General features: G+C 61.3%; 48 protein-coding genes and 1 riboswitch (2 of these 49 cut by a window edge). Of the genes, 26 read left to right on the top strand and 22 right to left on the bottom strand.

All coding sequences use genetic code 11. From position 1 onward, the window contains the following. On the bottom strand, window positions 1-528 hold the 5' end (the start) of the coding sequence (gene ahcY / locus BN1079_RS09970) for an adenosylhomocysteinase (RefSeq protein ID WP_037024064.1). Its footprint begins 882 nt before the window's first position; 528 of the gene's 1,410 nt are visible here — the first part of the coding sequence; it begins with the start codon at window positions 526-528; its stop codon lies off the left edge, out of view. Between the two features lie 24 nt (window positions 529-552). Then, window positions 553-702: riboswitch (S-adenosyl-L-homocysteine riboswitch) on the bottom strand. A 173-nt stretch (window positions 703-875) separates the two neighbouring features. Here ahcY and BN1079_RS09965 point away from each other — a divergent pair. Together BN1079_RS09965 and BN1079_RS09960 are read left to right on the top strand one after the other, a co-directional pair. After that, window positions 876-1,307 (top strand): hypothetical protein, encoded by a 432-nt coding sequence (locus tag BN1079_RS09965; RefSeq protein WP_037024063.1) that lies wholly within the window; start codon window positions 876-878, stop codon window positions 1,305-1,307. 193 nt (window positions 1,308-1,500) lie between these two features. Beyond that, window positions 1,501-1,947 (top strand): c-type cytochrome, encoded by a 447-nt coding sequence (locus BN1079_RS09960; RefSeq protein ID WP_037024061.1) that lies wholly within the window; start codon window positions 1,501-1,503, stop codon window positions 1,945-1,947. Between the two features lie 9 nt (window positions 1,948-1,956). Here BN1079_RS09960 and BN1079_RS09955 read toward each other — a convergent pair whose 3' ends face one another. From BN1079_RS09955 to BN1079_RS09945, 3 genes are all read right to left on the bottom strand, one after another. Then, window positions 1,957-2,337 (bottom strand): DUF1090 domain-containing protein, encoded by a 381-nt coding sequence (locus tag BN1079_RS09955; protein WP_037024060.1) that lies wholly within the window; start codon window positions 2,335-2,337, stop codon window positions 1,957-1,959. Between the two features lie 331 nt (window positions 2,338-2,668). Further along, complete coding sequence (ligB, locus tag BN1079_RS09950) at window positions 2,669-4,336, bottom strand: NAD-dependent DNA ligase LigB (RefSeq protein ID WP_037024059.1); 1,668 nt, start codon at window positions 4,334-4,336, stop codon at window positions 2,669-2,671. A gap of 89 nt (window positions 4,337-4,425) precedes the next feature. Continuing rightward, window positions 4,426-5,751: a ferredoxin reductase family protein gene (locus BN1079_RS09945; protein ID WP_037024058.1), complete on the bottom strand. Its 1,326-nt coding sequence runs from the start codon at window positions 5,749-5,751 to the stop codon at window positions 4,426-4,428. Window positions 5,752-5,867: 116 nt separating this feature from the next. Here BN1079_RS09945 and BN1079_RS09940 point away from each other — a divergent pair, with 116 nt between their 5' ends. Together BN1079_RS09940 and BN1079_RS09935 are read left to right on the top strand one after the other, a co-directional pair. After that, window positions 5,868-6,797, top strand: a complete 930-nt coding sequence (locus tag BN1079_RS09940) for an ABC transporter ATP-binding protein (protein WP_037024057.1) — start codon at window positions 5,868-5,870, stop codon at window positions 6,795-6,797. Continuing rightward, window positions 6,794-7,555, top strand: a complete 762-nt coding sequence (locus BN1079_RS09935) for an ABC transporter permease (protein WP_037024056.1) — start codon at window positions 6,794-6,796, stop codon at window positions 7,553-7,555. The genes BN1079_RS09940 and BN1079_RS09935 overlap by 4 nt, the downstream gene beginning before the upstream one ends. A 165-nt stretch (window positions 7,556-7,720) precedes the next feature. Here BN1079_RS09935 and metK read toward each other — a convergent pair whose 3' ends face one another. From metK to BN1079_RS09920, 3 genes are all read right to left on the bottom strand, one after another. Then, entirely contained in the window at window positions 7,721-8,911 is a 1,191-nt protein-coding gene (gene metK / locus BN1079_RS09930) for a methionine adenosyltransferase (protein WP_037024055.1), read from the bottom strand. 14 nt (window positions 8,912-8,925) lie between these two features. Then, the gene (locus BN1079_RS09925) at window positions 8,926-9,927 is read right to left on the bottom strand and encodes an ArsR/SmtB family transcription factor (protein WP_037024054.1); all 1,002 of its coding nucleotides are present in this window, start codon (window positions 9,925-9,927) and stop codon (window positions 8,926-8,928) included. A gap of 75 nt (window positions 9,928-10,002) precedes the next feature. Further along, a complete protein-coding gene (locus BN1079_RS09920) occupies window positions 10,003-10,602 on the bottom strand; it encodes a LysE family translocator (RefSeq protein WP_037024053.1) in 600 nt (199 codons plus the stop codon). Between the two features lie 189 nt (window positions 10,603-10,791). Between BN1079_RS09920 and BN1079_RS09915 the strand changes: the two genes are divergently transcribed. The 7 genes from BN1079_RS09915 to fba all read left to right on the top strand — a co-directional run bounded on the left by BN1079_RS09915 (window position 10,792) and on the right by fba (window position 18,241). Next, entirely contained in the window at window positions 10,792-11,712 is a 921-nt protein-coding gene (locus BN1079_RS09915; protein ID WP_280525846.1) for a LysR substrate-binding domain-containing protein, read from the top strand. A 111-nt stretch (window positions 11,713-11,823) separates the two neighbouring features. Next, complete coding sequence (gene tkt, locus BN1079_RS09910) at window positions 11,824-13,821, top strand: transketolase (protein WP_037024051.1); 1,998 nt, start codon at window positions 11,824-11,826, stop codon at window positions 13,819-13,821. Window positions 13,822-13,925: 104 nt separating this feature from the next. After that, window positions 13,926-14,972, top strand: a complete 1,047-nt coding sequence (gene epd / locus BN1079_RS09905; protein WP_037024050.1) for an erythrose-4-phosphate dehydrogenase — start codon at window positions 13,926-13,928, stop codon at window positions 14,970-14,972. Between the two features lie 48 nt (window positions 14,973-15,020). Continuing rightward, a complete protein-coding gene (locus tag BN1079_RS09900) occupies window positions 15,021-16,184 on the top strand; it encodes a phosphoglycerate kinase (protein WP_037024049.1) in 1,164 nt (387 codons plus the stop codon). A gap of 123 nt (window positions 16,185-16,307) precedes the next feature. Continuing rightward, window positions 16,308-16,499 (top strand): hypothetical protein, encoded by a 192-nt coding sequence (locus BN1079_RS09895; RefSeq protein ID WP_037024048.1) that lies wholly within the window; start codon window positions 16,308-16,310, stop codon window positions 16,497-16,499. Between the two features lie 22 nt (window positions 16,500-16,521). Beyond that, on the top strand, window positions 16,522-16,857 hold the full coding sequence (locus BN1079_RS09890; protein WP_081950827.1) for an MliC family protein: 336 nt from the start codon (window positions 16,522-16,524) through the stop codon (window positions 16,855-16,857). A 319-nt stretch (window positions 16,858-17,176) separates the two neighbouring features. Further along, on the top strand, window positions 17,177-18,241 hold the full coding sequence (gene fba, locus BN1079_RS09885; protein ID WP_037024044.1) for a class II fructose-bisphosphate aldolase: 1,065 nt from the start codon (window positions 17,177-17,179) through the stop codon (window positions 18,239-18,241). A 54-nt stretch (window positions 18,242-18,295) separates the two neighbouring features. On the opposite strand, the gene BN1079_RS09880 is transcribed toward fba, so the two are convergent. Beyond that, window positions 18,296-18,676 carry a response regulator gene (locus tag BN1079_RS09880; protein WP_037024042.1) on the bottom strand — a complete coding sequence of 127 codons (381 nt, stop codon included), beginning with the start codon at window positions 18,674-18,676 and terminating at the stop codon, window positions 18,296-18,298. A 443-nt stretch (window positions 18,677-19,119) separates the two neighbouring features. Here BN1079_RS09880 and BN1079_RS09875 point away from each other — a divergent pair, with 443 nt between their 5' ends. From BN1079_RS09875 to BN1079_RS09860, 4 genes are all read left to right on the top strand, one after another. Continuing rightward, window positions 19,120-19,398, top strand: coding sequence for a DUF3509 domain-containing protein (locus BN1079_RS09875; protein ID WP_037024040.1), 279 nt, complete (start codon window positions 19,120-19,122; stop codon window positions 19,396-19,398). 65 nt (window positions 19,399-19,463) lie between these two features. Then, a complete protein-coding gene (locus BN1079_RS09870) occupies window positions 19,464-19,937 on the top strand; it encodes a hemerythrin domain-containing protein (RefSeq protein WP_037024038.1) in 474 nt (157 codons plus the stop codon). A gap of 123 nt (window positions 19,938-20,060) precedes the next feature. Next, complete coding sequence (locus BN1079_RS09865) at window positions 20,061-20,384, top strand: hypothetical protein (RefSeq protein ID WP_037024036.1); 324 nt, start codon at window positions 20,061-20,063, stop codon at window positions 20,382-20,384. 45 nt (window positions 20,385-20,429) lie between these two features. Continuing rightward, window positions 20,430-20,618, top strand: coding sequence for a hypothetical protein (locus BN1079_RS09860; RefSeq protein ID WP_037026764.1), 189 nt, complete (start codon window positions 20,430-20,432; stop codon window positions 20,616-20,618). A 261-nt stretch (window positions 20,619-20,879) separates the two neighbouring features. Here BN1079_RS09860 and BN1079_RS09855 read toward each other — a convergent pair whose 3' ends face one another. The 3 genes from BN1079_RS09855 to dbpA all read right to left on the bottom strand — a co-directional run bounded on the left by BN1079_RS09855 (window position 20,880) and on the right by dbpA (window position 25,815). Further along, entirely contained in the window at window positions 20,880-22,064 is a 1,185-nt protein-coding gene (locus BN1079_RS09855) for a BaiN/RdsA family NAD(P)/FAD-dependent oxidoreductase (protein WP_171819298.1), read from the bottom strand. A gap of 31 nt (window positions 22,065-22,095) precedes the next feature. Beyond that, the gene (gene yccS / locus BN1079_RS09850; protein ID WP_037024032.1) at window positions 22,096-24,294 is read right to left on the bottom strand and encodes a YccS family putative transporter; all 2,199 of its coding nucleotides are present in this window, start codon (window positions 24,292-24,294) and stop codon (window positions 22,096-22,098) included. Window positions 24,295-24,435: 141 nt separating this feature from the next. Continuing rightward, window positions 24,436-25,815: an ATP-dependent RNA helicase DbpA gene (gene dbpA, locus BN1079_RS09845; RefSeq protein WP_037024030.1), complete on the bottom strand. Its 1,380-nt coding sequence runs from the start codon at window positions 25,813-25,815 to the stop codon at window positions 24,436-24,438. 642 nt (window positions 25,816-26,457) lie between these two features. On the opposite strand from dbpA, the gene BN1079_RS09840 reads away from it, so the two are divergent. From BN1079_RS09840 to BN1079_RS09830, 3 genes are all read left to right on the top strand, one after another. Next, window positions 26,458-26,721 (top strand): DUF4212 domain-containing protein, encoded by a 264-nt coding sequence (locus tag BN1079_RS09840; RefSeq protein WP_037024028.1) that lies wholly within the window; start codon window positions 26,458-26,460, stop codon window positions 26,719-26,721. Window positions 26,722-26,724: 3 nt separating this feature from the next. Then, window positions 26,725-28,494: a sodium:solute symporter family protein gene (locus BN1079_RS09835; RefSeq protein WP_037024026.1), complete on the top strand. Its 1,770-nt coding sequence runs from the start codon at window positions 26,725-26,727 to the stop codon at window positions 28,492-28,494. A gap of 100 nt (window positions 28,495-28,594) precedes the next feature. Then, on the top strand, window positions 28,595-29,107 hold the full coding sequence (locus tag BN1079_RS09830; protein ID WP_037024024.1) for a hypothetical protein: 513 nt from the start codon (window positions 28,595-28,597) through the stop codon (window positions 29,105-29,107). Window positions 29,108-29,395: 288 nt separating this feature from the next. Here the strand turns inward: BN1079_RS09830 and BN1079_RS09825 are convergent, their stop codons facing one another. The 5 genes from BN1079_RS09825 to rarD all read right to left on the bottom strand — a co-directional run bounded on the left by BN1079_RS09825 (window position 29,396) and on the right by rarD (window position 36,762). Beyond that, window positions 29,396-30,100, bottom strand: coding sequence for a 3'-5' exonuclease (locus BN1079_RS09825; protein ID WP_037024022.1), 705 nt, complete (start codon window positions 30,098-30,100; stop codon window positions 29,396-29,398). Further along, the gene (locus BN1079_RS09820; protein WP_037024021.1) at window positions 30,097-32,028 is read right to left on the bottom strand and encodes a putative nucleotidyltransferase substrate binding domain-containing protein; all 1,932 of its coding nucleotides are present in this window, start codon (window positions 32,026-32,028) and stop codon (window positions 30,097-30,099) included. The genes BN1079_RS09825 and BN1079_RS09820 overlap by 4 nt, the downstream gene beginning before the upstream one ends. A 191-nt stretch (window positions 32,029-32,219) precedes the next feature. Continuing rightward, on the bottom strand, window positions 32,220-33,182 hold the full coding sequence (locus tag BN1079_RS09815) for an IS110 family transposase (RefSeq protein ID WP_037023196.1): 963 nt from the start codon (window positions 33,180-33,182) through the stop codon (window positions 32,220-32,222). 332 nt (window positions 33,183-33,514) lie between these two features. Next, window positions 33,515-35,695, bottom strand: a complete 2,181-nt coding sequence (locus BN1079_RS09810; RefSeq protein ID WP_037024020.1) for a malate synthase G — start codon at window positions 35,693-35,695, stop codon at window positions 33,515-33,517. A gap of 179 nt (window positions 35,696-35,874) precedes the next feature. Next, window positions 35,875-36,762: an EamA family transporter RarD gene (rarD, locus tag BN1079_RS09805; RefSeq protein ID WP_037024019.1), complete on the bottom strand. Its 888-nt coding sequence runs from the start codon at window positions 36,760-36,762 to the stop codon at window positions 35,875-35,877. Between the two features lie 182 nt (window positions 36,763-36,944). On the opposite strand from rarD, the gene BN1079_RS09800 reads away from it, so the two are divergent. Next, complete coding sequence (locus BN1079_RS09800) at window positions 36,945-37,712, top strand: SDR family NAD(P)-dependent oxidoreductase (RefSeq protein ID WP_037024017.1); 768 nt, start codon at window positions 36,945-36,947, stop codon at window positions 37,710-37,712. Beyond that, on the top strand, window positions 37,709-39,310 hold the full coding sequence (gene treF, locus BN1079_RS09795; RefSeq protein WP_037024016.1) for an alpha,alpha-trehalase TreF: 1,602 nt from the start codon (window positions 37,709-37,711) through the stop codon (window positions 39,308-39,310). The genes BN1079_RS09800 and treF overlap by 4 nt, the downstream gene beginning before the upstream one ends. A gap of 119 nt (window positions 39,311-39,429) precedes the next feature. Here the strand turns inward: treF and BN1079_RS09790 are convergent, their stop codons facing one another. Then, window positions 39,430-39,930 (bottom strand): LEA/WHy family protein, encoded by a 501-nt coding sequence (locus BN1079_RS09790; protein ID WP_037024014.1) that lies wholly within the window; start codon window positions 39,928-39,930, stop codon window positions 39,430-39,432. Window positions 39,931-40,457: 527 nt separating this feature from the next. Between BN1079_RS09790 and BN1079_RS17365 the strand changes: the two genes are divergently transcribed. From BN1079_RS17365 to BN1079_RS09765, 5 genes are all read left to right on the top strand, one after another. After that, the gene (locus BN1079_RS17365) at window positions 40,458-40,616 is read left to right on the top strand and encodes a YqaE/Pmp3 family membrane protein (protein WP_037024013.1); all 159 of its coding nucleotides are present in this window, start codon (window positions 40,458-40,460) and stop codon (window positions 40,614-40,616) included. A 201-nt stretch (window positions 40,617-40,817) separates the two neighbouring features. Further along, window positions 40,818-44,297, top strand: a complete 3,480-nt coding sequence (locus BN1079_RS09780; protein WP_037024011.1) for a response regulator — start codon at window positions 40,818-40,820, stop codon at window positions 44,295-44,297. A 1-nt stretch (window position 44,298) separates the two neighbouring features. Then, window positions 44,299-45,117 carry a CheR family methyltransferase gene (locus tag BN1079_RS09775; RefSeq protein WP_037024009.1) on the top strand — a complete coding sequence of 273 codons (819 nt, stop codon included), beginning with the start codon at window positions 44,299-44,301 and terminating at the stop codon, window positions 45,115-45,117. Continuing rightward, on the top strand, window positions 45,114-45,710 hold the full coding sequence (locus BN1079_RS09770; protein ID WP_052114462.1) for a chemotaxis protein CheB: 597 nt from the start codon (window positions 45,114-45,116) through the stop codon (window positions 45,708-45,710). The genes BN1079_RS09775 and BN1079_RS09770 overlap by 4 nt, the downstream gene beginning before the upstream one ends. A gap of 3 nt (window positions 45,711-45,713) precedes the next feature. Continuing rightward, window positions 45,714-46,913 (top strand): hybrid sensor histidine kinase/response regulator, encoded by a 1,200-nt coding sequence (locus tag BN1079_RS09765; protein WP_037024007.1) that lies wholly within the window; start codon window positions 45,714-45,716, stop codon window positions 46,911-46,913. Between the two features lie 28 nt (window positions 46,914-46,941). Here the strand turns inward: BN1079_RS09765 and selO are convergent, their stop codons facing one another. The 5 genes from selO to BN1079_RS09740 all read right to left on the bottom strand — a co-directional run bounded on the left by selO (window position 46,942) and on the right by BN1079_RS09740 (window position 56,745). Further along, entirely contained in the window at window positions 46,942-48,402 is a 1,461-nt protein-coding gene (gene selO / locus BN1079_RS09760) for a protein adenylyltransferase SelO (protein WP_037024006.1), read from the bottom strand. 264 nt (window positions 48,403-48,666) lie between these two features. After that, complete coding sequence (mscK, locus tag BN1079_RS09755; protein WP_037024004.1) at window positions 48,667-51,939, bottom strand: mechanosensitive channel MscK; 3,273 nt, start codon at window positions 51,937-51,939, stop codon at window positions 48,667-48,669. Between the two features lie 97 nt (window positions 51,940-52,036). Continuing rightward, window positions 52,037-53,782 carry a potassium/proton antiporter gene (locus BN1079_RS09750; RefSeq protein WP_037024003.1) on the bottom strand — a complete coding sequence of 582 codons (1,746 nt, stop codon included), beginning with the start codon at window positions 53,780-53,782 and terminating at the stop codon, window positions 52,037-52,039. A 166-nt stretch (window positions 53,783-53,948) separates the two neighbouring features. Further along, entirely contained in the window at window positions 53,949-55,751 is a 1,803-nt protein-coding gene (locus BN1079_RS09745) for an acyl-CoA dehydrogenase (protein ID WP_037024001.1), read from the bottom strand. 103 nt (window positions 55,752-55,854) lie between these two features. Next, window positions 55,855-56,745: a polyprenyl synthetase family protein gene (locus tag BN1079_RS09740; protein WP_037023999.1), complete on the bottom strand. Its 891-nt coding sequence runs from the start codon at window positions 56,743-56,745 to the stop codon at window positions 55,855-55,857. 153 nt (window positions 56,746-56,898) lie between these two features. Between BN1079_RS09740 and fni the strand changes: the two genes are divergently transcribed. Then, window positions 56,899-57,671: the 5' portion of a type 2 isopentenyl-diphosphate Delta-isomerase gene (gene fni, locus BN1079_RS09735; protein WP_037023998.1), read on the top strand. It continues 268 nt past the right edge of the window; the window shows 773 of its 1,041 coding nt (coding positions 1-773); its start codon is at window positions 56,899-56,901; its stop codon lies beyond the right edge, outside the window.

The following is a 57,671-nucleotide window of genomic DNA, read 5'->3' as shown; positions in this document are numbered from 1 at the left end:
GAGCATGTCCAGCAGGCGATGCACGCCGGTGGTGGTCTCTTCGGTGATGCCGTGGACCTTCTCCAGCACCTGCGGGTACTTCTCATGGAGGATCTGGGTCAGGTCGCCACCGTCGTCCAGCACCATATTGGCGTCCCAAGGCTGGCCATCCTTGAGGATGGTCTGCTCGATGCACCACTCGTACTCTTCTTCGGTCTCGCCCTTCCAGGCAAATACCGGAATGCCGGCGGCGGCAATGGCGGCAGCGGCCTGATCCTGGGTGGAGAAGATGTTGCAGGAGGACCAGCGGACCTCGGCGCCCAGCGCGACCAGGGTCTCGATCAGCACGGCGGTCTGGATGGTCATGTGGATGCAGCCGAGGATTTTCGCGCCCTTGAGCGGCTGTTCGGCGGCGTACTTGCGGCGCAGGCCCATCAGCGCGGGCATTTCGGACTCGGCGATGACGATTTCGCGGCGGCCCCAGGCGGCCAGGGAAATGTCGGCGACTTTGAAATCGTTGAAATCGGCAGGCGTCATGACAGCACTCATTAAAGAGTCTCCATTCGTTTTTTGTGCGAATGGGCGCCGTTGATGCGTTTTAGGAAACGCCCCATCCGAGCCTGACAGGTGGACCTGATCTGAATCCGCTGCGGCGCGACATCGGGGCGCGTGGCTTGCGAGATTCAAACAGGCTTTCGCCCTGCTGCAGCGCCCCTCGGACAGGTGGCGGGCACGGCCGAACGGAGTCGGCAGTGTGAAACCCGGCGATTATAACTGCGCAGCCGGCTGCGGCCAATCCTGCATATCGGTTTGCGGGCCGAACTTGCCTGTTGCAAAGGCGGTCAATCAAGGAAGTTCGGTGACCACCGCCGGGCGCAATCAAAGGAGCTTTCAGAATGACTCTGCTGCGTTCCATATTGCTTGCCATCGTCGCCCTGTCGAGCCTTCCGGCGGCCGCGAATTCCTGTTACGTAACTGTCGAAACCTCCGCGGCGGTGCCGCCGCCTGTGGTCACCGAGAAATGCTTCGAGTATCAGGGCATGGAGACCAAGGACATCGAATGGGTATGCCAGAACGATGAAGCGGTGGAGAGCTCGCGCCGTGAGCTGCGGGACAGTTGCCCGTCGGGTCACTTCGGTATCTGCACCGCAGCCATAACCCCTGAAACCCTTGCCAACGAGCAGGCTACCGGCAGCCAGGCCACGGACACTCCGATGCCGACGACCGTGCCGGAGGATGCACGCATCGTGACTTATCACTACGAGGCAAGTGATCAAGCCCAGGCCAAGATCGACTGCGAGAGTGCCGGTGGGGAGTGGTCGCAGTAACAGGCTGTTAAAAAACGCTGCTGCACCGGCTGGCTGCGACAAAACGACTCCAGGCCCTGATGAATCGCCGCTTTTGCTGCAGTTTTACCTCAACAGAATGCGCTCGCCACCGTGGATCAAACGGCTTCAAGGTTGGTGAATCAGGCGCCAGCAGGGATAATCGCCGGCTTTCGTATTGCCGGGTAATCGAACCATGAAACTGATGCCGTTGAGTTTGTCTCTGGTCGCGCTACTGGCGCTGGCTGGTTGTGATCGCATCGACCCTGATTCGCCGCTGGGCAAGCGCAAGGCGATCTATCAGGCGATGCTGGATACCAAGGAGGATCTCGGCGGCATGCTGCGTGGGCGTTTGGTATTCGATTCGCAGGCGTTCGTGACCGGTGCCGCGCGGCTTGATGAACTGTCGCGTCAGCCCTGGCAGCACTACCCGGAGGTGAAGGAGGCGCAGAGTGACGCGCGTGACGACGTCTGGCAGCGCCAGGAGCGTTTCAACGAGCTGGCGCGCGAACTGGAAGCCCACACCGCTGCGCTGGTTGCGGTAACTACCGCCGCAGAGCCAACACCTGAAAGTGTCGCGCCCGCCATGCAGCGGATCGAGGACGCTTGCGAAGCTTGTCACAAGGAGTTCCGCGCCTACTGATCGGCAGCCTCAGGGGCGCAAGGATTCGAGCTTTTCCCGCGTCTTGGCGAGCTGGTTGCGGCGCAGCTCGATCAGTTGAGCATCGCCGGTGCTCAAGGCCTCACGCAGTAGCGCCTCGCGCCGTTCGACCTGGCGCAGAGTCTGCTGATGCTCCACCTGGCCGGGTCCCAGGGTGGTCAATCCGCGGCACACTTCGGTCAGGCCCTGCAGTTCGGCGCTGAGCCGGTTCTGCTGCAGCCTGTCGCCTTGCAGCCGCGCCTGCTGCAATTGCTCGCGTAACGACTGACGCTGTTCGCTGCAGCCGATGGCGGCATCGGCCGCGATTGCCTGCAGTGAGCCAGAGGCGGCGCAAGCGAATATCAGGGCAATCGGCAAATGTCTGAATGACATGCGTCGCCTCCATAATTGTTTTCAAGGGTTATGTCGACCGCTCCAGCCGTTGAAAGTCCCTTAGAACTTTTCTCGAATTAGGCTCTGTACGAAAAGTGCCTGCGCTCGGTGATGCTTCGTTAAAAAGGGTTCGGAATGCTCATTTACAGCTCGTAAACTCCGCTTCCTCACCCGTTTTTGCCTCGCCTGACCTTCGCTCGACGACTTTTCGTACACATCCTAGGGAGCGCGCCGGTTCTAATGCTCTGAAGCGCGGCGCGCACCGGCCGGCTTGTAGGCAATTTTCGCTCAACCCGCTGGGCATTGCTGCCTGGCTCTCAAAAGTGCAGTTCTAGAAGCCGGCTATCCCTGCCTGGCGCAGACGCTCGCGCAGCGGTTGCAGCTGCTCGGAGTTGAAGAAGGCAAGCAGCTGGCGTGCCCGTGTCGGACCGATGTCGGGCTGGGCTTGCCATTGCGCTGCGCTGCGGCTGGCCAGGGTGTTCCAGTCTGCATCGGTCTCAAGGGGAAGCCGGGAGGGCAGGCCCAGTGCTTGCAGCCATAGCGTCAGCGGCCGGTTGCGGGCCTGGTCGAAGGTGCTGACCAAGGCCTCAGCCCGTGTTTCACCAATGCCGGCGACCTGCTGCAAGACCTCTTTGTCCAGCTCCAGCCAGGCCAGCAGATCGGGCAGTAGACCTGCGTCCAGCAGTGCCTGCCAGGTACCGGCACCTATACCGGGCAAATCCAGCCCCTGTTTGCCGCTCAGCCAGTTCAATCGTGCGAGGAACTGCTGCTCGCAGCTAGGTGTGGGCTGCCAGCAACTGCCGGGATGATATTGCCCAGGATCGGGCGCGACGACCGCTGGTCGCTCGCTGGCGCGCCAGATCACTGCGCCCAGCTGGGGAATGGCCTGGCCGCTGAGCACGACAGACACCTGATCGCCGGGGCGGATATCCAGCTTCTGCCAGCGCTTGAGCGAGCCCAGGCTAAGGGTGCGGATCTGGCGGTCGTCCAGTTGCACCGGTTCGAGCTGCAGCAGTGGAGTGATCCGGCCGCTGCGGCCGATGCGAAATTCCACGGTACGTACCTGAGCCAATGCACTGCGTAATGGATATTTCCAGGCGGCTGCCCAATGCGGTTCGGCTTGCCAGCGTTCGGCTGGCGGTCGTTGCCCCTGGCGCAGCACCACCCCGTCGCTGGCGAACGGCAACGGCTGGCGATACCACTGCTCGCGCCAGTGGCGGGCCTGGTCGAAACTCGTCAATGGCCGGGTAAAGCTCTGACTGTCGGCGAAGCCCAGTGCTGCAAGGTGTTCGAGCCGGGCTGGCATGGTCTGCGGGCCATTGGGCCAATCCCAGACGAACAGGCCGATGGCCGCCGCAGTGCCTGCGTCGAGTCGGTTTCGGGCCATGGCACCGGCGACTCGACTGCGGGCGCCGCTACCTCCGGCTTCGGCCTGCACATGGCTTTCCAGTCGCCAATAGAGTTCACCCTGCAGGATCACCTCGCCAGCGGCCGACAGTTGCTGCGGAATTGCCGGCAGTTGCCGGGCATGGGCTGTCCAGTCCTGGCCACTGGCGCCGTCGCCACGGCTGATGAGTTGCTGTAACTGGCCGTCGCGATAGACCAGAGTCGCGGCCACGCCGTCGACCTTGGGTTGTATCCACAGGTCGCTGCGTCGTTCGATCCAGTCACGCACGGCCGCTTCGTCAGCCAGTTTGCCCAGCCCGGTTTGCCGGACGGGATGCATCACCGGGCCTGCGGCAGTGGCTAGCGGATCGACTTCCGCAGCGCCGCGTTCAGGAAAACAGCGATACCACTGATGCAGGCGTGCACGGCTCTGGTCGTAGATTTCGTCATCCACCAGCGACAGGCCGCGGCGATGGTAGGCCTCGTTCCAGGTGCTCAGTTGCTGTTGCAGGTTGAGGATTTCCTGTCGTGCCCGGGCGGCGTCCCAGTCGGGACAGGCAGCGAGACAGAGGGGTGAAATAAGGCATAGCGATAACGCAATCAGGCGTTGCATGGCGAGCATCCTTGCTCCGAATTAAAGACCGGCCCCGCGTCATTTCCGGGCGCGGTATTGTCGCTTCCTTCGGAGTGACGGACTGTGCGTCAGCGCATATCGAACAGCTCCTGATGGAAATCGTCTGGCGCCAGCCCGCGGGCTTGCAGGTCCTTGCGCAGGTCCTGGGCGAAGCCTGTCGGACCGCAAAACCAGATATCGCAGTCCTGCCAATGCGGTGCCAGCTGGCGCAGCCGCTCGGGGGTCAGGCGTCCGTCCCGGCTGGCGACCAGTACGTGCAGCCGCACTCCGGCCTTCTCGGCCAACCGCTGTATGCGTTCGATGAAGACGCTATCCGGTGCGCTGGTGCTGTAGAACAGGTCGACCTGAGCACCCTGGCCACTATCGGCCAGTGCCTGCAGCTGGCCAATGAAGGGAGCGATGCCGATGCCGCCGGCAACCCAGATCTGCCCCGGCTTGTCGCTGTTGAAATCGAAGCAGCCATAGGGGCCTTCGACCTTGACTGCATCTCCCACCTTGAGGCATTCCGGCAGGGTGCGGGTGTAATCACCCAGGCCTTTGATGGAGAAGGCCAGCATGCCGTCGTTGCGCCACGCCGAAGAAAGGCTGAACGGGTGCGGGCCTTCCTTGCGGTCGAAGGTGACGAAGGCGAACTGCCCGGCCTTGTGCCCCGGCCAGGCGCCGGCCAGCATGATTTCGACGCGCAGCACCTGGTTGTCGCGGTGATGGGTCAGGCTGTGGATGTGGCCGACCACCTGATGCTTGCGCCCGATACGGCGGCTGAGCGAGATAAAAGCCGCGACGCTACCGGCGAGCATCATGATCGCCAGCAGCAGGCCGAGTGGCTGACTCCACCAGGCAGGTGGCGTCAGTACCACCGAGTGCAGTACCAGCACCAGATAAACCAGCGCCAGCCAGCGGTGAGTCTTGAAGAACCAGTGATAGGGGAAGCGTTTGACCAGCGCCAGCACCAGCAGGATCGCCGCCGCATAAAAGGCCCATTCGCCGAGATCCTCGGCAGTGTGGCGGAAGCCATGCAGCCAGCCGAAGAAGCCTTCCGGCCCGCCGGCACCGCCCTTGACCGGCTTGGTCAGCCAGCCCCAGCCCACCAGCCATTTCGGAATCTGCGCCCAGCCCCAGTGAAGGATGCCGAGCACCAGGGCGCTGATGCCCAGCCATTTGTGCAGGCGGTAGGTCTTGTCCAGGCCGTCGAAGAAGCGCTCGAAACGTCCCGGTCGTGCGGCCAGCAGCATGGCTACGCTCATCGCGCCTATCGCCAGCATGCCGCTGTATTCGACCAGCATTTTGCGGATCGGCCAGAAGTTGTAGCGCGGCAGGGCGAGCCCGCCAGCCAATAGCCACAGTAGCGTCAGGCCGATGAGCAGCGCCACGAACGTGAGCTTGATGGGTTTCATTTGCACAGGCCTCCACACGCCGGAGTTTCAATCATGCTTGCGGACCTGATCGGCTGCCATGACCTTGGTCATCTGGCGTGATTCAATGCCCTGTCAGATTTTCCCGGAGATACCTTGTGCACCACGTGATCAGCATCGAACAGCTCAGCAAGACCTACGCCTCCGGCCACCCGGCGCTGAAAACCATCGATTTGCAGATCCGCAGGGGGGAGATCTTCGCTCTGCTCGGGCCCAACGGTGCCGGCAAGACCACGCTGATCAGCATCATCTGCGGCATCGTCAATCCGGGCGCTGGGCGGGTGCTGGTCGATGGCCACGACATCGTTCGCGACTATCGCGCGGCGCGCTCGAAGATCGGCCTGGTCCCGCAGGAGCTGTACAACGAGGGCTTCGAGAGCGTCTGGGCGACGGTGCGGTTTTCTCGCGGGCTGTTCGGCAAGAAGCCCAACGACGCCTATCTTGAGAAGATCCTTCGCGACCTGTCCCTGTGGGACAAGCGTGATGCACGCATCCTTGACCTGTCCGGCGGCATGAAGCGCCGGGTGATGATCGCCAAGGCGCTGTCCCACGAGCCGTCGATCCTGTTTCTCGACGAACCCACGGCCGGCGTTGACGTCGAGTTGCGTCGCGACATGTGGGAAATGGTGCGCGGCCTGCGCGAGAGTGGGGTGACCATCATCCTCACCACCCACTACATCGAGGAGGCCGAGGAGATGGCCGACCGCATCGGCGTGATCCGCCAGGGCGAGATCATTCTGGTGGAAGACAAGGACGTGCTGATGCACAAGCTCGGCAAGAAGCAGCTGACCCTGATCCTGCAGCAGCCCCTCGCTGCACTGCCGGCCGGGCTTGAGACGTTCCAGCTGGAGCTTTCCGCCGACGGCACGCAGCTGGTCTACACCTTCGATGCCCAGCACGAGCACACCGGCATTGCCGACCTGCTCAAATGTCTGGGTGAGCACGGCATTGATTTCAAGGACCTGCAGTCAAGCCAGAGTTCGCTGGAGGAAATTTTCGTCAACCTGGTCAAGGGCAGCCGCACATGAATTTTTATGCGATCCGCGCCATCTACCTGTTCGAGCTGGCCCGTACCTGGCGCACCCTGCTGCAGAGCATCGCCACGCCGGTCATCTCTACTTCGCTTTATTTCGTCGTGTTCGGCTCGGCCATCGGCGCGCGGATGGAGGCCATGCACGGCATACCCTACGCCGCCTTCATCATCCCCGGCCTGATCATGATGGCACTGCTCACCGAGAGCATTTCCAACGCCTCGTTCGGCATCTATATGCCGCGCTATTCGGGGACCATCTACGAGGTGCTGTCGGCGCCGGTGTCCTACGTGGAGATCGTCATCGGCTACGTCGGCGCGGCGGCGACCAAGTCGATCATCCTCGGCGTGATCATCCTGGTTACCGCCAGGCTGTTCGTTGACTATGAAATCCAGCACCCGCTGCTGATGGCGCTGTTCCTGGTGCTGACCGCGGTGACCTTCTGCCTGTTCGGTTTCATCATCGGGATCTGGGCCGATGGCTGGGAGAAGCTGCAGATCGTGCCCTCGCTGATCGTCATGCCGCTGGCCTTCCTCGGCGGCAGTTTCTACTCCATCGAGATGCTGCCGCCGTTGTGGCAGAAGATCACCCTGTTCAACCCGGTGGTGTACCTGATCAGCGGCTTCCGCTGGAGTTTTTACGGTGTGTCGGACATCGGCGTTGGCGTCAGCCTGGCGATGATCTTCGGCTTCCTCGTGCTGTGCCTGGGGCTGGTCTGGTGGATCTTCCGCACCGGTTATCGGCTGAAGAACTGAAGGCCCAACAAAAAGCCCCGCGCGGTCTTCACCGGCGGGGCTGTTCTCGCTGCTGTAGGGAGGATCACGCTTTATCGATCCACCGGGTGGCGGCCCACCGGGTGGCGATCCGCCGAGTAGAGCCATGGTGGATGTAAAGAAGCGACATCCACCCTACGCCTTGCCTTAGAGGCCCGCAGCTGCGCGCAGAGCCTCGGCCTTGTCGGTCTTTTCCCAGGTGAAGGCGGTAAAGGTGTCGTTGCCTACCGTCATCTCGCGGGGTGTGCGGCCGAAGTGGCCGTAGGCCGCGGTGGCCTGGTACATCGGGTGCAGCAGGTCGAGCATGGTGGTGATCGCGTAGGGGCGCAGGTCGAACGTCTCGCGGACCAGCTCGATGATCTTCTCTTCGGCGATCTTGTGCGTGCCGAAGGTGTTGATCGAAATCGAGGTCGGCAGGGCCACGCCGATGGCGTAGGAAACCTGGATCTCGCAGCGATCGGCCAGGCCGGCGGCGACGATGTTCTTGGCCACGTAGCGACCGGCATAAGCTGCAGAGCGGTCGACCTTGGACGGATCCTTGCCGGAGAAGGCGCCGCCGCCGTGACGGGCCATGCCGCCGTAGGTGTCGACGATGATCTTGCGACCGGTCAGGCCGCAGTCGCCCACCGGTCCGCCGATGACGAACAGGCCGGTCGGGTTGATGTGGTACTGGGTGTCCTTGTGCAGCAGCTCGGCGGGCAGGCAGTGCTTGACGATCAGCTCCATCACCGCTTCGCGCAGGTCGCTCTGCTTGACGTCCGGGTTGTGCTGGGTGGACAGCACCACGGCGTCGATACCCACCACCTTGCCGTTCTCGTAGCGGCAGGTGACCTGGCTCTTGGCATCCGGGCGCAACCACGGCAGCAGGCCGTTCTTGCGTGCTTCGGCCTGGCGCTCGACCAGGCGATGCGAGAAGCAGATTGGTGCCGGCATCAATACGTCGGTTTCGTTGCTGGCGTAGCCGAACATCAGGCCCTGGTCGCCAGCGCCCTGATCTTCCGGCTTGGAGCGGTCGACGCCCTGGGCGATATCCACCGACTGCTTGCCGATGATGTTGAGTACGCCGCAGGTGGCACCGTCAAAGCCGACTTCGGAGCTGGTGTAGCCGATGTCGATGATGACGTCGCGGACGATCTGCTCCAGATCGACCCAGGCGCTGGTGGTGACTTCACCGGCAACGATGGCCACGCCGGTCTTGACCAGGGTTTCACAGGCCACACGGGCGTGTTTGTCCTCGGCGATGATGGCGTCCAGCACCGCATCGGAGATCTGGTCGGCGATCTTGTCCGGATGCCCTTCGGACACGGACTCGGAGGTAAAAATCGAGTATTCGCTCATCTATCGGTTTCCTGTTACCGGAGGGTGAGTCGGTTGTCAGTGGCAGGCCGGGAAAAATGCCGAGCCTGGATCTGAAAACCGTTCTTCAAGCCAATGTAGAGACTCTCGCCAGGCGTGAGTCCCGCAGCATCGGCCCAGTGGGCCAGATCGTCCTGTTCAAAGCCCAGCCAGAGATCGCCGCAGGCCTCCCTGGCCCAGCTCTGGTTATGGCTGCACAGCTCGGTGATCAGCAGGCTACCGCCTGTCTTCACCAGCCGCGCCAGTTGTTTCATTGCCTCCCCCGGAGCCGCCAGATGGTGCAGAACCATGTTCAGCACCACGCAATCGGCCGGAGGGCAGTCGTCGTGCAGGGCATCGGCGAGCTTTAGTTCGACATTGCCCAGGCCTTCCTGCTCACAGCGTTTGTGTGCCAGCTCCAGCATCGCCGGGCTGTTGTCCAGCGCCACCACGTGGGCAAAGCGCCGTGCCAGCTCGGGCAGGAAGCTGCCGTCGCCGGGGCCGACTTCCAGCGCGGTGGCGCTGGTGCCGAGGTTGAGTGCGTCGAGTAGCGCCAGCACGCTGTCGCGGTACTGGGGCAGGCCGGCGATCAGATCCTGGCGTGCCTGGAAGCTGCCGGCCATGCGCGCGAAAAAATCTTCGCTGGCGGCGCTGCGCTGGGCGTGAACCGCTGAGATCCGGGACTGAACGTCTTCCGGCAGCTGCAGCTGATCGACTTCTTCCAGCAGGGCCGCATGCAGCGTGCCGCCCAGGCTGTCGCTCTGGGGCAGGGCACGGCGGTAGAAGATCGCATTGCCCTCGCGGCGCGTGGCCAGCAGGCCGGCCTGGGTCAGCACCTTGAGGTGATGGCTGATCCCCGACTGACCGGTAGCGAAAATCTGCGCCAGCTCCAGCACGCCGAAGGAGTCACTGGCCAGTGCGCGCATGATCTTCAGCCGCAACGTATCGCCGCCGGCCTTGCACAGGGCGGCGAGCTGGTCGCTGTCATCGGGTGAGATTCGGGAAATACGCAGGCTCATGGGTGAGGCAGTCTAGTCGCTGGTTTTTCGTCCAGCAATGGCAATATCAAAATATTTTGATATTGGACAAGGCTCTCAGCTCATAAGGCTGGCGATACCCAGGGCGCAAGAGCCCAGGCCGAGGCCCAACAAGCACAGGTTGGGCAGGATGCGTAGCATCGGTGCGGCTCTTCGGCTGCCGCTCAGATGCCGCGACAGCAGGCTGTAGGCCAGCAGAATGCTCAGGTCGATGCTTATCCAGATGACGATCAGCGCCGGCGCCTGAGTGGCGAGGGGCTGCTTCGGCGAGATAAAGGTGGGTAGAAAGGCGAGAAAGAACAGAATGTCCTTGGGGTTGGACAAGCCAACCATCAGGGCCCGCCAAAAATAATGCGCCTCGCTGCCCTGGGTCGGGGACGTTTCGCTCTCTCTCAGCAAGCCGCCCGCGCCAAGCCCAATCAGATAGAGCCCGCCGAGTACCTGGCCTGCTTCGAGGATGAATGGCTCCAGATCCAGCGCCAGATGGATCAGCAGCAATGCGGCGGTGAGCAGGATCAGCGCCGCGGTGACGCCGCCGAAGATGGTCCACAGTGGCCAGCGCAGTCGGGCGTCCGCTACCACCAGGGCCACCACCGGGCCGGGAGAGGCAATCAGCACGGCGACTGCGGCAGCGAAGCCGAGGTAGGTTGCCGTCATGGCTTGCAAGGCTCGTTATGCATGGCATTCTCTGACTTTTAGTTATGGCTATGGGTAGCAAAACCGTAGCGGCCTGTTCAGTCGTGTTCAGGCTGGGCCAGCGGGGTCTCCGAGGAAGTATCGGGCGCAAACGGCTCTCGGGAAAACGGATATAACAATCGGAAAGGATGAGTTTTAGTTATGACGACGCTGGCACCACGACTACCCCCTCTCTACGCACTGCGCGCTTTCGAAGCGGCGGCGCGTCTGGGTTCGTTCACGCAGGCAGCACAAAGCCTGTGCATCACCCAAAGCGCGGTGAGCCGGCACGTGAAAACGCTGGAGGAGCACCTTGGCTGCCGGCTATTCGAGCGGTCCGGCTCGCGGCTGGCGTTGACTGATACGGGGCGGCGGCTGGCGCATGAGCTCGGGACAGGCTTTCGCAGCATTGAAAGCGCCTGCGCTGCGGTGAGTCGCCGGCAGGGTGATCTCAGGCTCAAGGCGCCCTCAACGCTGACCATGCGCTGGCTGCTGGAGGTGCTGGAGAGTTTCCATCTGGCCCAGCCACAAGGCCGGGTACAGCTCACCAGCGTATGGATGGATGTGGATTCGGTGGATTTTCACAGTGAGCCGTTCGACTGCGCGATTCTGCTGGGCAGCGGTGATTTTCCACCCGGCTGTCAGCGGCTCCGGCTGTTCGATGAGTGGCTGGTGCCGGTTTGTGCGCCGACATTGAATGGTGGCGAGCGTTGGTCGGCGCAACACTTGTCCGAGGCTGAGCTGATTCACCCGTCGCGCGACTGCCGTGACTGGCGGCGCTGGCTGCAACGGACCGGGCTTGTCGAGACGGTCGCCTGGCAGCGCGGCATGGTCTTCGACAGCCTGGAGCTGGGGATTGGTGCAGCGATTCAGGGGCGCGGGGTTTCAGTGGCCGATCTGGCGCTGGTGAGTGCCGAGTTGCGCAGGGGTACCCTGGTGCTGCCGTTCGAGCCGGCGGTGCGTACTGGCGACAGTTATTACCTTGTCTGGCCCGCGGATCGCGATGAGCCGGCCGCATTGGTTCGCCTGCGTGAATATCTGCTGCAACATCTGCCGCAGATCACCGATCAGCGGGTCAGTCTGCTGGATTAAGGGCCGGGCAGGGTGCGGCAGGGTGCGTAAAGCCATTCAATCATTGCCCCGCCGTCGCCACTGGGGGAAAATGCCGGCCTTTCCGTGATAGCCCCCGCAGGAGATTTAGCGATGCCCAGCCGTCGTGAGCGAGCCAATGCCATCCGCGCCCTCAGCATGGATGCTGTGCAGAAAGCCAACAGCGGCCACCCCGGTGCCCCAATGGGCATGGCGGACATCGCCGAAGTGCTCTGGCGCGACCACCTCAAGCACAGCCCCACCAATCCGCAGTGGGCCGACCGCGATCGCTTCGTGCTGTCCAACGGCCACGGCTCGATGCTGATCTATTCGCTGCTGCACCTGACCGGCTACGACCTGTCCATTGATGACCTGAAGAATTTCCGTCAGCTGCACAGCAAGACCCCCGGCCACCCTGAGCTTGGCTACACCCCCGGCGTGGAAACCACCACCGGGCCGCTGGGTCAGGGTATCGCCAACGCTGTGGGCTTCGCCCTGGCCGAGAAGATCATGGCGGCGCAGTTCAACAAGCCCGGCCATGAAATCGTCGATCACAACACCTACGTGTTCCTCGGCGACGGCTGCATGATGGAAGGCATTTCCCATGAAGTCTGCTCACTGGCTGGCACCCTGGGGCTGAACAAGCTCACCGCCTTCTACGACGACAACGGCATCTCCATCGATGGCGAGGTGCATGGCTGGTTTACCGACGACACCCCGCGTCGCTTCGAGGCCTACGGCTGGCAGGTGATCCGCAACGTCGACGGCCATGACGCCGACGAGATCCAGATCGCCATCGAGACTGCGCGCAAGAGCGACCGTCCGACCCTGATCTGCTGCAAGACCATCATCGGCTTCGGCTCGCCGAATAAGCAGGGCAAGGAGTCCTCCCACGGCGCCGCTCTGGGTGATGACGAAATTGCCCTGACTCGCGAAGCCCTGGACTGGAAGCATGGCCCGTTCGAGATCCCTGCCGAGATCTACGCCGAGTGGGACGCCAAGCAGAAGGGCGCCGACGCTGAGAATGAGTGGAACAAGCGTTTCGCTGCCTATGAGGCTGAATTCCCGGCACTGGCCGCCGAGTTCAAGCGCCGCATGGCGGGCGAGCTGCCGGCCGATTTCGCCGAGAAAGCCAGCGAGTACATCCGCGAAGTGGCCACCAAGGGCGAAACCATTGCCAGCCGCAAGGCCAGCCAGAACTGCCTGAACGCCTTCGGCCCGCTGCTGCCGGAGCTGCTCGGCGGCTCGGCCGATCTGGCCGGTTCCAACCTGACCCTGTGGAAGGGCTGCAAGCCGGTGGTCGCCGAGGATGCCTCGGGCAACTACATGTACTACGGCGTGCGCGAATTCGGCATGGCCGCGATCATGAACGGCGTGGCCCTGCACGGCGGCCTGATTCCCTACGGCGCGACCTTCCTGATGTTCATGGAGTACGCGCGCAACGCCGTACGCATGTCGGCGCTGATGAAGCAGCGGGTGATCTATGTCTTCACCCACGACTCCATCGGTCTTGGCGAAGATGGCCCGACCCACCAGCCGATCGAGCAGCTGACCAGCCTGCGTACCACGCCGAACCTGGACACCTGGCGCCCGGCCGATACCGTCGAATCCGCAGTGGCCTGGAAGCACGCGGTCGAGCGCAAGGACGGCCCCAGCGCGCTGATCTTCTCGCGCCAGAACCTGCCGTACCACGTGCGTGACAACGAGACCGAAGCGGCCATCGCGCGCGGCGGTTACATCCTGAAGAACTGCGAGGGCGAGCCGGAGCTGATCCTTATCGCCACCGGTTCGGAAGTCAGCCTGGCGGTCGAGGCGGCCGACAAGCTGACGGCACAAGGTCGCAAGGTGCGTGTGGTTTCCATGCCCTGCACCAGCGTATTCGACGCTCAGGACGCTGCCTACAAGCAGGCCGTGCTGCCGGTTGAGGTCGGTGCGCGCATCGCCATCGAAGCGGCCCATGCGGACTACTGGTACAAGTACGTCGGCCTCGACGGTCGCATCATCGGCATGACCACTTACGGCGAGTCGGCTCCGGCTGGCCAGCTGTTCGAGGAGTTCGGCTTCACCGTGGACAATGTGCTGGCGGTGGCCGAAGAGCTGCTGGAAGACTGATACCGCGCTGCGGTGGATGACTTCGGTCATCCACCCTACGTAACTCCACCTTCCGCGGGGTGGAAACCCGCGTAGCGGTTTTCCACTGGCAGGACCGAGATCTCATGGCCAACGCCCGTCCCTATCGCATCGCCCTCAACGGCTACGGCCGTATCGGTCGCTGTGTACTGCGCGCGTTTTACGAGCGCGGCGCGGATTTCGATTTCCAGATCGTCGCACTCAACGATCTGGCCGATATGCCCAGCCTGGAATACCTGACCCGTTTCGACTCCACCCATGGCCGTTTCCCCGGCGAGGTTGGGGTGGATGGCGACTGCCTGCATATCAACGGCGATTGCGTCCATGTGCTGCGCCAATCGACACCGGAAGCCATCGACTGGCGTGCGCTGGGCGTGGATCTGGTGCTGGAATGCTCGGGTGCCTACAACACCCGTGCCTGCGGTCAGCGTTTTCTCGATGCGGGTGTGCCACGGGTATTGTTTTCCCAGCCCATGAGCGGCGCCAGCGATGTCGACGCCACGGTGGTGATGGGGGTGAACCATCAGCAGCTGAGCGGCAATGAGCGGCTGGTGTCCAACGCCTCCTGCACCACCAACTGTGGTGTGCCGCTGCTCAAGCTGCTCAACGATGCGGTGGGGATCGAGTATGCCTCCATCACCACCATCCACTCGGCCATGAACGACCAGCCGGTGATCGATGCCTATCACCACGAGGATCTGCGCCGCACGCGCTCGGCGTTCCAGTCGGTGATCCCGGTATCCACCGGTTTGGCCCGCGGTATCGAGCGTTTGTTGCCGGAACTCTTCGGACGGATTCAGGCCAAAGCCGTGCGGGTGCCGACGGTGAACGTGTCCTGCCTGGACATTACCCTGCAGACGTCACGGGATACCGATGCGCAGGAAATCAACCGGGTGCTGCGTGCCGCCGCCGAGTCCGGGCCGCTGAAGGGGCTGCTTGCCTTCACGGAGTTACCCCACGCCAGCTGCGATTTCAACCACGATCCGCATTCGGCGATCGTCGACGGTAGTCTGACCCGCGTTTCCGGGCCGCGGCTGGTGAATCTGCTGGCCTGGTTCGACAACGAATGGGGCTTTGCCAATCGCATGCTCGAGGTGTCCGAACATTACTTGCAGGTGGCTCACCGCAGCTGAGCAACCAATCTTCGCGACTTCGCCGTTATTGAACTTAAGGAAGACCAGATGACCGTTTTGAAGATGACCGACCTCGATCTGCAGGGTAAGCGTGTGCTGATCCGCGAAGACCTCAACGTGCCGGTTAAGGACGGCGCGGTAAAGAGCGACGCGCGCATCCTGGCCTCGCTGCCGACCATCAAGTTGGCCCTGGAGAAAGGCGCGGCGGTGCTGGTTTGTTCGCACCTGGGACGTCCCGAGGAGGGCGTGTTCAGCGAGGAAGACAGCCTCAAGCCGGTGGCTGACTATCTGGCCAAGGCGCTGAACCGCGAAGTGCCGCTGGTGCGTGATTATCTGGGCGGCGTCGAGGTCAAGCCGGGCGAGCTGGTGCTGCTGGAAAACGTCCGCTTCAACAAGGGCGAGAAGAAGAACTCCGACGAGCTGGCGCAGCAGTACGCTGCGCTGTGCGACATCTTCGTCATGGACGCCTTCGGCACTGCCCACCGCGCCCAGGGCTCGACCCACGGCGTGGCCAAGTTCGCCAAGGTTGCCTGTGCCGGCCCGCTGCTGGCCGCCGAGCTGGATGCGCTGGGCAAGGCCCTGAAGAGCCCGGCCAAGCCCATGGCAGCCATCGTCGCCGGCTCCAAGGTCTCGACCAAGCTGGATGTGCTGAACAGCCTGAGCCAGGTTTGCGATCAGTTGATCGTCGGCGGCGGCATTGCCAACACCTTCCTTGCGGCCGCCGGTTTCCCGGTGGGCAAGTCGCTGTACGAGGCCGACCTGGTGGACACCGCCAAGGCTATTGCGGCCAAGGTCAGCGTGCCGCTGCCGGTGGATGTGGTGGTGGCCAAGGCCTTCGCCGAGGATGCCGAAGCGACCGTCAAGGCGGTGGGTGACGTGGGCGAGGACGACATGATCCTCGACATCGGTCCGCAGACCGCAGCCAACTTTGCCGAGCTGCTGAAGTCTTCCCAGACCATTCTCTGGAACGGCCCGGTGGGCGTGTTCGAGTTCGATCAGTTCGGCAATGGAACTCAGGTGCTGGCCAAGGCTATCGCCGAAAGCCCGGCGTTCTCCATTGCCGGCGGCGGCGACACACTGGCGGCCATCGACAAGTACGGTGTAGCCGAGCAGATCTCCTACATCTCCACTGGCGGTGGCGCCTTCCTCGAATTCGTCGAAGGCAAGGTGCTGCCGGCTGTTGAGGTACTGGAACAGCGCGCCGCTCAGTAAGGCCTGACGGGCCATTTGTCTCGCCTGTTCAGGTCAGGTTTTCCAACGGCCTGATCAAGGCGAGGCAACCCCTGCAGTCCAGCGCTGTCTCTGTTCTGTCCAAACACGGAATGGAGATTCGCCATGCGTTATGCCGCGATTGCTGTTTGCTGCCTGGGATTGGCCGGCTGTGCCGGAGGAGCTCCGGATTCGGCCTGCGAAGTATTCGCGCCGCCGCCAGTGGAAAGCCCGACTGCCCAGGGCGACCAGCGTATGCAGATACAGAGCACCGGTGATCCCACCGTTGGTACCGCCGCCGATGCACGGGATTGCTGATGTTTGTGCTTAGCCAGGAGACATGATGAAAGGATTGTTCGTGCTAATGGCCAGCTTGCTGCTTGGCGGCTGTGCTCACTGGCAATCGGGGCCGGAGGCGCCATTTGTTCGCTGGAAGTGCCAGAGCCAGCAAAACATTGCCTGGCGCTATGCTGACGCCGAACGTAGCCGCGTAGATTTGAAGATCGGTAACAGCGAGCAGGTTCATCACTTGCGCAAGGAACCTGCTACCCGTGGTGCTTTCTATAGCGACGGAGTGGTGGCGTTCCATGACAAGGGCAACCAGGCGCTGGTTTACCGAGTGGCCGACGACAAATTGCTGGCCCATGGCTGCAGCGCTTCGCTGATCACCTTCTGATGGCGCGTTGCCGAGGTATGCCGGCGGTGAGTTCGAGGGTTTTCGCCTTTTGCCTCGCCCACCACTACAATGCCGCGCCATACCTGCGCGGTGCTTGAACAGCGCTGACCCCTGCGGCAGGCTATCAGGCTATATATGGAAATCTGGACGAGGTAGGCAAGCGCGAGAAACAGGCTGCAGCTTCGAGTCAGCACGGCGCTATTCGTCGGGCGTTCCTGAGCGGCCCAGGCTGTTTCTTGCAATACTTGTTGGCCTGTCAGCTTATTTTTCAGCGGTCTGTTACACGATTAAACGACCCAAACCGGGAGAAAGGAAAAACATGGCACTTATCAGCATGCGCCAGATGCTCGACCACGCCGCCGAGTTCGGCTATGGCGTGCCGGCTTTCAACGTCAATAACCTTGAGCAAATGCGCGCCATCATGGAAGCGGCCGACAAAACGGACTCCCCGGTGATCGTTCAGGCTTCTGCCGGCGCGCGCAAATATGCCGGTGCGCCTTTCCTGCGCCACCTGATCCTGGCGGCGATCGAGGAATTCCCGCATATCCCCGTGTGCATGCACCAGGACCACGGTACCAGCCCCGATGTCTGCCAGCGCTCGATTCAGCTGGGCTTTTCCTCGGTGATGATGGACGGCTCGCTGCGTGAAGACGGCAAGACACCGGCCGACTACGACTACAACGTCCGCGTAACCCAGCAGACCGTCGCTTTCGCCCATGCCTGCGGCGTATCCGTAGAAGGCGAGCTGGGGTGCCTGGGCAGCTTGGAAACCGGCATGGCTGGTGAAGAAGATGGCGTGGGTGCCGAAGGCGTGCTGGATCACAGCCAGCTGCTGACCGACCCGGAAGAGGCTGCCGACTTCGTGAAGCAGACCAAGGTCGACGCCCTGGCCATCGCCATCGGCACCAGCCACGGCGCTTACAAATTCACCAAGCCGCCAACCGGCGACACCCTGTCGATCCAGCGCATCAAGGAAATTCATGCGCGCATCCCGGATACCCACCTGGTGATGCACGGTTCCTCCTCGGTACCTCAGGAGTGGCTGAAGATCATCAACGAGTACGGTGGTGAAATCGGCGAGACCTACGGCGTGCCGGTCGAGGAAATCGTCGAGGGGATCAAGTACGGCGTGCGCAAGGTCAACATCGACACCGACCTGCGCCTGGCCTCCACCGGCGCGATCCGTGAGTTCCTGGCTAAGAACCCCAGCGAATTCGACCCGCGCAAGTACCTGGCCAAGACCGTCTCCGCCATGCGCGACATCTGCATCGCACGCTACGAAGCCTTCGGCACCGCGGGCAACGCCTCGAAGATCAAGCCGATCTCCCTGGAAGGCATGTTCCAGCGCTACGCCAGCGGCGAGCTGGATCCAAAGATCAACTGATCGTCCGTTATCGAAAAAGCCCGCGCAATGCGGGCTTTTTCTTGTCTGCGGCAGTCAATCAGCCAGCAGCAGCTGTACCTGTTTATGCAGCGACTCCAGCGAAAAGGGCTTGGCCAATATCGGAGCTGTGCGGGCGATGGCGCTGCCGGATTCGTATATCTCGATGGGGTAGCCGCTGATGAACAGCACCTTGAGGTCCGGGCGCAGTTTGAGTGCAGGTTCGACGATCATCACTCCGGATACGTTGCCCGGCAGGCGAAAGTCGGAAATCAGCAGATCAAGGTGCGGCCGGGTCGCGAGAATCTCGAAGGCCTTGGCCGAGTTCTCCGCAGCAAGTACCCGGTAGCCTTCGTCAGAGAGGTAATCGCACAGCAGATCGAGAATATGCGGCTCGTCTTCGACGATCAAAACGACTTTGGGTGACGCTTGATTCATTGAGGAACTCTCGAGGTTTTCGAACGTGCGTGGCGATGATTGCTGTCCTGATCTTCGACATCCGGTGCCGCTTGGGTTCAGCTGAATCAGCCAGGCGGTCGGGCCAACATGTCGAAGGCATGAGCCAGTCGACATTCCGAATGCCCCGTGTTTCTCACCGGCGGCAAGAGTCGCGAGCTCAGGATGGCAGCGCAATAAGACAAACGGACTGTTTGGATGGGTGGAAGGTATTTCGTGGTAAGGCTCGCAGGTCTTGGTTGTATGGCCGGCAACCCACAGCACTCAGAATGCACGCCCTTAGTCAGGCGTTATTGCGTTTTGCATGCCATCACGCCGCCTCCATATATATATGTTATTGATTTATAGCGACTTTTCTTTGGTCTGCCTTGGCACGAAGGCTGCTCTGGTTATGGCTGCTGCAACATCAATCGGAGTACATAACAATGATCGTCGCTGAACAAGTTCTTACCGCTGCCTTTCCCGAATTTGAAGTAGTGACTTCTCTGCGTCCGGATGGAGGGCTGCTGCTGGTACTGCGCAACGATGGCCGCGATGTCATCAAGCGCGCGGTATCCAAGGGCCAGGCGCAAAATGCGGTGCAACTGGACTGGGTCATCAGTTCTATTCGCCGGGACTTGGCGCTTGAGGCCGGTATGTCGCCAGCCATTGCCCGTCTGCAGAGCCAGAGCCGTACACGCTTGCCGACCTACGAATACGCCTGAACCGAACAAGCGATCCGATCAGGCCGAAGAGCCTGGCGCGTCACGAACCTGATGAGGATTTTTACATGAATGCGATTGACCTGCTGATCCAAGACCATGAACGGGTAAAGGAAATTCTGACGCGCCTGGCGGACAGCACGGAGCGCGCCGTCAAGACCCGCACCGAGCTGCTCAGCAAGCTGGAAATGGAAGTCATGATCCACACCGAGTTGGAGGAGCAGATTCTCTATCCGGCCTACAAGGAAGCGGGCGGCAAGGAAGAAGCCAAGATGTACCACGAAGCCAAGGAAGAGCATCGTGCCGTGGATGCGCTGGTGCTGCCCGACCTGAAAGCTACTGACCCCGGCAGTCTGGAATTTTCCGGGCGCGTAAAGGTGTGTAAGGAATTGCTCGAGCACCACATCGAGGAAGAGGAAGAGGAAATGTTCCCCAACGCCCGTGAGCTCTTCGACGAGGCGCGCCTGGAGGAAATGGGTGCGCAGATGACCGAGCTGAGAAATCGCCTGAAAAAGGAATTCACTGCTAGAGCGGCAGCCTAAGGCGGATGGACCTCAACGGAGGGGCACTCTGCTCGCCTGATGAGGTCCATTGCTCCGAGAGGATCGAAAAAATCCGACTGTCGCCGGCTACCAGACCGGCTCAATTTTTTTGGAGGTTTCCCTATGCGTCTTGCTTATTTATCTGCACCGATTCTCGGTCTGCTGCTGGTCGGCTGTGGCCCGGACGAAGATCGTGAACGCGAGGTACCACCACCAGCACCAACCACCGAGCAGCCTGCTGCGCCGGCTACTGATACGCCACCTGCATCCGGCACAACCGGCACCATGGGTAATGGTGGTACGCCGGCCACCGGTACCGGCGGTGGTGTAGAAACCAACAGCGGTACTGGCGTAGGCACCCCAGGCGCCATGGATGACTCGGATACCGGTAGTGGCCTTGGTACCGAATCCGGAGCGGGTACCGAACCAAACCCCAATGGTCAATAATCGTCTGTTTGATGAAGCCATGAAGCGTCTATGCGGGAGAACTGCATGAAATCGCATTTCTGGGCTATCGCGGCGGCGCTTCCGCTTTCCGTGATGTTGATGGCCTGCTCACCGGAGGATGAACCTTCGGCGCTGGACAACAACAGTCGGAATCAGCAGGAACATCAGAATACCGCCGCCGAGCCTGCCGGGCCTCGCGAGACCACGCCGCCAGGCGACATGGCTAACGAGTAGTCGCGGGCAAAGGCTCATTTTGCGGACTGTAGGGCCGGCTGTCTTCGGCCCTACATGCCGTAACTCTGCATATATTCCGCTGTTGCGTGGCCTAAGCCTTGGCATGCCTGAGGGCCTCGGAATTTCGCCACTTCACAGAAGGTCGCTAATGAAAGCTGCAGATTCCATATTTGGAGCTGCGCATTCCTGGTGGCGCCAACTTGTTGGGCAGTCGCAAGGTGATTGAACACATCATCCTTACGGGTCCTACCGGACTCCGTTTTACACATATTGGGCTGCTGCGTAGCCCGAGGCCCAGGCCCACTGAAAGTTGAAGCCGCCCAGGTGGCCAGTGACGTCCAGCACCTCTCCGATAAAGTACAAGCCGGGTGACTTCAGCGACTCCATTGTCTTTGACGACACTTCTCTCGTATCGATGCCACCCAGGGTGACCTCAGCGGTTCGATAGCCCTCTGTGCCAGCAGGTACAAGCTGCCAAGCGGCGAGCCTCTCGGCGATCTGTCCCAGTTCGCTTGGAGTGTATTGCTTGAGCGGCCGGGAGCTAAACCAGTGTTCACTCAATAGCCCCGCCATCTTGCGCGTGAACAGTTCGCCCAAAAGCGTCTTCAGTTCGGTGTTGGGGCGTTCTCGCTGCTGTTCTGCAAACCACTCGGGCAAGTCCAGGTGCGGTAGCAGGTTGATCTCGATGGCATCGCCAGGTCGCCAGAACGAAGACACCTGCAGGATTGCCGGGCCGGATAGACCGCGGTGGGTAAACAGAATGTTTTCGCGAAAGCTCTGTCCGTTGCAGCTCACCAGGCAATCTTCGACCGAGGTGCCGGAAAGCTCGCCGCACATGGTCTTGAGCTGCGGCTCGGTGATGGTGAAGGGCACCAGCCCGGCGCGAGTTGGCAGCACGTTGTGGCCGAACTGGCGCGCCACCTGATAACCGAAGCCGCTTGCGCCCAAAGTTGGAATCGACAGCCCGCCGGTGGCGATCACCAGTGACTGGCAGTCGATGGGGCCGGCGCTGCTTTCCAGGCGATAGCCATCGGTGGTCCTTTCAATGCTCTGTACGGAAGTGTACAACTTCAGGTCGACGCCGGCCTGAGCGCATTCATCCAGCAGCATCTGCAGAATGTCGCTGGCCTTATTATCACAGAACAGTTGGCCGAGCTTTTTCTCGTGATAGGCGATCCCGTGGCGGGAAACCATCTCGATGAAATCCCACTGGGTATAGCGGGCCAACGCCGATTTGCAGAAATGCGGGTTCTCGGAAAGGAAGTTCGCCGGCTCGGTATACATATTGGTGAAGTTGCAGCGCCCGCCGCCGGACATAAGGATTTTCTTGCCGGCTTTGTTGGCGTGATCGAGCAGCAGCACCCGACGGCCACGCGCGGCCGCACTGAATGCGCACATCAAACCGGCGGCGCCGGCGCCGATGATGGTGACGTCTGTAGTGGGCACTGCGTGGTCCTCGTTCGGGCTGGCGCGCATCTTACCCTGCGGCGTGCTGGCCTGGCTCAGTGGTTTGCTTGAGCAGATGCACGGCCATGCTGCGCAGAGGGGCCAGTTGCCGGCAGATCATGCCCAGCTGGGTTTGCAGCAGGCGATGGGCGTCATCCAGCTCATCGGATGTCTGTTCGAGCTGCTGTGCCAGCGCCTCTTCCTCTTCGCTGTATACCGTTAGTGGCTGCTTGTTCTGCAGCGCTGCGGCTATTTCATCGAGGCTGTTGGCCAGTCGCTGTGCGGCTTCTTCGAGCATCTCGTCGCGCGCATCGTCAGGCAGGCTTTCGCGGTGCGCGCCGAGGCCTGAGACATAGTTGAGCAAAGTGTGCGAGAGGGTCAGAAAGCGGAAGCCGGTTTCGGCATCGCGACGAAAATGTCCTGGCTCCAGCAGCATGTTGGAAAGTGTGGTGGACAGTGCAGCGTCAGCATTGTGTGCGTTGCGTCGGGCCAGCCGATAGGCCAGGTCGTCACGCTTGCCGCTCTCATACTGATGCATGATCTGGCGCAGATAGTCGGCGCTTCGGCTCAGAGTGTTGGCCACCACCTGGTTGAGTCGGCGGCCTTGCCAATCAGGGAGGATCAGGAATACTGCGGCGGCGGCGATCAGGCTGCCCAGCAGGGTATCGATCAGGCGTGGCCAGATCAGCCCGTAACCATCACCGACCTGGTTGAAGCAGAACAGCACCAACAGCGTAATGGCCGCCGTCGCCAGGGTGTAGCGGCTGCTGCGGGTGGCAAAAAACACCACGCCGGCGATAACCGCGAACAGAGCCTGGATCTGCTGGCTGGGAAGCAGGTCGAACAGCGCCCAGCCGGCGATCAGCCCCAGTACGGTGCCGGTCACCCGCTGCACCAGCTTGATCCGCGTCGCGCCGTAGTTGGGTTGGCAAACGAACAGGGTGGTGAGCAGTATCCAGTAACCCTGTTCCGGGCGAACGGTCTGCAATACCGCATAGCCGCAGATCAGCGCCAGGCTCAGGCGCAGAGCGTGTCGGAACAGCAGGGAGGTGGGCGTCAGTTGCAGGCGGATGCGGCTGGCTGCATCGCGTAGCGACTGCGGTTGGCGATCCAGCAGGCTGTTGTCCTGCTGGCCTTCGAGAACCTCCGGGTAGCTGGCAGTAGACAGCTGCTGCTGCATCGTCGAAAGGTTGCGCGCCAGCGCACGCAGCGAGCGAAGCAAACTGCGCCAGGCCGGGTTGTTCTGCTGGCGCAGGTAATCGAGCGAGGCTTCAAGGTCGGCCTGTGCCTGGGCGTTGGCCTCGCTGTAGCGAAAGGGTTGGCGCATCCGGATTGCCGTCGCCAGCTCGTGGCAGGCCTTGCTCTGCAGGCGCAGCAGGCGATTGCAGCGAAATAGCACGTCGCTATGAAAGAAGGCTTCGCTCAACGCCTGATAAGGATAGTGGGAGGAGCTGACGCGCTCGTGCAGGTCCTGGGCAAGGAAATACAGTTTAAGGTAACGGTTGATCTTCGCTCCCGAGCGGCCGTTGCCAAGGCGATTGAGCAGGGTTTCCTTGGTGGTGTTCATGGCGTTGACCACACGGCCGTTCTGCTGCGCCAGTTGCAGGCGCAGCTGCTCCACATCGAGCTGTTGGATGGGCTCGAACAACGCCGCCTTGAGCTTGAAGTACTCAGCCAGCTCGCGATACAGCCTGGCCAGGCTCTGCTGTACCGGCTGATGAGCGAACAGTGCGTTCCAGATCACCGACAGCAGGCCGTACCAGGCGGCGCCGGCAAGCAGCAACAACGGATCGCGCCACGGCTGCAGCGCTTCGCTGCCGCGCTGGTCGGCTGCGATCATGCTGTAGATGGAAAGAATCAGCGTGGCCTGGGCAATGGTGGCGTAACGCTCGCCCAGCGCGCCGAGCATGATCAGGCAGAAAGCCGCTGCCGCCATGCCCAGCGCGAACAGCCACGGCCATGGGAACAGCAGCTGCACCGATACGGCCGCAACGCTGAAGCACAGCAGCGTCACCATCAGGGCGGAAAGCCGCCCGCGCCAGCTGTCGTCGGTTTCCGCCAGGGCGCTGGCGATGATGCCCAGGAACAGTGGAATTACCATTCCCAGCTCGCCCAGATACCAGCTCAGCCCCATGCTGGCCGATAGCGCGATCAATACACGCAGGCTGTAGCCGAACTTGTCCAGCGCCCAGAGGCGGCGCAAGGTATGACCAAGAGAGGTTGAACGCATCGAAACGAATCCCCAGGACAGCATGTGGACCGGGTCAGGTCTCACCGGTTTGGCGAGCAAACCGCTAGTTGCTGTGAGACCGATACCTCGCCGATCAGGTCACGCCTTTAGCCAGCCCAATCCATTGATTCGCTTCCGGCCTTAAAGAATCCTGACCTTCAGCGAGCGCCCCTTGATCTTGCCGGCATTGAGGCGATTGAGCGCCTGCTTGATAACGCTACGCTCGACGGCCACGAACGCCTGGAAGTCGAAGAGGGCGATCTTGCCGACCTGGGTGCCGGGGATACCGGCATCCCCGGTCAGCGCTCCGAGAATATCGCCGGGGCGCAGTTTGTCCTTGCGTCCGGCGCCAATGCACAGGGTTGCCATCGGCGGCTGCAACGGCTCGCCCAGGCGCACCTTCAGTTCGTCCAGCGAGTGCCAGTTGAGCGGCGCCTTCTGGCGTTCTTCGATAGCGCGCGCGCGATGGGCTTCGGCAGGAGCGACCAGGCTGATGGCGATGCCTTTTCTCCCGGCGCGACCGGTACGGCCAACCCGGTGGATATGAATCTCCGAATCACGTGCCAGCTCGACGTTGATCACCATATCCAATGCATCAATATCCAAACCGCGTGCGGCAACGTCCGTGGCCACCAATACCGACAGGCTGCGATTGGCAAACATGGCCAGCACCTGGTCACGGTCACGCTGCTCCAGATCCCCATTCAGCGCCTTGGCGGAAATGCCCCTGGCGCTGAGCTGCTCCACCAGCTCCTGGCATTGCTGCTTGGTGAAACAGAAAGCCACACAGCTTTCCGGACGGAAAGTGGCGAGCACCCGAACCACGGCATCCATCCGGTTCTCCGGGTCGATCTCGTAGAAACGCTGCTCGATCTGCGCATCGTCATGCAGCGCTTCGGCCTTTACCTGCTGCGGGTCGCGCATGAAGGTGGCCGACAGCTGCTTGATGCCGCTGGGGTAGGTCGCCGAAAACAGCAGCGTCTGCCGGCGACTCGGCGTCTGTTCGATGATCTCGGCGATAGCGTCGTAGAAGCCCATATCCAGCATCCGATCGGCTTCATCGAGTACCAGCGTATTGAGGCCGTCGAGTGTCAGCGTGCCTTTTTTCAGGTGCTCCTGAATGCGCCCGGGGGTGCCGACGATGACGTGCGCACCGTGCTCAAGGGATGCGATCTGCGGGCCGATGGATACGCCGCCACACAGGGTCAGGATCTTGATGTTGTCAGCGGCGCGGGCCAGCCGGCGAAGCTCCTTGGCAACCTGGTCGGCCAGCTCGCGGGTCGGGCACAGAACCAGCGCCTGGCAGCCGAAGTAGCGGGGGTTGAGCGGCTCCAGCAGGGCGATGCCGAAGGCTGCGGTCTTGCCGCTTCCGGTCTTGGCCTGGGCGATCAGGTCCTTGCCCTTGAGCATGATCGGCAGGCTCTGGGCCTGGATTGGTGTCATTTCGACATAGCCGAGAGCATCGAGGTTGGCCAGGGTGGCCGGGCTGAGGGGTAGGGCAGAGAAAGCTGAACTGGGCACGGAGGCGTCATCTATAAGGAACCGGCCGGCAGTTTAGCAGACCTGCCGGTACGGCCTGATGACAGCGCGAGCTAGGTGCCGCACCTACTACCGTTCTGGAAGCGCCTGCTGGCTGCTCTGCTTCTATTTCAGGATGGTAAATATTAATTAATACAAACTGTATCTGAACGAATGATGAATGGTTGTTCAGTTAACCGGAATTAATTGGCGCCGGCTGCTTGATCAGCTTTTAAATGCTTTTTCTTTAATGTTTTGCAATATGCGGCGGATTAAGATCATTGAGGCTTTTTCAGATCTTAAGCCTCTGCGAGGTATATCTGCTTCAATTTCTTGAGCCTAGTTGAGGTGCAAGGTGCGCGCCTGTCAGCTTTACGGGGGGGGGCGAGAGCTGACTGGATAGTCTGTTTTCAGCCTGGTGCGTTCAGTGCTGTGCTGAGGTGATCAGGGCTGTTAGTGCATGCCATCAGTGAATGGTAAGTGTTCGTTTGGTTGTCCGGGCGATGGCTCTATTTAGCGGGTTTTGGGCGGCGGGTGCATGCTGGCACCGACTAAAGTCGGGGCTTTCTTTGCGTAATGCACCTTTGCTAGATTCACCGTGTGGGCTTCCCTCACCTAGCTATAACAATAAGGCGGAACACGGCGATGACCGAAGAAGATAAGAAAAACGCTGATGCGTACTGGAAGGCGAACGTTCGCCTCATAACATGGAGCCTTGTGGTCTGGGCTCTTGTCTCATATGGCTGCGCCATTCTCCTGCGTCCGTTGCTGGCCGGTATTCCGGTTGGGGGAACGGATCTGGGCTTTTGGTTTGCTCAACAAGGCTCCATCATCACGTTCATTTTGATCATCTTCCACTACGCGTGGCGGCTGAACAAACTGGACAAGGAATTTGGGGTCGAGGAGTAAACCATGAGCCAATACTGGATTAACATGATGTTCGTGGGCGCCTCTTTCCTGCTTTATATCGGGATTGCGGTCTGGGCCCGCGCCGGATCGACCAAGGAGTTCTACGTTGCGGGCGGAGGCGTGCATCCCGTCACCAACGGTATGGCCACTGCGGCAGACTGGATGTCTGCAGCATCCTTCATCTCCATGGCCGGTATCATTGCCGCTGGTGGTTACGGTACTTCCGTCTACCTGATGGGCTGGACTGGTGGCTACGTTCTGCTGGCGATGCTGCTGGCTCCCTACCTGCGCAAATTCGGCAAGTTCACGGTACCGGACTTCATCGGTGACCGTTTCTACAGCCGTGGCGCTCGCCTGGTAGCGGTTGTCTGCCTCATTCTCATCTCCGTTACCTACGTAATCGGTCAGATGTCGGGTGCAGGTGTTGCGTTCTCCCGCTTCCTGGAAGTGAGCAACTCCGCTGGTATCTGGATCGCTGCTGCGATCGTGTTCGCTTACGCTGTATTCGGTGGCATGAAGGGCATCACCTACACCCAGGTGGCGCAGTACGTGGTACTGATCATTGCCTACACCATTCCGGCCGTGTTCATCGCCATGCAGCTGACCGGCAACCCGATCCCGATGTTCGGGATGTTCGGTACCCACGTCGAGTCCGGCATGCCGCTGCTCGATCGTCTGGACATCGTGGTCCGTGACCTGGGCTTCGCCGAGTACACCGCTGACGTCGACAACAAGCTGAACATGTTCCTGTTCACCCTGTCGCTGATGATCGGTACCGCTGGTCTGCCGCACGTCATCATCCGCTTCTTCACCGTACCGAAGGTGGCTGATGCTCGCTGGTCCGCTGGCTGGACTCTGGTGTTCATTGCCATGCTGTACCTCACTGCTCCGGCTGTGGCTTCCATGGCGCGTCTGAACCTGATCGACACCATCTATCCGGAAGGCACCGAATCCGCTGCGATTCTCTATGACGAGCGTCCAGGCTGGATCCAGACCTGGGAGCAGACCGGTCTGATCAAGTGGGAAGACAAGAACAGCGACGGTCGCATCCAGATGTACAACGATGCCAACGCTGGCTTTGCTCCGACCGCTCAAGAGCGTGGCTGGAATGGCAACGAGCTGACAGTTAACAACGACATCATCGTTCTGGCCAACCCGGAAATCGCCAACCTCCCGAGCTGGGTTATCGGTCTGATCGCAGCCGGTGCTATCGCGGCGGCGCTGTCCACTGCGGCGGGTCTGCTGCTTGCGATCTCCTCTGCCATCAGTCATGACCTGATCAAGACGATCATCAACCCGAACATCAGTGAGAAGAACGAGATGTTGACGGCTCGTCTTTCAATGACAGGTGCGATCGTCCTGGCAACCTGGTTGGGCCTGAATCCACCCGGATTCGCGGCTCAGGTAGTGGCACTGGCATTCGGTCTGGCGGCATCCAGCCTGTTCCCGGCGTTGATGATGGGGATCTTCTCCAAGCGCGTGAACAACAAGGGCGCCATCGCGGGCATGCTGGTCGGTGTGGTGAGCACCTCGGTGTACATCTTCCTGTACCTGGGCTGGTTCTTCATCCCCGGCACCAACACCTTCGCCAACGTACCGGGTGAATGGATGTTCGGTATCTCCCCGCAGGCCTTCGGTGCCATCGGTGCGATTCTGAACTTCGCTGTAGCCTACGCTGTATCCATGGCTACCGAGGCTCCGCCGAAGCATGTCCAGGATCTGGTGGAAAGCGTTCGTACCCCTAAAGGTGCTGGCGCTGCGCTTAACCACTAAGTGATAATCCGGCCGCCGGTCGGGTCGAACGATCCGGCCCAGGGTTGAGATACAAATCGGGCTTCCAACTGGAAGCCCGATTTTTTTGAGGACGTTTTCTATGATCTGGCATCTTGTCGCTGCAATTTCAGCCGCCCTTGCGGGCGCGGGCATTGCGCTGGTATTGCGTAATCTGTCTCGCAATTGGTTGCCAAAGTGGATCATCCCGGTTTTCGCCGGTCTGGGTATGCTTGGTTACACCGTCCACTATGAATACACCTGGTTCGATACCAAGCAGGCGCGCCTGCCGGAGGGCTCGGTGGTGGTGTCGAATGAAGAGGGCGATATGCTCTGGCGGCCCTGGACCATGGTGTGGCCAATGCCTTTGGTCTACACGGTGCTCGACAGCGTCAACGTGCAGTTGGAAGAGGCGGACGATAAGGGCCGTATCGCACGCTTCACGCTTTATCGTTTCGAGAAGCATCATCTGATGTCCACGGTAAAGAACGCCCATTACTTGGCTCTTTGCAGTGAGCGAGTGATGTTCAGACTGAACGAGCAGGGCGAGGCAAAGTACGAAACCATGACCAAGATGGACGCGGATGCACCGCTCTATCGGAGGCTCTGCATCTAGCAGGTCCTATTAGTACTCAGCTGTGCCGGGGTCGGGGTCGGGGTCGGGGTCGGGCAGGTTCGGCAGCCCCCTTGGCAGAGCGGCGCGTGAGCTACATTGGTGAACCAGCTCGATTGCGCCTGATTCTGTGTGCTTCTGATCAGAGGCCTTCGGTGGTCGTCGCGCCTGATTCGGTCGCTTTCACCTGAGCGGCCTGTTGCCCGTGCTCCTGGAGGCTCCGATCGCTGGGCGCTAGCTTTTATCCAAGGAGCGGGCCGTTTTGTCAGGTAACAGTTATCCCTGCTGCGGCTAGATCAGGCGGGCTTGCTGGCGTTGGCGCCAGTTGTTCAGGCGCTGGTTCAGGTCCTTCAGGTTGTCCAGACCCTGTTTGCGCGCGCGGCTGAAGAGAATCAGAGCGATCTCGGCTGTCACCAGAGCATCGGCGCTGGCGTGATGGCGCTGCAGAACCTGCAATTTGAAATGCTGGGTCCAGTCATCCAGACGATTGCCCCTGGGCGCATTGTTGGGGCACAGCATGGGTGCCAGTTCGGCCACGTCCATGAAAGGATGGCGCAGCTTGTAGCCCAGCGAAGCCTTTAGGGCGCGGCTGAGCATGCGCTGGTCGAAGCCGGAGTGAAAAGCCAGGATCGGGCTGTCACCGACGAATTCCATCAGGTCCAGCAGCGCCTCGGCCGGATCGGTACCTGCTTCCAGTTCACTGGGGGCGATGCCGTGGATCAGCACGCTTTCGCTGATCGGCTGGTTGGGTCGGTGCAGGGTGCATTCGAACTGGTTGCGCATGTCGATGCCACCGTTCTCGATGACCACAGCGCCAATCGACAACACGATGTCGCGCCGCGTATCCAGGCCGCTGGTTTCCAGGTCCAGCACGACGACGCGTTGTTCGGCGAGCGGACATGTACCCAGAGGCGCTGGCGCCGGAAGGCTGTCGCGGCGTTGAATCTGTTCGAGGGCCAGCGAGGGACCCCGGCTTTTGAACCAGGCCATATTCATAGTTGATAACGCAATGCGAGACTGCCTTGCAGGCGTTGGGCTTGTCGGAAGGATTCGCGCAGGATGCGCCGGTCCAGATGATTGAGGTCTTGCGGATCGAGCCGATTGGAGAAGGGCAGGCCATTGCGCGTCTGCTGCTGGTGGTGCTGCATGCGCGTCTGCTGGATGAAGTGGTAGGCCTCTTCATAGGCCGCACCGTCCTTGGCATCCATGGCGCCCTTCTCGACCAATAGGCGCAGGCGTTCGAGAGTATTGCATTCGCCTATGCCATTGGCCAGTGCCAGCAGGCGGGCGCCGTCGACGAAGGGGGTCAGGCCCTGAATCTTCAGGTCGAGGGTATCCTTGCCGGCCTTGCGCTCCAGGACGAAGTCCCGGAAGCGGCCCACTGGCGGGCGGTGGCGCAGGGCACTGCTGGCCATGAGCCGCTGGAAGATAGGGCTGTCGGCCACTTCGTTGAGCATGTGTTTGCGTAGCTTGTCGCAGCCTTCCTCCGGCCCCCAGACCGAGCGCAGGTCGAAGAATATGGTGCTGCTCAGGAGGTTATCCGGCGTGGCCTCGCGGACGAAGGAGCTGAAACGATGCTTCCACTCCTTGCGCGACAGGCACAGTTCGGGATTGCTGGCCATGATGTTGCCCTTGCACAGGGTGAAACCGCAGGTATCCAGATCCCGGGTAATGCGTTCGGCCAGTGGCAGCAGCTTGCCGCGAATACGCGCGGCCTCTGCCGCGTCTTCGGCTTCGAAGAGAATGCCGTTGTCCTGATCGGTATGCAGCGTCTGCTCGCGCCGGCCTTCGCTACCGAAGCACAGCCAGGTGAAGGGGACTCCGGGATCGCCCATGTCGGCGATGGCCAGCTCGATGACGCGACGTACCGTGTGGTCGTTCAGCAGGGTGATGATGTGTGTGATCTGGGTGGACGACGCACCATGGGCGAGCATGTTGTCGACCAGCTGGTTGATATGCGTGCGGACGGCTACCAGCGACTCCACGCGGTCGGCGTGCAGAATGGTCTGCGCCAGATGGACCAGATCGACCCGCTGCAGCGAGAACAGGTCACGTTCGGAAATAACGCCACAGAGCAGGCCGTCCTTTACCACGCAGACATGTCCGATCTGCCGCTCGGTCATGGCGATGGCGGCGTCGAAGGCCGTGGCGCTGGGCGGAAGATAGAAGGGCCCGTGGGTCATGAACCCGGATATGGGGCTGGAAAGATCGTCCAGCTTGTTGCCGATGACCCGGCGCAGGTCGCGCAAGGTAAAGATACCCAGCGGGTGCTGTTCTTCGTCAACGATAACGATGCTGCCGACATTGGCCTGCTGCATCAGGCCAACTGCATCGTCCAGCGGCATCGACGGCAGACAGGACACCGGATGGTGTACGGCCAGCTCTCCAACGGTGGTTTCCAGTGAGTAGCGCTCGCCCAGGTTTTCCACGGCGCGAGCTTGTGCCTGCTGATTGACGAGATCGAGCAGGCTGCTGACGCCACGCATGGCGAAGTCGCGAAACACTTCGGACTTGGAGATCAGCTTGACGAAAGCCGGCTTGTTCAACAGCAGGCAGAAGGTGTCCTCGGCCGCGAAGTGCCCGGTGCGAGTTGCACGTTCGCCCATCAGGGCGGCCATGGGGAAACACTCGCCGACGATGACTTCGAAGGTAGTGTCCGTGCCGCGCTTGGAGGTATGAGGGCGTTGGCCGTGAACACGACCTTGCTTGACGATATAGAAGTGCTGGACCGTGCCGTCCTCAGGGGAAATGATGCTGTCGCCTTCGGCATAGAAACGCAGCTCGCAGTTTTCAACGAGGAAGGCGAGATGCGGCGCTTCCATCTGCTTAAAGGGCGCGTACTTGCGCAGGAACTCCATGGTCCCGTGAATGTTTTGCAGTACGGCAGTTTTGCCGGCCTCGGCGTAAGTGTCACCTTTGCTCATGGTTCACTTTCCATTTTCATTCCATGGTGGGCCGTAGGCTGGCTTGGCCCAATTGGACGTAAGTCTAGTCGCGGCGGGTGTTAGGAAGGCTGATCCGTGTCAGCCTAGGGGCGCAGGTGGAAAAAGCTTCGCGCCGAGGGCGGCGGCTCCACAAGTTGCAGCTGGTGCCGCACCGCTTTTTGTGGGAGATTCTATGGTGCAGCGCAACACTTAACCGGCATTTTTGGTCGATACATTGATTGGTTTTTCATCAAGGCGAAGGCGATACGGGCCAGCTTTCGGCCGAGCTTTACTAGAGCCTGAGTCGTCTTCAGTCCCTGGCTAAGATAGGTTTCATATAGGCCGGACCAGGCTTTTGTCCGGCGGGCAGACATGGCCGCGTTATACAAAAGGCGTCGCAGCTCCGGATCACCTTTCTTGGTCAGTTTACGGCGACCCACCTGCTTGCCTGAGTCCCGAACTCTGACGTCCATGCCCAGGTAGGCAACGAAGGCATCGCTGTTCTTGAATTCGCCTCGGTGGAAAGTATTGGCCAGCGCTACCGAGGTGAGATCGCCGATGCCCTCTATAGCCTTACAGCGCTGGGCATCCGACTGCCAGCCCACCTCAGCCATGGCCTCTTTGAGGCGGCGTTCGATCAATCTTTCGATGTCCTTGATGTTGTTGCTCAGGCGTTTGGATGCGCTCTTGAGGTCGGGCATATCGTCCAGGCTCTGGGTCAGGGCGATGCGGGTATGCACAAGCGAAGCCCGGCGTCGCAGCAGGCTCTGGATGCGGTAAAACGCATCGTGAGGCGGCACCCAGGGTTTGAGGTCGCTCAGTTCCTTGCTCAGGTAGCGCAGAATCAACCGAGCATCAGCCGGGTCGGTCTTGGCGCGACTGCCAACGCCATCGCGATACCGGTTGAGTCGATAACCATCGAGCAAATAAAGCTCAACGCCCGCCTGATGCGCCAGCGTTGCCAAGGTGCGGTGATAGGTACCAGTAGCCTCGAGTGCGATTTTGGTTCGGCCCGCAAGCGTCTTCAGCCAGCCGCCGATGGCTTGGGCTGTGTTGGCAATCCTCTTAAGATCCTTCGAATCACTGCGGGCAATGACCAGCTCGGCCTTGCTGACATCGACACCCACCATGACTGGCGTAATGGGCTTTGCCATGCTTTACCCTCCAAGCTAAGGTGATTTTACTTGTCAGGGCTCATCGAACGCTGGCTTGCAACATTTCGTCGGTCATGAGCGGCAAGGCTCCGCCGATGGATTCTCTATCGGCGTTTTGATGAGAAGGGCGGGGGCTAAATCTCCCACAGTCCGTGCCGAAAGGCCGGAAGGCGCGCTTGCCCCCTCCACCCTGACAAGTCCAGTTTGGACCTGCAGGAAAACCATACAAGGCGCGACCTCGCGCCGAATGTGGGCACATCTAAGTTGCGATAGGTAAGCGACAGAGCAAAAAAAACCGCCCCGGAGGGCGGTTTTTTGTGCAGCGCTGCGGGTTACAGACCGTTCTTGGCCTTGAACTCGCGGCGGCGGCGATGCAGTACCGGCTCGGTGTAGCCGTTGGGCTGCTTGGTGCCTTCGAGGACCAGCTCCAGCGCGGCCTGGAAGGCGACGCTGTTGTCGAAGTCCGGCGCCATCGGGCGGTACAGCGGATCACCTTCGTTCTGACGGTCAACCACCGGCGCCATGCGCTTGAGGCTTTCGACCACCTGCTCCTTGGTCACCACGCCATGGCGCATCCAGTTGGCCATGTGCTGGCTGGAGATGCGCAGGGTTGCGCGGTCTTCCATCAGTGCGACATCGTTGATGTCCGGCACCTTGGAGCAGCCGACGCCCTGCTCGACCCAGCGCACCATGTAGCCGAGGATGCCCTGCGAGTTGTTGTCCAGCTCGTTGCGCTTTTCCTCGTCGCTCCAGTTGGTGTCCTTGGCCAGCGGGATGGTCAGGATATCGTCCACCGAGGCCTTGGTGCGCTTGGCCAGTTCGGCCTGACGGGCGAACACGTCGACCTTGTGGTAGTGCATGGCGTGCAGGGTGGCGGCAGTCGGGGAAGGTACCCAGGCGGTGTTGGCACCGGCCATGGGGTGGCCGATCTTCTGCTCGAGCATGCCGGCCATCAGATCAGGCATGGCCCACATGCCCTTTCCGATCTGCGCGCGGCCTTGCAGGCCACAGGCCAGGCCCACGTCGACGTTGTTGTCTTCGTAGGTGCTGATCCACTTCTCGCCTTTCATTGCGGCCTTGCGAACCACTGGGCCGGCTTCCATGGAGGTGTGGATTTCGTCGCCGGTGCGGTCGAGGAAGCCGGTGTTGATGAACACCACGCGCTCGCGCGCTTCCTTGATGCAGGCCTTGAGGTTGATCGAGGTGCGACGCTCCTCGTCCATGATGCCCATCTTCAGGGTGTTGCGCGGCAGCTTGAGAACGTCCTCGACGCGGCCGAACAGTTCGGTGGCGAAGGCCACTTCTTCCGGGCCGTGCATCTTCGGCTTGACGATGTAGACCGAGCCGGTGCGGCTGTTCTTGCGCGTGGTGTTGCCGTTGAGGTTGTGGATCGCGCAGAGGTTGGTGAACAGCCCGTCCATGATGCCTTCCGGTACCTCATTGCCGTCCTTGTCGAGGATGGCGTCGTTGGTCATCAGGTGACCGACGTTGCGGATGAACAGCAGCGAGCGGCCATGCAGGGTCAGTTCGCCGTTGCCGTCAGCCTTGGTGTAGGCGCGGTCGGGGTTCATCGCGCGGGTGATGCGCTTGCCGCCCTTATCCAGCTCCTCGACCAGGTCGCCCTTCATCAGGCCGAGCCAGTTGCGGTAAACGATGGTCTTGTCGTCGGCATCGACGGCCGCGATGGAGTCTTCGCAGTCCATGATGGTGGTCAGCGCTGCTTCCATCAGGATGTCTTTCACGCCGGCGGCGTCGGTCTGGCCGATGGGGCTGGCCGGGTCGATCTGGATCTCGAAATGGATGCCGTTGTGCTTGAACAGCACGGCGATCGGCGCGCTGGCCTCGCCCTGGAAGCCGAGCAGCAGCTGCGGGTCTTTCAAGCCGGTGGTGCTGCCGTCTTTCAGCGAAACGACCAGCTTGCCGCCTTCGATGCGGTAGCCGGTGGAGTCGGCGTGCGAGCCGTTTTCCAGCGCAGCGGCTTCATCGAGGAAGGCGCGTGCGTAGGCAATGACCTTGGCGCCGCGAACTTCGTTGTAACCCGGACCCTTGCTGGCGCCGCCTTCTTCGGAGATGGCGTCGGTGCCGTAGAGCGCGTCATACAGCGAGCCCCAGCGGGCGTTGGCGGCGTTCAGGGCGAAGCGCGCGTTCATGATCGGCACCACCAGCTGCGGGCCGGCCATGCTGGTGATTTCTTCGTCGACGTTCTGGGTGGTGGCCTGGAAGTCTTCGGCTTCGGGCAGCAGGTAGCCGATTTCCTGGAGAAAAGCCTTGTAGGCAGCGGCGTCGTGGGCCTGACCGGCACGAGCCTGGTGCCAGGCATCGATCTGTGCCTGCAGCTCGTCACGCTTGGCCAGCAGCGCGCGGTTCTTCGGCGCCAGGTCATGGATGACGCTGTCGGCGCCGGCCCAGAAGGCTGCGGCATCGAGACCGGTACCAGGGATCGCTTCGTTGTTCACAAAGTCATACAGGACTTTGGCGACCTGCAGGCCACCGACTTGAACGCGCTCAGTCATTACTCGCCTCACTTGTTTTTTCTTTGATCTTTCGGGCCGCAAGTTTCTTGTAGTCCGGGCCGGCCGATACTACATGAAGCTTTAGGGAAAATCAGTCTCCCGAAGGTTGGGGTTTTTCACTGACCTTCAAGGCTTTACAGCCGGATCGCCTGCCTCTGCGGGCGGTGTCAAGCCGCTGCTCAGGTTGCCTTGCGCATGATCTGCCAGGCGTCGTAGCTATACACCGCCAGCCCTGCCCAGATGCAGATAAACGCCAGCTGGCGGTCGGCCGGGAAGGGTTCGTGAAACACCCAGACGGCCAGTAGAAGCAACAGGGTCGGCGTGATGTACTGGAGAAAACCCAGGGTCGAGTAGGGCAGGTGGCGGGCCGCAGCGTTGAAGCACAGCAGCGGGATCAGCGTCACCGGGCCGGCCGCCACAAGCCACAGGGCCTCGGTTGTGGTCCAGAACGCCGGCTCGGTGCTGGGGCCGCTGCCGAATAGAAGCAGCCAGCCCAGCGCCAGTGGTAGCAGCAGCCAGGTCTCCACCACCAGGCCGGGCAGGGCGGCCACAGGAGCCTGTTTGCGCAGCAGGCCGTAGCTGCCAAAACTCAGCGCCAGCGCAATCGATACCCAGGGAAATTCGCCGAGGGTGATCAGCTGCAGTGCGACCCCGATGGCCGCCATGCCCACCGCCAGCCACTGTAGAGGCCGCAGCCGCTCATGCAGGATCAGCAGGCCAAGCACCACGTTGACCAGCGGGTTGATGTAGTAGCCCAGGCTCGCTTCGACCATGTGGCCGTTATTTACCGCCCAGACGTAGATCAGCCAGTTGCTGGCGATCAACACGCTGGAAATCATCAGCACGCCGATTCTCTTCGGGTGCGCGAGCAATTCCTGCCACCAGCCGGAATGCTTCCAGAACAGCAGCACCAGCGAGCCGAACAGCGCCGACCAGATGGCTCGCTGGGTGACGATCTCCGGCGCCGCGAACTGCTCGACGGCTTTGAAGTACAACGGAAACAGACCCCAGATACTGAAGGTCGTCAGGCCCAGCAGATAACCCTTGCGCAAGTTGGCGATGGCCATGGAGATCCTGAGGGTGCGGCGAATAGCTGCCTATTCTGCGCCTAGTTCGCACGTGCTGTCTGCCGGTGCGAAGGCCGGCGCAGAGCCGTGAAGCATCTGCAAACAGGTGCCGTTGAACCGCCATGAACGGCTGACCGTCACAGTCAGGGCAAGTGGCAGAACTGGCCAGCATGAGGTACATGATGAAGTTACAGAACAGGATTGCGCTGGTTACCGGCAGCACTCAGGGGATCGGGCGCGGCATTGCCGTGCGCCTGGCTGAGGCTGGTGCCGATTTGGTCATCAATGGCCGGGAGGATGGCGAAGAGGCCCAGGAGACCCTTGAGCAGGTTCGCAAGCTCGGGCGGCGGGCCTGCTTTATCGCCGCCGATGTCGGCGTGGTTGCTGAATGCCGTCGGTTGGTGAACGAAGCTGTTGCGCAGATGGGGCCGCTCGACATTCTGGTCAACAATGCAGGCTTGCAGAAGCACCGCCCGTTTCTAGACGCCGAAGAGGCGGAGTATGACCAGGTGCTGGAGGTCAATCTGCGTGGCCCGTTCTTTCTTGCCCAGGCCTTTGCGCGGCACTTGCGCGACAGCAATCGAGGCGGGCGCATCATCAACAACAGCTCGGTTCACGAAGAACTGCCGTTTCCCAATTTCACCAGTTATTGCGTCAGCAAGGGCGGTCTGAAAATGCTCATGCGCAATCTGGCCATCGAGCTGGCGCCGCTGGGCATCACCGTCAACAACGTTGCACCGGGAGCCATCGAGACGCCCATCAACAGCTCCCTGGTAAAGCAGCCGGACAAGCTTGAGCGGCTGCTGGAAAACATTCCCGCCGGGCGACTCGGCCAGCCGCGTGACGTGGCCGGTGCAGTGGCCTTTCTCGCCTCTGACGAAGCCAGCTATATCACCGGTACGACGCTGGTGATCGATGGCGGACTGCTATGGAATTACAGCGAACAATGAGCGATAGCCAGCAGAGCCTGTTCAAATACGATATCAGCGCGATCTCTGTTGCCGACACCCTGACGCCGGCAGAGCGTTATCAGGAACTCTTCGTCGCGGTGCAGATGCAGCGTGTCTTTGCGGACAGCAAGACCTTTGTCGACTGCGCCCCACGGCAGCAACCCGAAGCCATCCTTGAGGCCTATCGGGCGCGCTGCGACGATCCGGATTTCGATTTGCGCGCCTTCGTTGACGAGCATTTCAGTCCGTTCGAGGTGCCGCCGACGAACTTCGTCGCCAACCCTGACGAGAGTCTTGCCGATCATATCGACCGGCTCTGGCCGGTGCTGACCCGGCATCCACAGGAGCACCCGGCGCATTCCTCGCTACTGCCGTTGCCTTACGACTACGTAGTGCCGGGCGGACGCTTCACCGAGCTGTATTACTGGGACTCGTACTTCACCATGCTGGGTCTGGACGAAAGCGGGCATTGCGATCTGCTGCGCGCCATGGCCGACAACTTTGCCTACCTGATCGACACCTACGGCCACGTGCCAAACGGTAATCGCACCTACTACCTGGGGCGCTCGCAGCCGCCAGTGTTCGTCTTCATGACCGAGCTGTTCGAGGAAAACGGCGTGTATCGCGCCAGTGATTACCTGCCGCAGCTGCTTAAGGAACATGCCTTCTGGACTGACGGTGGCGATGCCTTGCGACCGGGCGAAGCGCATGCGCGCTGCGTATGTCTGCCCGACGGCAGTCTGCTCAACCGCTACTGGGACGAGCGGGATACACCCCGTGAAGAGGCCTATCGGGAAGATATCGAAACGGCGCGTGACTCCGGCCGGCCCGCGCACGAGGTCTACCGGGACCTGCGTGCGGGAGCAGAGTCAGGCTGGGATTTCAGCTCTCGCTGGCTGGATGACACCGAACGCCTGTCGAGCATCCGCACCACCCGCATCGTCCCGGTGGATCTGAACAGCTTCCTCTACAAGCTGGAAATACAGATCGCCCGCCTCAGCGAGGTGAAGGGACTGGATGATCATGCCCGGTCATTCCGCCAGCGCGCCGAAACGCGTCTGGCGGCCATTGATCGCTACCTGTGGAATGAGCGCGAGGGCGCCTATTTCGACTACGACTGGTGCTTGCAGCAGCAGCGCGCGAACCTGACGGCGGCGACACTGACCCCTTTGTTCGTGCAGGCGGCCAGTGCGGCCCAGGCCGAGCGCGTGGCGGATATCGTGCGCCGGCGTCTGCTTGCACCCGGTGGACTGGCGACCACCGAAAGCAGCGCCAGCGAACAGCAGTGGGACCGCCCCAATGGCTGGGCGCCCCTGCAGTGGATGGGCATCCGCGGGCTGCAGTACTACGGCCATGATGCGCTGGCGCTGCAGATCGAGGAACGCTGGCTGAGTATCGTGGCCTACCTGTTCGAGCGCGAAAGCAAACTGGTGGAAAAGTACGTGCTACGGCAATGCGCCGATCATGCCGGCGGCGGTGAGTACCCGTTGCAGGACGGCTTCGGCTGGACCAACGGTGTCACCCGCAAGCTGATGCAGGAAGACCCACGCCACGAAGCACATCGCTGCCGGGCGGGAAGCTGCGCAGCGCAGGACTAGTTCTGAAGCGCCGTGGGCAGCAACTCGCCTTGAGCAGGCAGGCGCCTTCCATTCATGGGCGCGGCCTGCCACAGCGTAGAGCGCCGTCCTCGGCGCCAAACTCTTTGCCGGCAGCTTTTCTAAGGCTCGCGCCGATACGGATTGAGCTCAGCGCCGGGAAACTCCAACGTGCCTTTTTCGACGAAGCGCTGGGTACCGAACACACCGCCCGCCAGCTTGCCGCGCAGGACATAGGGCAGCTGATCTTCACCGAAGCGCTCGGCCAACCCGAGCGCCTGGCGAGCAGCGGATAAGGCCGAGACGGTCATCGGCACCTGCAGCACGCTTTCGCCGAAGCGCGGCACGCTGCCCTGTTGATCGCTGACACCGCTGGCCAGGCGCCTGCCGTTGACTTCCAGCTCCAGCGCCACGCCGTTGTAGTCGAGGGCAAAGTCATTGGGGTTCTGCACCCGCAATTTCACCAACATGCGCAGCTCCAGACCTTCACCGGTCAATGGCTCGATCCCGGCGACCTGCACGTTCAGCGCATCGCGTGGGGTGAATAGCGCGCAAGCGCTCAGGTTCAACAGCAGGCCGACCAGCAGCAGGCGAAGCAAGACAGTGGCGGGACGTATCTGCATCGAAATCTCCAGGGCAAGGATCCATTAGGTGCAGTATGGCCGAAGGCGCCGGCTTGAAGCGCCTGCGAACCTATTGGTCATTCGTTGGGCTGAATTTGTTCGGCCAGGTTCGCTCGGAGCGGACAGCTTTCTCCCTATGACGATTGTCGAGAGCTGCAACGAGGCGTTCGGCTACCGTGTTCGACTTTAAGCCTATGGCCGCTGCGCGGGATTTTTGAGATAGTTAGCTTGCTAAGCGTAAGTTTGGCGGTGCGTGTCGCTCACAAGGCAGCGCGCATTGACGCAGCAAGACTGGCCCAACACCGGCCAGTCGCGTCTTCTTCCTTTTGCGCTTATGCGCTTGGCGACTCAAACGGTTGCCTCCGTTCGACAACCGCTGCCCAGGTGGCGGTTGCCGCTTTCATCTATAGTGCCCTTTCCTGAAAGCCTCACGGAACCCAACGGCAGCGTTTGGGTCGATTCAGGGTGAGTTTTCCGCCGCGAATCAGCGCGTGGGTTTTTCAGCAGTCTGCCGAGAGGGCATTGAGATGGATCTGTTGCGCATATTGATTGCGATTTTGTTGCCACCCCTTGGAGTTTTTCTCCAGGTAGGCTTCGCTGGCGCGTTCTGGCTGAATATCCTGCTGACGCTGCTGGGCTACATTCCGGGGATTGTGCATGCTGTCTGGATCATTGCCCGGCGCTGACTGCTCGCTGCAATTTCCAGGTCGGGGTTGATGCGCCCAGGGGCGCAGGCTTTCCGTGTTGCTAACGGGTCGGTGCCACTGTCGCCTGCCGGCCTGATCACGCGAAATACCTTGCACAGGTCTGAATCGGTATTCACCTTCTGGGTTTGTTAGTTTTGGCGGTTAAGCCATGCACACGCGTAGCAACCGGAAAGGATTCAAATGGGCGACTCATTCATCGAACAAAACCAGTTCAGACGCATTCTTAACCGCAATGTGGCGGTACCGCTTGGCTTTGGGTTTCTTAGCGCGTTTTTCTTCAGTGGCATCGTCTACTACCTGTTGAGCGTCAGCCACTGGGTTGATCAGTCGGTGCGGGGTGTTTCGCATGCCCATGAAGCGTTGAAGCTGATCAGCAGGCTCGAAGCCTCCATGCGCGGTTATTTGATTGCCGGTGAAGAGATCTTTCTCGAGCCCTATCGCCAGGAACTGCCTCAGCTGGGAGATGAGCTGCAGCAGCTTGCCGAATACACCAGTGCCAATCCGGTGCAGCTTGATCGCATCGAGCGGGTGATTACTCTGCAGAACGAGTGGGTCACATTCGCCGAGTCAGTTATCCACCAGCGAGCCTTGGGCGAGGACATAGCCGAACACGTCCGTAGCAAGCGCGGGCTTGAACTCAAACAGGAGCAGCGCCGGCTGCTCTATGAGTTTATTGCCGCCGACCGCCACGACAGAAATGAGCGCACCGAGCGTTCGGAAGCCATCAGTACCCTGCTGATCGGCGGTTTCCTGGTCTTCAGTCTGGTCTTCAGCGGGCTGCTGGTGTATTCCGGCCGACGCGATCTGCTCAGTCTTTCCACCAGTTACGCCAGTTCCCTGAAACAGCAGCAAGCCCATGCGGCTGCGTTGGAAAAGCAGGCCTGGTACCGCACCGGGCAGACGCAGCTGAGCGAATCCATTATTGGCGAACAGACGCTGCCGATGCTGGGCCAAAACATTCTCAATTTCCTCTCCAGCTACCTGGGCGTTGCCGTCGGCGCACTCTATGTGACCCAGGATGGCCAGCTGCAGCGAGTCGCTGAGTTCGCCTGGAGCCAGGGCAGCGCAGACCGTGCGCGGACGCTTGAGCTGGGCGAAAGCCTGGTTGGCCAGGTGGCGCTGGCGCGCCGCATGATGACACTGGAGAATATTCCGCAGGGCTATCTGAAGGTCAGTTCGGCGCTGGGAAGCACCGATGTGCAGTCGCTGCTAATCACCCCCATCGAAGACAGTGGCCTGCTCAATGGTGTGCTGGAGCTGGGCTTCCTGCGTCCTCTGCGCGAAGAAGATAGCGAGTTGCTGCGGCGCATCGGCGAGGGCATCGGTTCGGCTATCGAAGCTGCGCGCTATCGCCAGCGCTTGCAGCGGGTACTGGCTGAAACCCAGCAACTCAACGAGCAGTTGCAAGTGCAGCAGGAAGAGCTGCGTGCCGCCAACGAGGAGCTGGAAGAACAGTCCAGCGCACTGCGTGAATCCCAGGCGCAGATGGAAGAACAGCAGGCCGAACTGGAGCAGACCAACGAGCAGTTGGCCGAGCAGGCGCTGGAGCTTGCCCGTCAGCGCGACGAGGTGGCGTTGAAGAATGGCCATCTGCGCGACGCGCAGCTGATGCTTGAAGAGCGCGCGCAGGACCTGCAGCGGGCCAGCCGCTACAAGTCCGAGTTCCTTGCCAACATGTCTCACGAGCTGCGCACGCCGCTTAACAGCTCGCTGATTCTCGCCAAACTGCTGGCGGACAACCCCGAAGGTAATCTCAGCAGCGATCAGGTGCAGTTCGCGCGTTCCATCTATTCGGCGGGTAACGACCTGCTCGCCCTGATCAACGACATCCTCGACATCTCCAAGGTCGAGGCCGGCAAGCTCGAGGTGTATCCGGAAGTGCTGTTCCTGACGCGCCTGGTCGAGGGGCTGAAAGGCCTGTTCATGGCACAGGCAATGGAGAAGTCGCTCAACTTCGAGGTCCACCTGGACGAGGGGCTTCCCGTCAGCCTGTACACCGATCGCCAGCGCCTTGAACAGATTCTCAAGAATCTGCTGTCCAACGCCTTCAAGTTCACCGAACAGGGCTCGGTGGTGCTTAGCATCAGGCGCCACGATGAGCAGAGCATCTCCTTTGCTGTGCGAGATACCGGGATCGGTATCAGCGAAGAGCAAAAGGAAGCGATTTTCGAGGCCTTCCGCCAGGCCGACGGCACCACCAACCGACGTTATGGCGGCACCGGGCTCGGCCTGTCCATATCCCGCGAGCTGGCGCAATTGCTCGGCGGCACCATTGAAGTGAGCAGCGAGCCGGGCCGCGGCAGCCTGTTTACTCTGACTCTGCCGGAAAACTACAGCGAGCCGGTACAACCTCAATTACCGCCTCCGAGCCAACCTGTGGCGGCAAGCGCGCCTCCGGCTCCAAGTCCCGCGCCGGTCGTGGCGCCGACTGTGTCGGCATACGTCGAGGACGACCGCCAGAACTTCCCCTTTGATGAACGAACGGTGCTGGTGATCGAAGACGAGCCACAGTTTGCCGGGATTCTGCGCGACCTGGCCCATGAGCTCGGATACAACTGCCTGATCGCGCCCAACGCCGACGAGGGCTTCGGCCTGGCGCAGCAGTACCAGCCGGACGCCGTTCTGCTGGACATGTGCCTGCCCGACCATTCAGGCCTGACTGTGCTGGAACGGCTCAAGGAAAATCCGGCCACGCGGCATATTCCCGTGCATGTCGTCTCGGTAGAGGACCGCAAGGAAACTGCCCTGCAGATGGGGGCTATCGGCTATGCGCTGAAACCCACCACCCGCGAGGATTTGAAGGGCGTCTTCGATCGGCTCGAAGCCAAATTGGCGCAGAAGGTCAAGCGCATCCTACTGGTCGAGGACGACGCCCTGCAGCGCGAAAGCATGGCGCGCCTGATCGAGGACGACGACGTGGAAATCACCGCCGTCGAGTTTGGCTCACAGGCCCTGGAACACCTGCGCTCGACGGTATTCGACTGCATGGTGATTGACCTTAAGCTGCCCGACATGGACGGCCACGAACTGCTCGAACGCATGGCCCGCGAGGACATCTGTTCCTTCCCTCCGGTGATCGTCTATACCGGGCGCAATCTGACCCGTGATGAAGAAGCCTCGCTGCTGAAGTACTCGCGCTCGATCATCATCAAGGGCGCTCGTTCGCCGGAGCGGCTGCTCGACGAGGTGACGCTGTTCCTGCACAAGGTCGAATCCGAGATGCCGCCCGAGCGGCAGAAGATGCTGATGCGGGTGCGCAACCGGGAAAAGGCCTTCGAGGGGCGCAAGATCCTGGTGGTCGATGACGATGTGCGCAACGTCTTCGCCCTGACCAGCGCCCTGGAGCAGAAAGGTGCTCTGATCGAAATCGCCCGCAATGGCCATGAAGCCATCGCGCAGCTGGACACCATCGATGACATTGATCTGGTGCTGATGGACATCATGATGCCGGAGATGGATGGCTTCACCGCCATGCAGGAGATCCGCAAGGACCCGCGCTTCGACAAGCTGCCGATCATCGCGGTTACTGCCAAGGCGATGAAGAATGATCAGGAGCGCTGTCTGCGAGCCGGCGCAAACGATTATCTGGCCAAGCCTATAGACCTCGATCGGCTGTTCTCGCTGATTCGCGTCTGGCTGCCGAAAGTGGAGCTGCTGTGACATGCCGGAGCGCAATCAGGCCATAGAGCTCAGGCTGCTGATCGAGGCGATCTACCTGCGCTACAGCTACGACTTCCGCGACTACTCCCAGGCTTCGCTCAAACGGCGGGTACTGCTGGCGCTGCGGCAGATGAAGTGCGACAGCATCTCGCAGCTGCAGGGACGGATTCTCTATGACGCCGAGGCGTTCGTGGAGCTGTTGCAGTACCTGACGATCCCGGTCAGCGAGATGTTTCGCGATCCCGACTATTACCGGGTGCTGCGCGAGCAGGTGGTTCCGGTGCTGCGCACCTATCCTTCGCTGAAAATCTGGATCGCAGGCTGCAGCACCGGCGAAGAAGTCTATTCGATGGCGATCATGCTCAAGGAAGAGGGGTTGCTCGAGCGCAGCATGATCTATGCGACCGATATCAATCCGCGTTCGCTGGAACGTGCGCGCCAGGGCATTTTCAAGATTACCGACATGAGTCAGTACTCGGTCAATTATCAGCGGGCCGGCGGCCGCTCCAGCCTCAGCGACTACTACACGGCCGCTTACGACTCGGCAATCATGGACAAGTCGCTGAAGGAACAGGTGACTTTCGCCGACCACAGCCTGGCCACTGACAGCGTATTCGCCGAAACCCAGTTGATTTCCTGCCGCAATGTACTGATCTATTTCAACAAGCCGCTGCAGAACAGGGCTTTCGAACTGTTCCACGAATCCTTGTGCCACCGCGGTTTTCTCGGCCTGGGAAGCAAGGAGACGGTAGAGTTTTCCGCCTCCGGCGAGCGATTCGATGCCTTTGACAAGGAACAGAGGATCTTTCGCAAGCTATGAACGGCCAGGCTTTCGGCAAACGTGCCCAGCGATCCAAAGTCGATGCGGTGGTGATTGGTACCTCCGCAGGTGGCCTGGCCGCGCTGAGCGTACTGGTCAGTGAGCTGCCGGCAACCTACCGGCTGCCGCTGCTGGTGGTGCAGCACGTACCGAACAGCGGGCCGACGCAGTTGGCAGCGATCTTCGGGCGCAAGACCAGGCTACAGGTCAAGGAGGCCACCGATAAGGAAGCAATAGTCGGTGGAACGCTGTACTTTGCTACACCGGGCTACCACCTGCTGGTCGAGACGGACCTGAGTCTGTCGCTCAGCCAGGATGACCCGGTGCACTTTGCGCGGCCGTCCATAGACGTGCTGTTCGAGTCCGCTGCCGATGCATGGCGCGAGCGCGTAGCCGGGGTTCTTCTGACCGGCGCCAATGAGGACGGCGCCGCCGGTCTGCAAGCCATCGCCGAGGCGGGGGGGCTGACCGTGGTGCAGGACCCTGCCGAAGCCGAGATGGCTGCCATGCCGCTTGCTGCACTCCAGCGCTTTGCGCCGGACCATATTTTGCCCCTGCGCGATATCCATCGACTGTTGCGCGAACTGGAGTAAGTCATGCCTTATCAGACCGATGATGCGAATCTGCTGATCGTCGATGATCTGCCGGAAAACCTGCTGGCGCTTGATGCCCTGTTACGGGGGCCGGGCATCCATGTGCATCAGGCCGAGTCGGCGGATCAGGCACTGGAACTGTTGCTGCGCCACGAGTTCGCCCTGGCCATCCTCGATGTGCAGATGCCCGGCATGGACGGCTTTCAACTTGCCGAGCTGATGCGCGGTACCGAGCGCACCAAGCATATTCCCATCGTCTTCGTCAGCGCCGCCGGTCGCGAACTCAACTATGCCTTCAAGGGTTATGAGAGCGGTGCGGTGGATTTCATGCACAAGCCGTTGGACACCCATGCGGTGCGTAGCAAGGTCAGTGTATTCGTCGACCTTTACCGTAACCGCAAGCGTATGGCCCGCCAGCTGGAAGCCCTGGAGCGCAGCCGCCACGAACAGGAAGTGTTGCTTGATGAGTTGCGCAGCACCAAGGTCGAGCTGGAAGCTGCGGTGCGCATGCGGGACGACTTCATGTCCATCGTTTCCCACGAGCTGAAAACGCCGCTCAACACGCTGATCCTCGAAGTACAGCTGCGCAAGATGCAGCTGGCGCGCAACAACTTCGCGGCTTTCAGCGAGGAGCGGTTGCGGCAGATGACGGACAAGGACGAACGACAGATCCAGAGCCTGATCCGCCTGATCGACGATATGCTTGACGTGTCGCGCATTCGTACCGGCAAGCTGTCGATCCGGCCAACCAGCATTGATCTCAGCCAGCTGGTGGTCAGCGTGGTGGAGAATTTTGCACCGCAAATGGAGGCCAGCGGCTGCGAGCTGCAGTTTGAACGGCCTGAGCCGTTGATCGGGGTCTGGGATGAGTTCCGCATTGAGCAGGTGCTGGCCAACCTGCTTACCAACGCCGTGCGCTACGGTGCCGGCAAGCCGGTGCGGATCAGTGTTTGCCGTACAGACGAAGGCGCCTGTATCGAGGTGCGCGACCATGGCATCGGCATCAGCCCGAAAAGCCTGGAGCGTATCTTCCATCAGTTCGAGCGTGCCGAAGGCAGCGAAAACAGCGCAGGCCTGGGCCTTGGGCTGTTTATCGCCGAACAGATCGTCAAGGCCCATGGCGGCCGCATCCAGGTGGAAAGCGAAGCAGGGCAGGGAGCGCTGTTCCGCGTCCTGTTGCCGCTGGAAAGCCCAGCGCCTTAACGGGTTGTTGAAAACAAACTGTTAAACGTCAGGATGAGCAGCTGATCTGCAGGTGCTTGCCCCACTCCGGTGGCCGCTCGGCGTAGCGCTGCATGTCGGGCTGCTCATCGAAGGGGCGTGAAAGCACCTGGTGCAGCTCGCGCACCGGGCCGTAATCGCCCTGCTCGGCGGCTTCGATGACCTGTTGAGCCAGGTAGTTGCGCAGGATGTACTTGGGATTGACCGCATGCATCTGCGCCTGACGTGCCTCCTGTGCAATACCTTCAAGCTCGCTACGCTGCCGATAGCGTTCGGCCCAGGCATCGAAACCCGGTAGATCGAGGAAGTCTTCCCGCAGACGGCGCAAGGCCTGTGCGGGCGCGCTGTCGCCCAGCTCGCGGAAGAATCGCGTGTAATCTATGGCGCTGGTCTGCATCAGTTGCAGCAGCTCCTGCACCAGGGGCTTGTCGACATCCTGCTCGGTACGCAGGCCCAGGCGCTGGCGCATCAGATCGAGCCAGACGGATTCGTAGCGGGGCAGGAACAGGGCCATGGCTTCGCGCAGCTTTTCCACTGCGATAAATGGCGACAGCGCCTGGGCCAGGGCCGCGAGGTTCCAGTGAGCGATAGGGACCTGGTTCTCGAAGGAGTAGCGACCGCCGTGGTCGGAATGGTTGCAGACATGGCGGGCATCGAAGTCGTCGAGAAAGGCGTAGGGGCCGAAATCGAAGGTGATGCCGAGGATCGACATATTGTCGGTGTTCATTACTCCGTGGCAGAAGCCATAGGCCTGCCAGCGCGCGATCATCTCGGCGGTACGTTCGACCACGCGGGTAAAGAAGGCGCGCTCAGGCTCGGCTTCTTCCAGGCACTTGGGGAAATGGCAGGCCAATACGTGGTCGAGCAGTTGCCGCAAGGCCTCATGCTGGCGGGTGTAGTAGAAGAACTCGAAATGACCGAAGCGCACATGGCTGGGCGCCAGGCGCAGCAGCATGGCGCCGCGCTCCTGGCGTTCGCGATAGACCGGCTCGCTCGATCCGGTTACGCAGAGGGCGCGTGAACTGGGAATGCCAAGGGCATGCAGGTGCTCGCTGGCGAGGAACTCGCGGATCGATGAGCGCAGCACCGCCCGGCCATCGCCCATGCGCGAATAGGGCGTCAGTCCGGCGCCCTTGAGGTGCAGGTCCCAGTATTCTCCGGCCTGGTTGCGGACCTCGCCCAGCAAGAGTCCGCGGCCATCACCGAGCTGTGGGTTGTACACCCCGAACTGGTGGCCGGAATAGACCATCGCCCGTGGCTCGGCTGTAGACCATAACTTGTGCCCGGAGAACAGCTCGGTAAACAGCGGCTGCTCGGCCTCGGCAGGGTCCAGGTCCAGCAGCGCCATGGCCGCCTCGCTTGCCACAACCAGCTTAGGTTCGCTCATGGGTTGTGGCTGTACCTTGGTGGAAAAGGTGTCGCCGAGGCGGGCGAAGCGGTTGTCGAAGTGCAGCTGGGTCAGGGTTTTCACGGCGGCTCCAGGCGGAGGGCGAGTTAAGGGATGCGAAACAACGCTCGTATTGTGACCTCGCTCCAGTGACGAGGTTGTCGGCTCTCAGACCGCAGGTAGAACCTGGAGGGCCATGTCAGCTGCGCAAACCTTGGCAGCGGACCTGTCCAAGAGCTTTGCTTTTCTTCGCTAATGCGAAGGCCGCCAAGAGCTGGGTCAAGCTCTCCCACAAAAGCGGATGCGCCGGACTCATCGGATGACGGGCAAGGCCGAACAAATTTGGCCCTACGCTTCGTTTTGCTGCGGCGCTGGCAGCTCCAGTTCCTGGCCGTTGCGATTTTTCAGGTGCACATCCAGCTGGCGGAAGGCGATGACGATACCGCATTCGCGGAACTCGCGGTCCAGGCGGCGGTTGATCTCATCGATCACCGGGTTGCGGTCGGCCAGATCACGAACATGCAGGCGCAGCTCGTGCTCAAGGCGACTTTCGCCGAAGCTGAGGAAGAACACCTGTGGCTCGGGCTCCTTCAGTACCCGCGGATTATCCCGCGCCGCCTGGAACATCAGCTCGCGCGCCTTATCCAGATCGGAGCCAAACTCCACGCCGATGCGGATGGTTACCCGGGTGACGGTATCGCTCAGTGACCAGTTCACCAGCTGGTCGGTGACGAAGGTCTTGTTCGGAACGATGATTTCCTTGTGATCGAAATCGGTGATAGTGGTGGCGCGGATACGGATGCGGCTGACCGTGCCGGAGAGGTTGCCGATGGTGACCACATCGCCGATGCGCACCGGCTTCTCGAACAGGATGATCAGGCCGGACACGAAGTTGGCGAAGATCTCCTGCAGGCCGAAGCCCAGGCCGACGGAAAGTGCGGCCACCAGCCACTGCAACTTGTCCCAGCTGACGCCCAGGGTCGACAGCACCGAGACGATGCCGGTGCCCACCAGGATATAGGACAGCAGGGTGCCGGTGGCGTAGGCGCTGCCCGGGGCCAGACGCAGGCGTGAAAGTATCAGTACCTCAAGCAGGCCCGGCAGGTTGCGCGCCAGGATCAGCGTGATACCAGCGATGGCCAGGGCGCCGAGCAGGTCGTTGAGGCTGATGATGGAGACCGTGAGGGCATCGCCGGAACCGCTGGTGAATTCATACAGGGCGAAATTATCCAGGTAGGACACCACCGAAATCAGGTCCGACCAGACCCAGTACAGCGCCACGAGAAACACGCCGAAGGTGGCCAGGCGAGTCAGTCGCAGCGACTGCTGGTTGACCTGTTCGATGTCCAGATTGGGCTCCTCGATGATCTCGTGATGTTCACCGGTACCTTCCTCTTCGGCAGCCTGGCGCCGGTCCATGGCGCGCTGGTAGGCCAGGCGCCGTGCGGCGATTGTCAGCGAACGCACCAGGGTGGATTCCAGGGCGATCCAGAACATCAGCAGGTAGAGGGTATCGATCAGGCGCTCGGTGAGCTTCAGCGCGGTGTAGTAATAACCGGTGCCGACCACCACGATCAGCGCCAGTGGCAACAGGCTGAACAGCACGCCGAGAAACAGCCGTGCCGGCGGTGCGTTCTCGCTGGCCGGGCCCTTGAGCAGAATGCGCATCAGGCGCCAACTCATCAGCGCGTAGCAGGCAAGGATGACTACCAGCCCGAGCACGTCCTCGGCGAGCATGGCCGGCTGCTGCTCGGCGATGCTGACCACCACCACCAGAACCAGTATCACCAGCCCGAGGCGGCGGATTTCATCGCGCAGGAAGGCCACCTGTGGCTTGGACCAGCGAAAGTGCAGCTCGGCCATGCGCCCCGGCGAGAGCAGCCGGTAGGCGGTGTAGAACACCAGCCAGGCCTGGGCCAGCTGATACAGGGCACTGCTCAACCCCAGGTTCTGCCCGCGAGCATCCATCTGTAGCAGGTAGCCGCACAGGGTCAGGAGCAGCGCGCCGGGCAGTGCCAGCAGTAGGTTGAGCAGCAGCGCCAAAGGCGTATGCAGCTGCCGGTCATTGCGGAAGTGACCTACGTCACGGCTCAGCTCATCGAGCTTGGCGTTGATCATCCCGCGGCGCCAGAGCAGCCAGGCAATGGAAAGTAGCAGGGGCAGAAAGAGCAGGGGGCGTTCTTTCAGGCCAGCCGCCATTTCCGTCAGTGCCGAATGCCAACCGATGCTGCTCAGTTGTCGTTCCAGGCGTTGCGGAAAGCTGGTCAGCCAGCTGAGATCCAGCGGCTTGTTACTGGGAATCCAGAACATCTGCTCGTCCAGCGTGGCGCTCAGTGCGCTGGCAGTGTCGTGCAGCTGCTTCTGGTTGAGCTGCAGGGTAATGGATTCGTTGAGCAGCGTGCTGATTTCGCGGTTCAGACGATCGAGCAATTCGCTGCGGGTTTTGATCAGGTCCAGCAGTGCCCTGCGCAGCTCCGGTGTAACCAGCTCTTCGGGCTGGTCGGCGAGCATTTTATCGACATAGGTTTGCGCATTCCCGGCCTGGTCGCGGGCCTGGTTCAGCTCAAACTGGTAGAGCCGCAGATCGGCAATTTCGTCGGCGAGATTGCGATCGATCTTCACCTTCGGCAGGTTGAGTTTCTGCTGGTAGAGGATTCTTGAAAGCAGCAGGCTGCCTTCAAGCACCGCAATCTGCTCTTCTAGCGCCTTGTCGGTCTGGTTCAAGGTGTCTAGCTGCTGGCGGGCCTGCAGGTTCATCTGATTGAGCAGGTTGAGGCGCTCGGTGGCGCGCAGCAGGTAGTCGGAGAGCTTGAGGTTCTCCGCGCTTTCGGCCGCCAGAAGCGTGTCGGAACCTGCCAGCTGGGCCTTTGCCGACAGTTCGGCCACGGTTTGCTCGGACTCGGCGCGGCGTTTGGCGTTGATCAGCCCCTGCAGAGCCTGGGTTTCCTGTTCGGCGCGGGCTATGCGCTCGGCCAGCAGGTTGCGCCGGGCCTTGCCCAGATCCTGCAACAGGTTATTGCCGGACAGCTCCTGGCGGCGCAGCTCGATCTGCGCCTGCAGGGCAGCGATCTCCGCTTCGAACAGCCCGCGCTGCTCTTCGCTGATGGACTTGCCGTTGTCGAGCCCGCTCTTGAGGCGATTCTGCAGTGCCTGGATGCGCGTCTGGTTGGTGCCAATCTGAGCCTGGGAGCGCTCGGGGCGGGTTTGCGCAGTGATGATCAGGCTGTTGGCATCGGTCAGCTGCTTGTTCCAGTCGCTCAGCTCGGCGAGGCGGGTAGCCAGGCGCTGTTCCAGTGCGACCACGGTCAGATTGGCGAAGCGTTCGCTGGGATCAGGCTCGGGGTTGGCCTTGAGCCGCGTCAGCTCGCGCTGAGCCGTGCTGATTTCCTGCGGTGCCTGGGCAATCTGCTTCTTCAGGGTTGCCAGCTGCTGGTTGCGGTTGGCGGTCTGCTCCTCGAATTGCTTGATCTGCTCGGCAAGGCTGGGTTGCGCTGGTCGGGCTTCGCTTTCAGCCGCCTGCTGACCGCCGGTCAGGCTGTCCAGGGATTGCGCCTGGGCATAGGTGCAGATTTGCAGAAAGCCAACCACCAGGGTCAGCGCAAGGACTCGTGAAAAAGACATGTCTTCCGTTGCAGAACTGAACGAGCGCTGAGTCTACGGGCTGCGCATGAGGAGTGCGAGCCCAAGGACTTCAGCGGTCAGAGCGCGCGACTGGCGGTCACAGCATCAGCTGTGGACCCGGCTTCTCCGCTTCGGGGAAACGCAGGCCGACCTTGAGCACTTCGTCGCCTTCCATTTCGGCAATGGTCCAGATCAGCCCGTTCCATTCAACCTGGTCGCCGACCACGGTGTGTTTGCTGATCCTGTCGGAAATGAACTGGCCGATGGGCTGGTTGCCGTCCACATCGCCGAGATCAAGGCCATACAGCATGGCTACCGCGCCCAGTTGGGCATCGCCTTCAAGAATGAAATCGCCGAAGAAGCGCATGTCACGCCCACGTTCAGGCGCCTGGCTGAAGAGCTTGCCGAGTGCCGGCAGGTCTTCCTCCTGGCCGATAACGCAGAGGATGTCGTTTTCCAGCAAGCGGGTGCTGCCGGATGGGTGCAGCAAGGTGCGATTGCGAAACAGCGCGGCGATACGCGTACCTGGCGGCATCTTGAGCTCGCGCAAGGGCGCGCCGATGCACCATTTTTTGCTGGAGAGATGATAGACGAAGAGTTCCCACTGGCTGGTGGTATGCACCTGCAGGCCGGAGCGGGAAATCGGCGATGGGGTTGGCGGCACTTCTACCTTGGCCTTGCGTGCGGCCCACGGCAGGGTTGTGCCCTGCACCAGCAGCGAAACCAGCACAATGAAGAAGGCTACGTTGAAGAACAGCTGGGCATTGTCCAGACCGGCAACCAGTGGGAAGACCGCCAGAATCACCGGCACCGCACCACGCAGGCCAATCCAGGATATGAAAATGCGCTCACGCAGGTTGAAGCCCTTGAACGGCAGCAGGCCGAGGAAAACCGAGACGGGGCGGGCAAACAGAATCATCCACAGTGACAGCAGCAGCGCTGGCACGGCAATTGGCAGCAACTCGCTCGGGGTCAGGAGCAGGCCGAGCACCAGGAACATGCCGATCTGGCTGAGCCAGGCCAGGCCGTCGAACATGTGCAGAATGCCGTGGCGGTTGCGGATGGGGTTGTTGCCCAGCATCAGGCCGCAGACGTAAACGGCGATGATGCTGCTGCCTCCGACCTCGCCGGACAGGGCGTAGACCATGATCCCGCCGGCCACCGCCAGCAGTGGGTACAGCCCGTCGGCCACGGAGATGCGGTTGATCAGTTGCAGCAGCAGCCAGCCACCCGCAAAGCCCAGAGCGATACCGATGGCGAATTGCTCTACCAGGCTGATCAGTATTCCCCAGGTAAAAGATGTCTGGCCAGCGACAATCATGCCGATCAGGGTTACGGTCAGGAACATCGCCATCGGGTCGTTGCTGCCCGATTCGATCTCCAGTGTCGGGCCGACACGCTCGTTGAGACCTTTGCCGTTAAGCAGGTTGAACACCACGGCGGCATCGGTGGAGCCGACGATGGCCCCGATCAGCAACCCCTCGATTAGCGGCAGGTCGAACAACCAGGCGGCGGCAAGACCGGTCAGTCCAGCGGTGACGGCGACACCAAAAGTCGCCAGCGACATCGACGGCCAGAGGGCCACGCGGAAGGTCGACTTCCTCGTTCGCATGCCGCCATCGAGGAGGATAACCGCGAGCGCCAGGTTACTGATGACGAAGGCGAGCTTGTAATCCTCGAAGACGATCCCGCCGATGCCATCGACGCCGGCGAGCATGCCCACCGCGAGGAAAATCACCAGGATCGGAACCCCGATTCGGGCCGAGACGGAACTCATCAGGATGCTTGCGGCAACCAATACGCCACCGATAAAAAACAGGTGATTGATGTTGCCGACGTCCAAGTGCGCTCTCCCGGTTGAATATGATCTTGGTTACCCTGATTACAAAATTCATGCAGAGGTTATGCCAAGGATTCTAACCTGCCGGTTTGACGCACTGTCAAAAAATTACTTTCCTTTCAAAGGTTTTGGACCGCTGCTGGAGACACCAGGCTCGTGCTGTGGATCGTCAGAACCATCGCTCGGACATTTGTAAGCAAGTGTCATCCCGTGTTTCGAGAAGCTCCAGCTCGTAGTGACAGCTCCTTACTTCCCAGGTGAGAAAATAACGTGCGGCCTGCAGCTTGCCACGGTAGAAGTCAGCGTCCGCCGGGTTGCCTGCGGCCAGTCCCCGCTCGGCCCTTATTGCCTGTTCCAGCCAGCGCCAGCCGATCACCGCATGGCCGAAGACCTTCAGGTACAGTGCCGAGTTGGCCAGTGCCTGATTGACCTTGCCGGCCATGAGGTCGCCGAGCAGGGCCTGGGTCACCCGGGTCAGGCCTTCGATGTGCTGTTCCAGTGACTGACGCAGCGGTTGCAAGGAGTCATATTCGGCCGCCCGCTGGCAGCAGCCATGGATCAGCTCGAGCAGCAGCTGCAGGCCGGCGCCCTTGTTCTGCATCAGCTTGCGGCCCAGCAGATCCAGCGACTGGATGCCGTGGGTGCCTTCGTGGATAGGGTTCAGGCGGTTGTCGCGATAGAACTGTTCCACCGGATATTCGCGGGTATAGCCGTGGCCGCCGAGGATCTGGATCGCCTGCTCGTTGGCCTTCAGGCAGAACTCCGACGGCCAGGACTTGACGATGGGCGTGAGCAGATCGAGCAGCTCGCCGGCGTTGCGGCGCTCCTGTTCGCTGTCAGCGGTCTGCTGATCATCGGTCAGGCGCGCGGCGTACAGACCGAGGTCGAAGGCGCCTTCGACATAGGCCTTCTGCATCAGCAGCATGCGCTTGACGTCGGTGTGCTCGATGATCGGCACCTGCGCTGACGCCGGGGCCTTGCCATCCGGCAGGCGCCCCTGGGGGCGTTCGCGGGCGTAGTTCAGCGAGTACAGATAACCGGCATAGCCCAGCATGATCGCGCCCATGCCGACGCCGATACGCGCTTCGTTCATCATCTGAAACATGTAGGCCAGGCCCTTGTGCGGCTCACCCACCAGGTAGCCGACGCATTGGCCGTTGTCGCCGAAGTTCAGCGCGGTAGACGTGGTGCCACGCCAGCCCATCTTGTGAAACAGCCCGGCGAGGATCACGTCGTTGCGGTCGCCCAGGCTGCCATCAGCGTTGACCAGGAATTTAGGCACGATAAACAGGCTGATGCCCTTCACCCCGGGCGGTGCGTCGGGCAGCTTGGCCAGCACCATGTGCACGATGTTTTCCGACAGCGAATGGTCGCCGCCGGAAATGAAGATCTTGTTGCCTTTCAACCGGTAGGTGCCGTCGCCCGCCGGTTCGGCGCGGGTGCGGATATCCGACAGCGAGGAGCCGGCATGGGGCTCGGTGAGCGCCATGGTGCCGAAGAAGCGCCCGTTGATCATCGGTTGCAGGAAACGTTGCTTCTGCTCGTCGTTGCCGAAGGTCTCGATCAGGTGAGCCGCGCCCATGGTCAGCATGGGGTAGGAGCTGGTCGCGATATTGGCCGACTGGAAATGGGCGAAGCAGGCCCGCGACAGCAGGTTCGGCAGCTGCATGCCACTGTCTTCAAAGCTGCGCTGGGCATTGTGGAAGCCTGCCTCGATAAAGGCGTCCACCGCCGGTTTCACCTCGGGGATCAGCACCGCTTCGCCGTCGACATACTGGGGTTCGTGCTCATCGGCCTTGCGGTTATGCGGGGCGAAATAGCGCTGGGCGATATTGCGCGCGGTGTCCACCGCCGCATCGAAGGTTTCGCGGTTGTGCTCGGCGAAACGCTCGCGCCGGATCAGCGCCTCGGCGTCGAGTACTTCGTAGAGTTCGAAGGCAAGGTTGCGTGGGCAAAGCAGCGTTTCGGTCATGGTCGGCCTCCAGTGAGTGCCGCGAGTCTAGGCAGCGCGATTTAGCCCTGCCTAGCTTTATCCATGGTGATGATGAAGGACCAACACGCCGCCCATCGGCGGATCATCCCAGCAGGCGCTGTACCAGTTCGGCCAGCTCGCCCTGGCCCAGATCGATGGCGTCGAGGTGGGCCTGGGCGGCGGTGTGGTGGGCGGCCAGCTGCTGCTGGGCAGCCTGCGGCCCCAGCAGCGAGACGACGGTGGCCTTGGCGCGGTCCTGATGACAGTCCTTGCCGGTTTGCTGGGGTGTCAGGCCGTCGGCAATGTCGTCCAGCAACTGAAACGCCAAGCCCAGCTCGCTGGCGAAGCCGTCCAAGTGCCGCGCCTGTACGGCGTCGACCTCGGCCAGCAAGGCGGCAAGCTCCATGGCGGCGGTGAACAGCGAGCCGGTCTTCAGCTGGTTGGTGGTGATCACGCCATCCAGCTGGCGCGACTGATCCTCGCCGCGCAGGTCGCGGTACTGGCCGCGCACCAGCCCCTGGCAGCCCACCGCGCGGGCAAGGATGGCCACCGCGGCGTTGCGTTGCGCGGGCGTCAGGTCCGGCGCCATCGCCATCACGCCATAGGCGTGGCTGAGCAGCGCAACCGAGGCGAGCACGGCAACGTCTTCACCAAAACGCACATGGATGGTCGGCTGGCCACGGCGCAGGCTGGCGTTGTCCATGCAGGGCAGGTCGTCGAGAAACAACGAGGCGGCGTGGACCATTTCCAGCGCGCAGGCGGGATCGAGTGCCAAATCGGTCTGACAGCCGAGGTCAGCCAGTGCAGCCAGCAGCAGCAATGGGCGCAAGCGTTTGCCTGGGGCCAGGGTGCCTTGGTGCAACGCCAGGGCGACATTGTCCTGCGCCGACTCCGGGGCCGGCAGCAACGCCACCAGGCGCTCATCGACGCGCTGACGCAGGCTCTGCAAGCGATCAGCCTGCGGGAGCGGGATAAGGGATGTCTGCGTCTGCATGCTTCGCCTCGCAAGCGCCAAATAGAAGGCGCAGGTTATACAGAAATCTGTACAAAAGTTATATGATGGGACAAATACTTGTACAAGTAGTGCGGTTGTGCAGCACTTTTCTTTGATCCTTACGTCCAATGACGTCTCCGTGGAGCCGACGCCATGAACAAGCAAACGCTGGTCAACCGCAAAAACGATCATCTGGATATCGTTCTCGACCCGACCCGTGCGACCAGCGCAACGAGCACGGGCTTCGATGCCTTTGTGTTCGAGCACTGCGCCATCCCCGAGTTGCATCTGGACCAGATCGACTTGCATGCAAATGTGTTCGGCCGCCGACTCCAGGCGCCGCTGCTGATCAGTTCGATGACGGGCGGCGCGGCGCGCTCCACCGCAATCAACGCGAATCTGGCAGAGGCAGCGCAGCGACTCGGCATCGCCATGGCGGTGGGCTCACAGCGGGTCGCGTTGGAAACCGCCGGCGATCAGGGGCTGACAGAACAGCTGCGACAGGTGGCGCCCGACATCCTCTTGTTGGCCAACTTTGGCGCCGCGCAGCTGGTGCGTGGCTACGGTCTGGATGAAGCGCGGCGGGCGGTGGAGATGATCGAGGCCGATGCGCTTATCGTGCATCTGAACCCTTTGCAGGAGGCTGTCCAGCCGGGTGGCGACCGGGATTGGCGAGGCGTGCTGAAGGCGATCGAGATGCTGGCGGGAGGGCTTTCGGTGCCGGTAGTGATAAAGGAAGTGGGAGCGGGGATTTCGGGGAAAGTGGCACGCCAACTGGTCGATGCCGGGGTTGCAGCCATTGATGTCGCAGGAGCCGGCGGTACCAGCTGGGCAGCGGTGGAGGCCGAGCGGGCGGCGAGCGAGCATGAGCGTGATGTCGCCCGGGCATTCGCCAATTGGGGTATCCCAACTGCCGCGTCGCTGCT

The sequence above is a fragment of the Pseudomonas saudiphocaensis genome, assembly GCF_000756775.1.
GTDB lineage: Bacteria > Pseudomonadota > Gammaproteobacteria > Pseudomonadales > Pseudomonadaceae > Stutzerimonas > Stutzerimonas saudiphocaensis.
The sequence above is the reverse complement of the archived record's forward strand: the minus strand, read 5'-3'. Positions and strand labels throughout refer to the sequence as shown.

Bases quoted from the DNA above. Each gene is read 5' to 3' on its own strand.
- epd (WP_037024050.1), top strand. From the start codon at position 13,926: ATGGCCAACGCCCGTCCCTATCGCATCGCCCTCAACGGCTACGGCCGT.
- BN1079_RS09745 (WP_037024001.1), bottom strand. From the start codon at position 55,751: ATGACCGAAACGCTGCTTTGCCCACGCAACCTTGCCTTCGAACTCTAC.
- BN1079_RS09880 (WP_037024042.1), bottom strand. From the start codon at position 18,676: ATGAATCAAGCGTCACCCAAAGTCGTTTTGATCGTCGAAGACGAGCCG.
- BN1079_RS09820 (WP_037024021.1), bottom strand. From the start codon at position 32,028: ATGAGCAAAGGTGACACTTACGCCGAGGCCGGCAAAACTGCCGTACTG.
- BN1079_RS09890 (WP_081950827.1), top strand. From the start codon at position 16,522: ATGATGAAAGGATTGTTCGTGCTAATGGCCAGCTTGCTGCTTGGCGGC.
- BN1079_RS09815 (WP_037023196.1), bottom strand. From the start codon at position 33,182: ATGGCAAAGCCCATTACGCCAGTCATGGTGGGTGTCGATGTCAGCAAG.
- BN1079_RS09765 (WP_037024007.1), top strand. From the start codon at position 45,714: ATGCCTTATCAGACCGATGATGCGAATCTGCTGATCGTCGATGATCTG.
- BN1079_RS09810 (WP_037024020.1), bottom strand. From the start codon at position 35,695: ATGACTGAGCGCGTTCAAGTCGGTGGCCTGCAGGTCGCCAAAGTCCTG.
- BN1079_RS09895 (WP_037024048.1), top strand. From the start codon at position 16,308: ATGCGTTATGCCGCGATTGCTGTTTGCTGCCTGGGATTGGCCGGCTGT.
- BN1079_RS09865 (WP_037024036.1), top strand. From the start codon at position 20,061: ATGCGTCTTGCTTATTTATCTGCACCGATTCTCGGTCTGCTGCTGGTC.
- treF (WP_037024016.1), top strand. From the start codon at position 37,709: ATGAGCGATAGCCAGCAGAGCCTGTTCAAATACGATATCAGCGCGATC.
- tkt (WP_037024051.1), top strand. From the start codon at position 11,824: ATGCCCAGCCGTCGTGAGCGAGCCAATGCCATCCGCGCCCTCAGCATG.
- BN1079_RS09740 (WP_037023999.1), bottom strand. From the start codon at position 56,745: ATGCAGACGCAGACATCCCTTATCCCGCTCCCGCAGGCTGATCGCTTG.
- BN1079_RS09920 (WP_037024053.1), bottom strand. From the start codon at position 10,602: ATGACGGCAACCTACCTCGGCTTCGCTGCCGCAGTCGCCGTGCTGATT.
- BN1079_RS09830 (WP_037024024.1), top strand. From the start codon at position 28,595: ATGATCTGGCATCTTGTCGCTGCAATTTCAGCCGCCCTTGCGGGCGCG.
- BN1079_RS09925 (WP_037024054.1), bottom strand. From the start codon at position 9,927: ATGAGCCTGCGTATTTCCCGAATCTCACCCGATGACAGCGACCAGCTC.
- BN1079_RS09780 (WP_037024011.1), top strand. From the start codon at position 40,818: ATGGGCGACTCATTCATCGAACAAAACCAGTTCAGACGCATTCTTAAC.
- BN1079_RS09840 (WP_037024028.1), top strand. From the start codon at position 26,458: ATGACCGAAGAAGATAAGAAAAACGCTGATGCGTACTGGAAGGCGAAC.
- BN1079_RS09870 (WP_037024038.1), top strand. From the start codon at position 19,464: ATGAATGCGATTGACCTGCTGATCCAAGACCATGAACGGGTAAAGGAA.
- BN1079_RS09835 (WP_037024026.1), top strand. From the start codon at position 26,725: ATGAGCCAATACTGGATTAACATGATGTTCGTGGGCGCCTCTTTCCTG.
- BN1079_RS09900 (WP_037024049.1), top strand. From the start codon at position 15,021: ATGACCGTTTTGAAGATGACCGACCTCGATCTGCAGGGTAAGCGTGTG.
- mscK (WP_037024004.1), bottom strand. From the start codon at position 51,939: ATGTCTTTTTCACGAGTCCTTGCGCTGACCCTGGTGGTTGGCTTTCTG.
- BN1079_RS09770 (WP_052114462.1), top strand. From the start codon at position 45,114: ATGAACGGCCAGGCTTTCGGCAAACGTGCCCAGCGATCCAAAGTCGAT.
- BN1079_RS09935 (WP_037024056.1), top strand. From the start codon at position 6,794: ATGAATTTTTATGCGATCCGCGCCATCTACCTGTTCGAGCTGGCCCGT.
- BN1079_RS09825 (WP_037024022.1), bottom strand. From the start codon at position 30,100: ATGAATATGGCCTGGTTCAAAAGCCGGGGTCCCTCGCTGGCCCTCGAA.
- BN1079_RS17365 (WP_037024013.1), top strand. From the start codon at position 40,458: ATGGATCTGTTGCGCATATTGATTGCGATTTTGTTGCCACCCCTTGGA.
- rarD (WP_037024019.1), bottom strand. From the start codon at position 36,762: ATGGCCATCGCCAACTTGCGCAAGGGTTATCTGCTGGGCCTGACGACC.
- BN1079_RS09960 (WP_037024061.1), top strand. From the start codon at position 1,501: ATGAAACTGATGCCGTTGAGTTTGTCTCTGGTCGCGCTACTGGCGCTG.
- metK (WP_037024055.1), bottom strand. From the start codon at position 8,911: ATGAGCGAATACTCGATTTTTACCTCCGAGTCCGTGTCCGAAGGGCAT.
- BN1079_RS09875 (WP_037024040.1), top strand. From the start codon at position 19,120: ATGATCGTCGCTGAACAAGTTCTTACCGCTGCCTTTCCCGAATTTGAA.
- BN1079_RS09860 (WP_037026764.1), top strand. From the start codon at position 20,430: ATGAAATCGCATTTCTGGGCTATCGCGGCGGCGCTTCCGCTTTCCGTG.
- ligB (WP_037024059.1), bottom strand. From the start codon at position 4,336: ATGCAACGCCTGATTGCGTTATCGCTATGCCTTATTTCACCCCTCTGT.
- BN1079_RS09945 (WP_037024058.1), bottom strand. From the start codon at position 5,751: ATGAAACCCATCAAGCTCACGTTCGTGGCGCTGCTCATCGGCCTGACG.
- BN1079_RS09800 (WP_037024017.1), top strand. From the start codon at position 36,945: ATGAAGTTACAGAACAGGATTGCGCTGGTTACCGGCAGCACTCAGGGG.
- BN1079_RS09965 (WP_037024063.1), top strand. From the start codon at position 876: ATGACTCTGCTGCGTTCCATATTGCTTGCCATCGTCGCCCTGTCGAGC.
- BN1079_RS09775 (WP_037024009.1), top strand. From the start codon at position 44,299: ATGCCGGAGCGCAATCAGGCCATAGAGCTCAGGCTGCTGATCGAGGCG.
- fba (WP_037024044.1), top strand. From the start codon at position 17,177: ATGGCACTTATCAGCATGCGCCAGATGCTCGACCACGCCGCCGAGTTC.
- BN1079_RS09790 (WP_037024014.1), bottom strand. From the start codon at position 39,930: ATGCAGATACGTCCCGCCACTGTCTTGCTTCGCCTGCTGCTGGTCGGC.
- yccS (WP_037024032.1), bottom strand. From the start codon at position 24,294: ATGCGTTCAACCTCTCTTGGTCATACCTTGCGCCGCCTCTGGGCGCTG.
- BN1079_RS09955 (WP_037024060.1), bottom strand. From the start codon at position 2,337: ATGTCATTCAGACATTTGCCGATTGCCCTGATATTCGCTTGCGCCGCC.